At 70.9% G+C, this 52550-nt stretch carries 64 protein-coding genes and 1 pseudogene (1 of these 65 running past the window's edge); 30 read left to right on the forward strand and 35 right to left on the reverse strand.

Annotated features, from left to right (window positions below; genetic code table 11):
* Positions 1–32: 32 nt before the first annotated feature.
* The gene (locus ABZ794_RS23585) at positions 33–683 is read right to left on the reverse strand and encodes a LysE family translocator (RefSeq protein ID WP_357517596.1); all 651 of its coding nucleotides are present in this window, start codon (positions 681–683) and stop codon (positions 33–35) included.
* A gap of 229 nt (positions 684–912) precedes the next feature.
* On the opposite strand from ABZ794_RS23585, the gene ABZ794_RS23590 reads away from it, so the two are divergent.
* The 3 genes and pseudogenes from ABZ794_RS23590 to ABZ794_RS23600 all read left to right on the forward strand — a co-directional run bounded on the left by ABZ794_RS23590 (position 913) and on the right by ABZ794_RS23600 (position 1975).
* Complete coding sequence (locus ABZ794_RS23590; protein WP_210785585.1) at positions 913–1401, forward strand: DUF1992 domain-containing protein; 489 nt, start codon at positions 913–915, stop codon at positions 1399–1401.
* 32 nt (positions 1402–1433) lie between these two features.
* Positions 1434–1625: pseudogene (locus ABZ794_RS23595) on the forward strand (GNAT family N-acetyltransferase); the annotation flags it as partial.
* Positions 1619–1975 carry a GNAT family protein gene (locus ABZ794_RS23600; RefSeq protein WP_357517698.1) on the forward strand — a complete coding sequence of 119 codons (357 nt, stop codon included), beginning with the start codon at positions 1619–1621 and terminating at the stop codon, positions 1973–1975. The pseudogene ABZ794_RS23595 and the gene ABZ794_RS23600, both read left to right, overlap by 7 nt.
* 96 nt (positions 1976–2071) lie before the next feature.
* Here the strand turns inward: ABZ794_RS23600 and ABZ794_RS23605 are convergent, their stop codons facing one another.
* Entirely contained in the window at positions 2072–2638 is a 567-nt protein-coding gene (locus ABZ794_RS23605; protein WP_357517700.1) for a maleylpyruvate isomerase N-terminal domain-containing protein, read from the reverse strand.
* Between the two features lie 112 nt (positions 2639–2750).
* On the opposite strand from ABZ794_RS23605, the gene ABZ794_RS23610 reads away from it, so the two are divergent.
* Positions 2751–3734, forward strand: coding sequence for a helix-turn-helix domain-containing protein (locus ABZ794_RS23610; protein WP_238688977.1), 984 nt, complete (start codon positions 2751–2753; stop codon positions 3732–3734).
* 16 nt (positions 3735–3750) lie between these two features.
* Here the strand turns inward: ABZ794_RS23610 and ABZ794_RS23615 are convergent, their stop codons facing one another.
* Positions 3751–4227 carry a hypothetical protein gene (locus ABZ794_RS23615; RefSeq protein ID WP_238688976.1) on the reverse strand — a complete coding sequence of 159 codons (477 nt, stop codon included), beginning with the start codon at positions 4225–4227 and terminating at the stop codon, positions 3751–3753.
* Positions 4228–4477: 250 nt separating this feature from the next.
* Here ABZ794_RS23615 and ABZ794_RS23620 point away from each other — a divergent pair, with 250 nt between their 5' ends.
* Positions 4478–4711 (forward strand): hypothetical protein, encoded by a 234-nt coding sequence (locus tag ABZ794_RS23620; protein ID WP_357517599.1) that lies wholly within the window; start codon positions 4478–4480, stop codon positions 4709–4711.
* Between the two features lie 16 nt (positions 4712–4727).
* On the opposite strand, the gene ABZ794_RS23625 is transcribed toward ABZ794_RS23620, so the two are convergent.
* On the reverse strand, positions 4728–5591 hold the full coding sequence (locus tag ABZ794_RS23625; RefSeq protein WP_357517601.1) for an NAD(P)H-binding protein: 864 nt from the start codon (positions 5589–5591) through the stop codon (positions 4728–4730).
* A gap of 86 nt (positions 5592–5677) precedes the next feature.
* Between ABZ794_RS23625 and ABZ794_RS23630 the strand changes: the two genes are divergently transcribed.
* Together ABZ794_RS23630 and rox are read left to right on the forward strand one after the other, a co-directional pair.
* On the forward strand, positions 5678–6391 hold the full coding sequence (locus ABZ794_RS23630) for a TetR/AcrR family transcriptional regulator (RefSeq protein ID WP_357517603.1): 714 nt from the start codon (positions 5678–5680) through the stop codon (positions 6389–6391).
* Between the two features lie 196 nt (positions 6392–6587).
* The gene (gene rox / locus ABZ794_RS23635) at positions 6588–8066 is read left to right on the forward strand and encodes a rifampin monooxygenase (RefSeq protein ID WP_357517605.1); all 1479 of its coding nucleotides are present in this window, start codon (positions 6588–6590) and stop codon (positions 8064–8066) included.
* Positions 8067–8160: 94 nt separating this feature from the next.
* Here rox and ABZ794_RS23640 read toward each other — a convergent pair whose 3' ends face one another.
* Entirely contained in the window at positions 8161–8688 is a 528-nt protein-coding gene (locus ABZ794_RS23640) for a pyridoxamine 5'-phosphate oxidase family protein (RefSeq protein WP_210785593.1), read from the reverse strand.
* A complete protein-coding gene (locus ABZ794_RS23645; RefSeq protein WP_210785594.1) occupies positions 8685–9353 on the reverse strand; it encodes a DUF899 domain-containing protein in 669 nt (222 codons plus the stop codon). Before ABZ794_RS23645 ends, ABZ794_RS23640 begins: the two co-directional genes overlap by 4 nt.
* Positions 9354–9481: 128 nt before the next feature.
* On the opposite strand from ABZ794_RS23645, the gene ABZ794_RS23650 reads away from it, so the two are divergent.
* The 3 genes from ABZ794_RS23650 (at position 9482) to ABZ794_RS23660 (ending at position 11313) form a co-directional block, all read left to right on the forward strand.
* Positions 9482–9943 (forward strand): helix-turn-helix domain-containing protein, encoded by a 462-nt coding sequence (locus ABZ794_RS23650; protein WP_210785595.1) that lies wholly within the window; start codon positions 9482–9484, stop codon positions 9941–9943.
* Positions 9944–10129: 186 nt separating this feature from the next.
* A complete protein-coding gene (locus tag ABZ794_RS23655; RefSeq protein WP_210785596.1) occupies positions 10130–10915 on the forward strand; it encodes an ArsR family transcriptional regulator in 786 nt (261 codons plus the stop codon).
* Positions 10912–11313 carry a VOC family protein gene (locus ABZ794_RS23660; protein ID WP_210785597.1) on the forward strand — a complete coding sequence of 134 codons (402 nt, stop codon included), beginning with the start codon at positions 10912–10914 and terminating at the stop codon, positions 11311–11313. The genes ABZ794_RS23655 and ABZ794_RS23660 overlap by 4 nt, the downstream gene beginning before the upstream one ends.
* A 100-nt stretch (positions 11314–11413) precedes the next feature.
* Here the strand turns inward: ABZ794_RS23660 and ABZ794_RS23665 are convergent, their stop codons facing one another.
* From ABZ794_RS23665 to ABZ794_RS23675, 3 genes are all read right to left on the reverse strand, one after another.
* Positions 11414–12199 (reverse strand): aminoglycoside phosphotransferase family protein, encoded by a 786-nt coding sequence (locus ABZ794_RS23665; RefSeq protein ID WP_210785598.1) that lies wholly within the window; start codon positions 12197–12199, stop codon positions 11414–11416.
* Between the two features lie 278 nt (positions 12200–12477).
* Positions 12478–12972, reverse strand: coding sequence for a hypothetical protein (locus ABZ794_RS23670; RefSeq protein WP_210785599.1), 495 nt, complete (start codon positions 12970–12972; stop codon positions 12478–12480).
* Between the two features lie 43 nt (positions 12973–13015).
* Positions 13016–13477 carry an HNH endonuclease gene (locus ABZ794_RS23675; protein ID WP_210785600.1) on the reverse strand — a complete coding sequence of 154 codons (462 nt, stop codon included), beginning with the start codon at positions 13475–13477 and terminating at the stop codon, positions 13016–13018.
* A 137-nt stretch (positions 13478–13614) separates the two neighbouring features.
* On the opposite strand from ABZ794_RS23675, the gene ABZ794_RS23680 reads away from it, so the two are divergent.
* The gene (locus ABZ794_RS23680; RefSeq protein WP_210785601.1) at positions 13615–14007 is read left to right on the forward strand and encodes a hypothetical protein; all 393 of its coding nucleotides are present in this window, start codon (positions 13615–13617) and stop codon (positions 14005–14007) included.
* Between the two features lie 90 nt (positions 14008–14097).
* Here the strand turns inward: ABZ794_RS23680 and ABZ794_RS23685 are convergent, their stop codons facing one another.
* From ABZ794_RS23685 to ABZ794_RS23715, 7 genes are all read right to left on the reverse strand, one after another.
* On the reverse strand, positions 14098–14658 hold the full coding sequence (locus ABZ794_RS23685) for a dihydrofolate reductase family protein (RefSeq protein WP_210785602.1): 561 nt from the start codon (positions 14656–14658) through the stop codon (positions 14098–14100).
* Positions 14659–14662: 4 nt separating this feature from the next.
* A complete protein-coding gene (locus tag ABZ794_RS23690; protein WP_210785603.1) occupies positions 14663–15151 on the reverse strand; it encodes an SRPBCC domain-containing protein in 489 nt (162 codons plus the stop codon).
* Positions 15151–15549 (reverse strand): metalloregulator ArsR/SmtB family transcription factor, encoded by a 399-nt coding sequence (locus ABZ794_RS23695; protein WP_307850624.1) that lies wholly within the window; start codon positions 15547–15549, stop codon positions 15151–15153. The genes ABZ794_RS23690 and ABZ794_RS23695 overlap by 1 nt, the downstream gene beginning before the upstream one ends.
* A 258-nt stretch (positions 15550–15807) precedes the next feature.
* Positions 15808–17382, reverse strand: coding sequence for a serine hydrolase domain-containing protein (locus ABZ794_RS23700; protein ID WP_210785605.1), 1575 nt, complete (start codon positions 17380–17382; stop codon positions 15808–15810).
* Positions 17383–17410: 28 nt separating this feature from the next.
* Positions 17411–17686: a hypothetical protein gene (locus ABZ794_RS23705; protein ID WP_210785606.1), complete on the reverse strand. Its 276-nt coding sequence runs from the start codon at positions 17684–17686 to the stop codon at positions 17411–17413.
* Positions 17687–17689: 3 nt separating this feature from the next.
* Positions 17690–18028 carry a winged helix-turn-helix domain-containing protein gene (locus tag ABZ794_RS23710; RefSeq protein WP_210785607.1) on the reverse strand — a complete coding sequence of 113 codons (339 nt, stop codon included), beginning with the start codon at positions 18026–18028 and terminating at the stop codon, positions 17690–17692.
* 117 nt (positions 18029–18145) lie between these two features.
* Positions 18146–19078, reverse strand: a complete 933-nt coding sequence (locus tag ABZ794_RS23715; RefSeq protein ID WP_210785608.1) for a LysR family transcriptional regulator — start codon at positions 19076–19078, stop codon at positions 18146–18148.
* Between the two features lie 127 nt (positions 19079–19205).
* Here ABZ794_RS23715 and ABZ794_RS23720 point away from each other — a divergent pair, with 127 nt between their 5' ends.
* On the forward strand, positions 19206–20459 hold the full coding sequence (locus ABZ794_RS23720; protein ID WP_238688961.1) for an MFS transporter: 1254 nt from the start codon (positions 19206–19208) through the stop codon (positions 20457–20459).
* Positions 20459–21031 (forward strand): GNAT family N-acetyltransferase, encoded by a 573-nt coding sequence (locus ABZ794_RS23725; RefSeq protein ID WP_210785610.1) that lies wholly within the window; start codon positions 20459–20461, stop codon positions 21029–21031. Before ABZ794_RS23720 ends, ABZ794_RS23725 begins: the two co-directional genes overlap by 1 nt.
* A gap of 37 nt (positions 21032–21068) precedes the next feature.
* Here ABZ794_RS23725 and ABZ794_RS23730 read toward each other — a convergent pair whose 3' ends face one another.
* Positions 21069–21809, reverse strand: a complete 741-nt coding sequence (locus tag ABZ794_RS23730; protein ID WP_210785611.1) for an SDR family oxidoreductase — start codon at positions 21807–21809, stop codon at positions 21069–21071.
* 127 nt (positions 21810–21936) lie between these two features.
* Between ABZ794_RS23730 and ABZ794_RS23735 the strand changes: the two genes are divergently transcribed.
* A complete protein-coding gene (locus ABZ794_RS23735) occupies positions 21937–22419 on the forward strand; it encodes an Rrf2 family transcriptional regulator (protein WP_238688960.1) in 483 nt (160 codons plus the stop codon).
* 32 nt (positions 22420–22451) lie between these two features.
* Here ABZ794_RS23735 and ABZ794_RS23740 read toward each other — a convergent pair whose 3' ends face one another.
* Positions 22452–24005, reverse strand: a complete 1554-nt coding sequence (locus ABZ794_RS23740; protein WP_238688959.1) for a glycosyltransferase family 39 protein — start codon at positions 24003–24005, stop codon at positions 22452–22454.
* A 123-nt stretch (positions 24006–24128) separates the two neighbouring features.
* Here ABZ794_RS23740 and ABZ794_RS23745 point away from each other — a divergent pair, with 123 nt between their 5' ends.
* From ABZ794_RS23745 to ABZ794_RS23755, 3 genes are read left to right on the forward strand one after another with little or no spacing between them, the layout of a single operon-like run.
* Entirely contained in the window at positions 24129–25160 is a 1032-nt protein-coding gene (locus ABZ794_RS23745) for an aldo/keto reductase (protein WP_238688958.1), read from the forward strand.
* A complete protein-coding gene (locus ABZ794_RS23750; RefSeq protein WP_238688957.1) occupies positions 25157–25663 on the forward strand; it encodes a DUF664 domain-containing protein in 507 nt (168 codons plus the stop codon). The genes ABZ794_RS23745 and ABZ794_RS23750 overlap by 4 nt, the downstream gene beginning before the upstream one ends.
* Positions 25664–25687: 24 nt before the next feature.
* Positions 25688–26275 (forward strand): GNAT family N-acetyltransferase, encoded by a 588-nt coding sequence (locus ABZ794_RS23755; protein ID WP_238688956.1) that lies wholly within the window; start codon positions 25688–25690, stop codon positions 26273–26275.
* Here the strand turns inward: ABZ794_RS23755 and ABZ794_RS23760 are convergent, their stop codons facing one another.
* The 6 genes from ABZ794_RS23760 to ABZ794_RS23785 all read right to left on the reverse strand — a co-directional run bounded on the left by ABZ794_RS23760 (position 26276) and on the right by ABZ794_RS23785 (position 30766).
* Positions 26276–27556, reverse strand: a complete 1281-nt coding sequence (locus ABZ794_RS23760) for an MFS transporter (protein ID WP_238688955.1) — start codon at positions 27554–27556, stop codon at positions 26276–26278.
* Between the two features lie 136 nt (positions 27557–27692).
* Positions 27693–27920: a hypothetical protein gene (locus tag ABZ794_RS23765; RefSeq protein WP_210785634.1), complete on the reverse strand. Its 228-nt coding sequence runs from the start codon at positions 27918–27920 to the stop codon at positions 27693–27695.
* Positions 27821–28162 (reverse strand): sigma factor, encoded by a 342-nt coding sequence (locus tag ABZ794_RS23770; protein WP_357517617.1) that lies wholly within the window; start codon positions 28160–28162, stop codon positions 27821–27823. Before ABZ794_RS23770 ends, ABZ794_RS23765 begins: the two co-directional genes overlap by 100 nt.
* 132 nt (positions 28163–28294) lie before the next feature.
* Entirely contained in the window at positions 28295–29197 is a 903-nt protein-coding gene (locus ABZ794_RS23775; RefSeq protein WP_210785618.1) for a hypothetical protein, read from the reverse strand.
* On the reverse strand, positions 29184–30425 hold the full coding sequence (locus tag ABZ794_RS23780; RefSeq protein WP_210785619.1) for a hypothetical protein: 1242 nt from the start codon (positions 30423–30425) through the stop codon (positions 29184–29186). Before ABZ794_RS23780 ends, ABZ794_RS23775 begins: the two co-directional genes overlap by 14 nt.
* A gap of 95 nt (positions 30426–30520) precedes the next feature.
* Entirely contained in the window at positions 30521–30766 is a 246-nt protein-coding gene (locus tag ABZ794_RS23785) for a flavin reductase (protein WP_210785620.1), read from the reverse strand.
* Between the two features lie 240 nt (positions 30767–31006).
* Here ABZ794_RS23785 and ABZ794_RS23790 point away from each other — a divergent pair, with 240 nt between their 5' ends.
* Positions 31007–31774 carry a DUF5753 domain-containing protein gene (locus ABZ794_RS23790; protein WP_210785621.1) on the forward strand — a complete coding sequence of 256 codons (768 nt, stop codon included), beginning with the start codon at positions 31007–31009 and terminating at the stop codon, positions 31772–31774.
* Positions 31765–31956 carry a DUF397 domain-containing protein gene (locus ABZ794_RS23795; RefSeq protein ID WP_112679871.1) on the forward strand — a complete coding sequence of 64 codons (192 nt, stop codon included), beginning with the start codon at positions 31765–31767 and terminating at the stop codon, positions 31954–31956. Before ABZ794_RS23790 ends, ABZ794_RS23795 begins: the two co-directional genes overlap by 10 nt.
* Before the next feature lie 97 nt (positions 31957–32053).
* Here the strand turns inward: ABZ794_RS23795 and ABZ794_RS23800 are convergent, their stop codons facing one another.
* Positions 32054–33286: an MFS transporter gene (locus ABZ794_RS23800; RefSeq protein WP_210785622.1), complete on the reverse strand. Its 1233-nt coding sequence runs from the start codon at positions 33284–33286 to the stop codon at positions 32054–32056.
* 69 nt (positions 33287–33355) lie between these two features.
* Between ABZ794_RS23800 and ABZ794_RS23805 the strand changes: the two genes are divergently transcribed.
* The gene (locus tag ABZ794_RS23805) at positions 33356–33871 is read left to right on the forward strand and encodes a MarR family transcriptional regulator (protein ID WP_210785623.1); all 516 of its coding nucleotides are present in this window, start codon (positions 33356–33358) and stop codon (positions 33869–33871) included.
* A 56-nt stretch (positions 33872–33927) separates the two neighbouring features.
* Positions 33928–34443: a DUF2087 domain-containing protein gene (locus ABZ794_RS23810; RefSeq protein ID WP_210785624.1), complete on the forward strand. Its 516-nt coding sequence runs from the start codon at positions 33928–33930 to the stop codon at positions 34441–34443.
* A gap of 44 nt (positions 34444–34487) precedes the next feature.
* Here ABZ794_RS23810 and ABZ794_RS23815 read toward each other — a convergent pair whose 3' ends face one another.
* On the reverse strand, positions 34488–35543 hold the full coding sequence (locus tag ABZ794_RS23815) for a hypothetical protein (RefSeq protein WP_238688953.1): 1056 nt from the start codon (positions 35541–35543) through the stop codon (positions 34488–34490).
* Positions 35544–35636: 93 nt separating this feature from the next.
* Between ABZ794_RS23815 and ABZ794_RS23820 the strand changes: the two genes are divergently transcribed.
* The 4 genes from ABZ794_RS23820 (at position 35637) to ABZ794_RS23835 (ending at position 38479) form a co-directional block, all read left to right on the forward strand.
* Positions 35637–36275 carry a TetR/AcrR family transcriptional regulator gene (locus ABZ794_RS23820; protein ID WP_210785626.1) on the forward strand — a complete coding sequence of 213 codons (639 nt, stop codon included), beginning with the start codon at positions 35637–35639 and terminating at the stop codon, positions 36273–36275.
* Positions 36276–36392: 117 nt separating this feature from the next.
* Entirely contained in the window at positions 36393–36911 is a 519-nt protein-coding gene (locus tag ABZ794_RS23825) for a GNAT family N-acetyltransferase (RefSeq protein WP_210785632.1), read from the forward strand.
* 72 nt (positions 36912–36983) lie between these two features.
* On the forward strand, positions 36984–37409 hold the full coding sequence (locus ABZ794_RS23830) for an Hsp20/alpha crystallin family protein (protein WP_210785633.1): 426 nt from the start codon (positions 36984–36986) through the stop codon (positions 37407–37409).
* A 71-nt stretch (positions 37410–37480) separates the two neighbouring features.
* Positions 37481–38479, forward strand: a complete 999-nt coding sequence (locus ABZ794_RS23835; RefSeq protein ID WP_210785627.1) for a tyrosine-type recombinase/integrase — start codon at positions 37481–37483, stop codon at positions 38477–38479.
* A gap of 29 nt (positions 38480–38508) precedes the next feature.
* On the opposite strand, the gene ABZ794_RS23840 is transcribed toward ABZ794_RS23835, so the two are convergent.
* The 4 genes from ABZ794_RS23840 to ABZ794_RS23855 are packed head-to-tail and all read right to left on the reverse strand — an operon-like array spanning position 38509 to position 42291.
* Complete coding sequence (locus tag ABZ794_RS23840; RefSeq protein ID WP_238688952.1) at positions 38509–38916, reverse strand: RidA family protein; 408 nt, start codon at positions 38914–38916, stop codon at positions 38509–38511.
* Positions 38917–38948: 32 nt separating this feature from the next.
* A complete protein-coding gene (locus tag ABZ794_RS23845; RefSeq protein ID WP_210785628.1) occupies positions 38949–39320 on the reverse strand; it encodes a VOC family protein in 372 nt (123 codons plus the stop codon).
* Positions 39321–39380: 60 nt separating this feature from the next.
* Positions 39381–40556, reverse strand: a complete 1176-nt coding sequence (locus ABZ794_RS23850; protein ID WP_357517624.1) for a PQQ-binding-like beta-propeller repeat protein — start codon at positions 40554–40556, stop codon at positions 39381–39383.
* 31 nt (positions 40557–40587) lie between these two features.
* A complete protein-coding gene (locus tag ABZ794_RS23855) occupies positions 40588–42291 on the reverse strand; it encodes an acyl-CoA dehydrogenase family protein (protein ID WP_357517626.1) in 1704 nt (567 codons plus the stop codon).
* 194 nt (positions 42292–42485) lie between these two features.
* Here ABZ794_RS23855 and ABZ794_RS23860 point away from each other — a divergent pair, with 194 nt between their 5' ends.
* On the forward strand, positions 42486–42896 hold the full coding sequence (locus tag ABZ794_RS23860) for a hypothetical protein (protein ID WP_357517703.1): 411 nt from the start codon (positions 42486–42488) through the stop codon (positions 42894–42896).
* Entirely contained in the window at positions 42883–44076 is a 1194-nt protein-coding gene (locus ABZ794_RS23865) for a low temperature requirement protein A (protein WP_357517628.1), read from the forward strand. Before ABZ794_RS23860 ends, ABZ794_RS23865 begins: the two co-directional genes overlap by 14 nt.
* Positions 44077–44127: 51 nt before the next feature.
* On the opposite strand, the gene ABZ794_RS23870 is transcribed toward ABZ794_RS23865, so the two are convergent.
* From ABZ794_RS23870 to ABZ794_RS23885, 4 genes are all read right to left on the reverse strand, one after another.
* Positions 44128–44736, reverse strand: coding sequence for a thymidine kinase (locus tag ABZ794_RS23870; RefSeq protein ID WP_238688998.1), 609 nt, complete (start codon positions 44734–44736; stop codon positions 44128–44130).
* A gap of 164 nt (positions 44737–44900) precedes the next feature.
* A complete protein-coding gene (locus ABZ794_RS23875) occupies positions 44901–46295 on the reverse strand; it encodes an MFS transporter (RefSeq protein ID WP_238688949.1) in 1395 nt (464 codons plus the stop codon).
* 17 nt (positions 46296–46312) lie between these two features.
* Positions 46313–47080: a glycerophosphodiester phosphodiesterase gene (locus tag ABZ794_RS23880; RefSeq protein ID WP_238688948.1), complete on the reverse strand. Its 768-nt coding sequence runs from the start codon at positions 47078–47080 to the stop codon at positions 46313–46315.
* A 267-nt stretch (positions 47081–47347) separates the two neighbouring features.
* A complete protein-coding gene (locus ABZ794_RS23885; protein WP_357517631.1) occupies positions 47348–48121 on the reverse strand; it encodes a lysophospholipid acyltransferase family protein in 774 nt (257 codons plus the stop codon).
* A gap of 152 nt (positions 48122–48273) precedes the next feature.
* Between ABZ794_RS23885 and ABZ794_RS23890 the strand changes: the two genes are divergently transcribed.
* The 3 genes from ABZ794_RS23890 (at position 48274) to ABZ794_RS23900 (ending at position 52059) form a co-directional block, all read left to right on the forward strand.
* Positions 48274–49686, forward strand: coding sequence for a cytochrome ubiquinol oxidase subunit I (locus ABZ794_RS23890; RefSeq protein WP_210783878.1), 1413 nt, complete (start codon positions 48274–48276; stop codon positions 49684–49686).
* Positions 49687–49700: 14 nt separating this feature from the next.
* Positions 49701–50699, forward strand: a complete 999-nt coding sequence (gene cydB / locus ABZ794_RS23895; RefSeq protein ID WP_210783862.1) for a cytochrome d ubiquinol oxidase subunit II — start codon at positions 49701–49703, stop codon at positions 50697–50699.
* 166 nt (positions 50700–50865) lie between these two features.
* The gene (locus ABZ794_RS23900) at positions 50866–52059 is read left to right on the forward strand and encodes a GNAT family N-acetyltransferase (protein WP_210783861.1); all 1194 of its coding nucleotides are present in this window, start codon (positions 50866–50868) and stop codon (positions 52057–52059) included.
* Positions 52060–52189: 130 nt separating this feature from the next.
* Here ABZ794_RS23900 and ABZ794_RS23905 read toward each other — a convergent pair whose 3' ends face one another.
* Positions 52190–52550, reverse strand: partial view of a hypothetical protein gene (locus ABZ794_RS23905; RefSeq protein ID WP_357517634.1) — the 3' portion only. The gene runs 86 nt beyond the window's last position; 361 of the gene's 447 nt are visible here — the last part of the coding sequence; the start codon falls outside the window, past its right edge; its stop codon occupies positions 52190–52192.

The raw sequence follows: 52550 nt of genomic DNA on the forward strand, positions 1-52550 counted from the left end.
TCGGCCGCCACCGGGGGCGCTGACCGCCCGGGTCAGGGCGTGGCGACGGCCGCGCGCGAGCGGTCGGCGGCGATGCGCACGGCCAGTGCCGCGAGCGCGGTCCCGGTCACCCACCGCTGCACCCGCAACCACACCGGCCGGCGGGCGAAGAACCCGGCCAGCGAGCCGGCGCTGAGCACGATCAGCGCGTTCACGCTCAGTGCCACGACGATCTGGGTCAGACCGAGCAGCAGGCTCTGCGTGGCCAGGTGCCCCCGCGCCGGGTCGATGAACTGCGGTAGCAGCGACACGTAGAGAATCGCGATCTTCGGGTTCAGCAGGTTGGTGACCAGGCCCATGGTGAACAGCCGCCGGGGCGGGTCCGGCGGCAGCGGCGCGGGCCTGAACGGCGAGTGCCCACCCGGACGCAGCGTCCGCCAGGCCAACCAGAGCAGGTAGCCGGCGCCGGCCAGCTTCACCACCGCGTACAGCGTCGGCACCAGGACGAAGACGGTGGCCAGGCCGGCGACCGCCGCCGCCAGGTAGACGCCGAAGCCGGCGGCCACCCCGAGCAGCGAGACCAGCCCGGCCCGGCGGCCCTGCGCCACCGAGCGGGACACCAGGTAGACCATGTTCGGGCCGGGCGTGAGCACCAGCCCCAACGCCACCAGCGCGATGCCCAGCAGTGCACCAGTACTCACCACGACACTTCCCCCGTTCGGTAGTCCCCACACCGACCGTAATCGGGAGGAACATCGCAACCCAGGGCCACCTGGCAGGCCGTGGCCTGCGATCTGAGGTGATCCACTCGCGTTCGGCGCGACGGCGGCGCCGTCGGCGGGAATGCTCACCGTCGCGGGCGTGCTGACCCCTGGCAAGTGCGTGTCGCCGGCCGGAGGCGGCGCGTTACGGTGGCCAGGGAGGTGCCGCACGGTGACCGAGGCGTGGGAAGCGTCAGTGGAGGCGAAGATCCAGGATGCCGTACAGCGCGGCGAGTTCGACGACCTGCCCGGCATGGGCAAGCCGATCCCCGGTCGGGGGGCGCCGTACGACGAGGCGTGGTGGATCAAGAGCTTCCTGGAACGCGAGGCGCTCCCCAGTGACCTGCTCCTGCCCACGTCGCTGCAACTGCGCCGACGCATCGAGCAGGTCCCCGACGAGGTCCGTGACCTGCCCACCGAACAGTCCGTCCGCGACTTCGTGGGGCAGTTGAACACGCAGATCGTGGCGTGGCTGCGCTTCCCCGACGACGGCCCCCGGGTAGCGGTGCGCCCGGTGAACACCGAGGACGTGATCCGCCGCTGGCGCGCCGAGCGGGCCCGGCCCGAGATCACCTCGACCGTCACCGAAGCGGCGGCCGTCCCGCCGCCGGCGCGCCGGCCCCGCCGTAGCTGGTGGCGGCGGTGGCGCCGTCGGGGCTGACCCCCGGGCCACGGCCACGGCAGACTGTGCCGATGCTTATCGAATCGCGGTCACCCGACTCGCCCTCGACGCCGGGTGTCGCCCTGCGTCAGTGGTGCGCCGACGACCTGGATGAGTTGGTGCGGGCGTACCGGGATCCGGTCCTGCGCCGCTGGACCAGAGCTGCGGTGACCACCGCGGCCGAGGCCCGACGGTGGCTGGACGGCGCGCTGCGTGACTGGGCCGACGGCCGGCGGTACACCTTCGCGGTCCTCGAGGAGCAGGCCGCCGGCACCCGGCTGGTGGGCAACGTGGTGCTCAGGGGGTCACGTCGAAGCGCCCGGCCCCGGAGGTCGGCTACTGGACGGCGTCGTGGGCGCGCGGCCGCGGCGTCGCCCCTCGCGCGGTCCTCGCGCTGAGCCGCTGGGCGTTCGACCGGTTTCCCGAGGTGGCGCGTCTCGACCTGCTGCACCAGGTGGACAACGTCGCGTCCTGCCGGGTGGCGCAGAAGTGCGGCTTCGTGTTCCAGGAGGTGCTGCCGGCCCGACCGCCGTTTCCGCTCGACGGCCACCGGCACTCGCTGCACGCCGGGTAGCCGGGGCAGCGCTGTCGACACCTCCCGGCGCCGACCGTGCGAACCTGACCCCTGACGCTCCACCGGGCGACCACCACCCCTCGACGCTGGTGCGAGTCAGTCGACTGCGGCCCGCCAGCTCCAGGAGGTGCGCCGGGCCCGGCCGGGCAGCTCACCGCGGCCGGTCATCCAGAGCAGCACCTCGGGTGCCGGCCCGGCCGGGGCGTCCGGGAACAGCCGGCGCAGCACCAGCGCGCTCAGCCGCTGCGGCGGCTGCCACGGCACACCGAGACCGAGGGTGAGGTCATGGGTGTGCAGCACGGTCTCGGCCACGCCCATGGCGGCGAAACCGGCCGGATCGCACGGACCGAAGTGCCAGGCCCGCGCGTCCGGCGGGGCGTCGTCGACGGCGGCGGCGAGCAGACCGGCGCAGGCCCGCACCACGGTGAGCACCTGCGTCGGGCTCGCGTCGGGGGAGACCCGCAGGTCGTACGGCAGATAGCCGTCATCCGGGCGGCCGGTGACCTGGCCCGCGTACGCGAGGAGGTCGTGCGCGACGTGTGCCGCGGTGGTCCAGCAGCTCCAGCTCAGCGAGCCGGCCGGCACCGACCAGTCGCGTTCCCGGTGTGGCAGCAGCACCCGGGTCATCTCGTCGGCTGCCTCCCGCAGGTCGGCGCCGGTCACCGCCGACACTCGCCAACCCGCCGGGCAGCACCGGGCGTGGGAATCCCGTCATGGGTGAAGAAAGTCGAGGCATGCAAGAATCCATCCTCGCATATGGGGGGAGGCGAGCAGAGTGTTGCCCAACCTCGTGGTGGACACGACGGTGTTGCCCCCGGCGGACCGGTTCGCGTTCTGGTATGCCCTGGTCGCCCAGGAGACGGCGCCGGCGCACATCAGCAGCGGCCACCTGGACAACTTCGTCGCCTACGTCCAGGCCATCGATCTCGGTCGCATTCGGATGACCTCGCTGCGCTACCCGTCCCTGGAGGCGATCCGGCCCGCGAAACTGGTTCGCAGCGCCGAAGGGGACGTGTATCAACTCACGCTGCCACTGACGGGTCACAGCACCTTGATCCAGGACCGCACCGAGTCCACGCTGGAACCCGGCAAGCACTTCACGCTCCTGGACCCCGCGCGGCGGCACGTCGCCCGGCACCGCGCGGACGGCCCCGGTCTCGCCACCACGATCACCGTGCAGATACCGCACGCGGCGCTGCCCCTGGCGCCGGACCGGCTCCGCCGCCTGCTGGCCACGCCTTTGCCGTCGCACCTCGGCGTCGGCGGGCTGTTGGTCCACCACCTGCGCACCATCGCGGCGCACCCGGAGCAGTTCGAGCCGGCCCAGGCCGAGATCCTGGGCGGGGTGGCGGTGGACCTGCTCACTGCCGCACTCGCTCAGTACCTCGACATCGAGGACACAGTGTCACCGGAGGCGCGGCAGACCGCGTTGCGGGCCCGGGTCGTCGATTTCATCGACCGCCACCTCGACAGTGACGAGCTGAGCCCTCGCAGCGTCGCCGCCGCCCACCACATCTCGCCGCGGTCGCTGCACCGCCTGTTCGAGACGGAGTCGACGACGGTTGCCGAACTCATCCGGGCCAAGCGCCTGGAGCAGTGCCGGCGTGATCTCGGCAACCCGCTGCTGCGGCAGCCGATCCAGGTCATCGCCGCCCGTTGGGGTTTCCCGGACAAGGCCCACTTCAGCCGCCTCTTCCGTGCCCACTACGGACGTTCGCCACAGGAATACCGCACGGGCGTCGCTCGCCAGGGTCGGTGACCCGCCCGACCAACCACTACCGCCGGCGGTCGGTCGGATCGTCCTCGACGAAGTCCCGGACCGCGGCGCGGATGCTCTCGCCGTACGGGTCGTCCGGTAGCCGTACCAGGTGTTCGCGGGCGCGGGCGAGGTGTTCCCGGGCCGGGCCGACGTTGCCCAGGCGCCGGTGGCAGTCGGCCAGGTTGAGGTACAGCGACGGCAGGAACGCCTGGACCTGGAGCGAGGACAGATACCGCCGGACGCGTTCGTCGGTCAGATCGGACACGGCGGCCAGAGCACGTTCGTCCCAGGCCAGCTCCGCCTCGGTGGTGTCCTGCAGGTCGGCGAGGTAGTGCGCCAGGGTGCAGCGGTGCAGGGCGTCACCGGTGGGCCCGAGTTCGTCCCACAACGCGGTGAGCAGCTCACGGGCTCGGGCAGGTGCGCCGCTCTGGCCGAGCTGCACGGCCTCGATGATGCGGGTCATGGTCGGGTCGGCGGTCGCGTGGTCGGTCATGTCGCCGATGGTCGGGCCTCAACCCGGTCGAGGATCAAATCCGGATGGGGTCTGAAAAACTAGATAGCCCCGTTCAGATCTTGCACTCCACTGTCGAATTTGCCTAGGCCGCCATGGTCCGGATGCGGGTCGAGAAAACCTACGAGGCGATCCTGCCTCGCTGCTGATCTCGTACGCGTTCGCGGCCGGCGGCCTCCTCGTCACGACGTACCTGCGCGATCTCCCCGACTTCCAGTACATCCAGCTCTTCATGCTGCCGATGTGCCTGTTCGCGACGACGTTCTATCCCCTGTCGGTCTACCCGGAGGCGGTGCGGCCCCTGATCCAGGTGCTGCCGCTCTACCACAGCATCCAACTGGTCAGGGAACCCGCGTTGGGCCACCTCGGCTGGGACCTGCTGATCCCGGTGGTCTACCTCCTCGCGTTCGGCTCGATCGCGATGCACGTCGCGACCCGTCGGATGACCCGGACGATGCTGCGCTGATCGGCTCGCGAGCGCGTCAGCGCTGGGCGACGATGGCCTCGAGCACCGAGCGGACGGATGTCGGGCGGTGGCCGATGACTGTCTCCAGCGTCGGATCGGTCACGGCGAACTCCTTTCCTCGCGCCGCGCGGTACATGCCGAGAGTGAAGTCGGCCGCCGCCGCCGGCATGCCTCGCTCGATGGCGGTCGCCCGCCACTGGTCGTCCTCCGCGACGACCCGTTCCACCGCGCGGCCCGTGATCTCACTGAGGATGGCGGCCACCGCTTCCAGGTCGAGCATCTCCGAGGCGGTCAGCGGTGCCGTGACCCCGTCGAGTACGCCGTCCTCGGTGAGGGCGACGGCTGCGGCCTCGGCCAGGTCGGCGTGCGCGGTCCAGGACACCGGGCCGTCCGCCGGCGCCACGAGTTGCCCGGTCTCCAGCGCCGCGCCGATGGAGAAGCTGAGCGTGCTCGCGTAGAACCCGTTGCGCAGGGCGGTGAAGGGAACCCCCAGTCCAGCCAGGTGCTCCTCGGTGGCGGCATGCGCGGGCTGGGCGGCGAAGAGTGAATCCCGGGAGGCGGCCTGGTGGCTGGTGTAGAGGATCCGGTTGGCTCCCGCGGCGCGAGCGGCGTCGATGGCGGCGCGGTTCGCGACGATCGCGCCGGGGCCGCGGATGGCGGCGGAGACGATGAGGACCTTGTCGGCACCCTCGAAGGCGTGCCCCAGCGTGGCCGGATCGGTGAAGTCCGCGGCCCGCACCCGCACACCCCGCTCGGCGTGGCCGGCGGCCCTGTCGACGTCGCGCACGCTCACGCCCACGGCGTCGGACGGTAGCCGGTCGAGCAGCCGGTCGACGATCTGGGACCCGAGGTTTCCAGTGGCACCGGTGACGACGATCATGCTGAACACTCCCTTGTTATCGGTGTTACGCCGCTGACGTTAGCACTGATATTTCGTCGTTAACAAGGCGCTGTTAGCATCGATTCATGGTGACGACGCAGGACACCCGCGACGACGTCCGCGCGGGCATCGTCGCGGCAGCGACCCAACTGCTGCGCGAGAAGGGGGCGAACGCGGTGACGACGCGCGCCGTCGCCCAGGCCGCTGGCGTGCAGGCACCGACCATCTATCGCCTGTTCGGCGACAAGGACGGCCTCATCGACGCCGTCGCCGAGCACGTCATGACCACCTACGTCAGCGGCAAATCGGTCACAGCGGACGGCGCGACGGGCGACCCCGTCGCGGACCTGCGCGCCGGATGGCGCGCGCACGTGGAGTTCGGCCTGACAAACCCCGAGCTGTACGCGCTGATCGCCACCCGGGGGAGCGGTGCGCCCTCGCCGGCCACGATCGCCGGCCTCGACGTGCTACGTCGCCGCGTCCGACGACTCGCCGCAGCCGGCCTCCTCCGGGTCGACGAGGAGCGCGCGCTAATGATGATCCACTCTGCGGGAAACGGAACCATCCTCACGCTGCTGGGAATGCCCGCCGACCAGCGCGACCTCGACCTGAGTGAGGCCATGCTCGATGCCGTGCTCACCAGCATCCTGGCGACAACTCCGGTAACACCCGACACCACCGCGAACGCGGTCGCCGTGACCTTCGCGACGGTGCTGCCCGACCTCCCGGGGCTCACCGACGCCGAACGCGCGCTGATGGCCGAGTGGCTCCACCGGTCGCTGAACCACCCGACGCCGTGATCACCTGGCGAGGAAACAACTCGACGGGATCACACTGGGGATATAGCTTGCAGTTGACCGCGACACCGCCCGAGGAGGTGAGACCCATGAACGTTGTAGCGATGTGGGTGCTCCCCCTTGCCGTCACGGTCGGGCGATTGACGTAGGTGTCGCCGGGAGCGCCCTGCCAACACGGCACTCCCGAAAGGCAACACCTATGCACCCTCAGCAATTCACCGCCGACCCGCCGTCGACCGATGGCACGCCCCGCACGTACGACGTGATCATTGCCGGATGCGGGCCGACCGGCGCGATGCTCGCCGCCGAACTGCGGCTGCACGACGTACGGGTCCTCATCGTGGAGCAGGAAACCGAGCCGGCGTCGGCCGTCCGCATCGTCGGCCTGCACATCCGCAGTCTCGAGCTGATGGCGATGCGCGGGCTGCTGGACCGCATCCTCCCGCACGGGCGGAAGCGTCCGGCCAGCGCCTTCTTCGCCGCCATCCCCAAGCCCGCGCCCACGGGCCTGGATTCCCGGTACGCCTATCTGTTGGGTATCCCGCAGCCGGTCATCGAACGTCTGCTCGAAGAGCGCGCCATCGAACTGGGCGCGCAGGTCCGGCGCGGTCGGGCGGTCGCCGGTTTCGAGCAGGACGACGAGGGTGTGACAGTCGATCTGGCCGACGGGGAACAGCTGCGCTCGCGCTACCTCGTCGGCTGCGACGGCGGGCGCAGCACGGTGCGCAAACTGCTCGGCGTCGGCTTTCCCGGTGAGCCGGCACGGACCGAGTGCCTGATGGGCGAGATGGAAGTGGGCGTTCCGCAGGAGGAGATCGCCGCCAAGGTCGCCGAGATCCGCGAGACCCATCAGCGGTTCTGGCTCCGACCGGCAGGCGTTGGGGTCTACAGCGTCCTGGTCCCCGCCGCCGGGGTCAGCGACCGCGCCGAACCGCCCACCCTCGACGACTTCACACACCAGTTGCGCGCCATCGCCGGGACCGACTTCGGCGTGCACTCCCCGCGCTGGTTGTCCCGCTTCGGCGATGCCACCCGGCTGGCCGACAGGTATCGGGTCGGGCGGGTGCTGCTGGCCGGCGACGCGGCGCACATCCATCCGCCCATCGGCGGGCAGGGCCTCAACCTGGGCGTCCAGGACGCATTCAACCTCGGCTGGAAACTGGCCGCGCGGATCCGCGGCTGGGCGCCGGAGGCACTGCTGGACACCTACCAGGCCGAACGCCGTCCGGTCGCCGAGGCGGTGCTGGACAACACCCGAGCCCAGACGGAGCTGCTGTCCACCGAACCGGGCGCACAGGCGGTGCGCAGGTTGTTCACCGAGTTGATGGACTTCGACGAGGTGAACCTCCACCTGCTGGAGAAGATCACCGCGATCGGTATCCGCTACGACTTCGGCGCCGGCCCCGACCTGCTCGGTCGCCGTCTGCCCGACATGGACATCAAACAGGGCCACCTCTACGGTCTGCTGCACCGCGGCCGCGGTGTGCTGCTGGACCGCACCGAACGCCTCACCGTTGGCGGCTGGTCAGACCGGGTCGATCACCTCGCGGAGTCGACTGCGGCACTGGAGGTTCCATGCCTCCTGCTCCGCCCCGACGGCCACGTGGCGTGGATCGGCGACGACCAGCAGGACCTGGACTACCACCTCGCCCGCTGGTTCGGCAAGCCCGCCCACTGATCTCAGGCCAGCGGCCTCGACATCGAGGTTGAGGAGTGCGGCCCAGACCAACCAGCGGCGGACGGGCTCGGGGCGTCGCCCCGAGCCCGGTCACTCAGGTGCGGTTGAACCGCCAACGGGTCGCGGTCAACCCGTCCGGGCCGTAGCCGAAAGCCCGGACGGGGGAGACCTCGTAGAAGGCATACTCGGGCGATCCCGGCAGACTCTCGTCATGGACTCGTCCGTCCCTGATGGCGAACGTCCAGCCGTACTTCGTTGCGAAGGCGGCGGCCACCCGGCGCAGCGCGGTGCCGCCCGACACCTGGTGAGCGTCACCGCTCACCACCAGGTCGAGGTCCTCGCTGCTCACTGTGATGACAGCACGGGGGTTGCGGGCCAGGTTTCGGCTCTTGCGGGAGCTCGGGCGGCTCGCAAAGCGCGGCACCCCATCCACGAGCACCACCATCACCGGCGCGGCATGTGGACGGCCGTCCTGCCCCACAGTGGACAGCCAACACTTGTGCGCCGACTCCAGACAGGCCAACGCCTGGCGCCAGGGCTTGAGTGTCGCCACATCGGTGTTGAAGGGTGTTGCGTCTTCCTGGCGGAAGAGGAGCTCAGCGACCGGCGCGTCGACTGTCACGACGGATCCTTTGTCGTGTCGTACTCGTCGTGCAGCCGCCACCACTGGTAGGGCTGGGTCTGCGGCCAGCCTTCCGGCGAGTCCTCCCAGGTCTCCTGTCGGCCGTATGGCGTCAGGTCGAGGAAGGTCCAGTTACTGCCGAGCCGTTCCACGCCCCGGGCGGTGGTGGTGTAGGTGCGGAAGATCCGGTCGTCCGCGCGGAGGAAGACGTTCAGCGCGAATCCGTCGCCGGTTCCCATGTCGGCGTTGAAGCTGTTGTTCAGCGACGAGTACCAGGGCAGGGTCCAACCCATTCGCCTCCGCAGCGCCAGCAGGTCGTCCAGTGGGCCATGGGACGTCAACGCCAGGGTGACGTCGCGGGCGTTGAGGTGGGCCAGGTGTCCGACGTTGTCGGTGAACATCGAGCAGCCGGAGCACACAGCGTCGACGCCGTGCCACATGAAGGTGTACACGATGAGCTGGCGGCGGCCTTGGAACAAGTCGCTCAGACTGGCAGGCCCGGACGGGCCGTCGAACACGTAGTCCTGCTCGACCGGCGTCATCGGCAGCCGGCGACGCGCCGCGGCCACTGCGTCGAGCTGGCGGGTGAGTGCCTTTTCGTGGACGCGCACGGTGTTCACTGCGTCTTGCCAGTCCCCGGTCGGGACGATCGGCGGATGGTTCATGCGGGCCTCTTTCGGCTTCCAGACGCGTGTGGAGGGGGCATAGACAACTCCGTTCCTTAAAGAGACGGGCTGGTGTGACGCTAACAGAGTCAGTTCCTTGAAGGAACCATCTTGCGTATCGTGGCGTCATGCAGCGAACGCAGTTCGGCGCCATGGCATGCTCGATCGCCCGCACCCTCGACGTCATCGGTGAGCCGTGGTCTCCGCTGATCTTGCGGGACGTCTACGGCGGCACGCACCGCTTCGAACAACTCCAGCGCGGACTCGGCATGTCCCGCAAGGTGCTCGCCGAGCGGCTGAACTGGCTGGTCGAACAGGGCGTCCTGGCCCGGCGTGAGTATTCCGCCCGACCGGTCCGGCACGAATACCTGCTCACCGACAAGGGGCAGGAGCTATGTGATCTGCTGCTTGTCATGGTGCGGTGGGGTGACCGGTGGACGGCGGGCGAGACCGGCCCGCCGGTGCTCTACCGCCACCACGCCTGCGGCAAGATCAGTCACGTGGAACTACGGTGCTCGGAGTGCGAACAGCCCATGCGGGCTACGGACATCGATCTGTTGCCCGGGCCCGGAGCCGACCCAAGATCTTGACCACCGGATCGGTCAACACCACCGTGATCCGCATGCGGAGCGCGTCCCATCGACGGCGGCCACCAGCCAGCCCACTCCGAGCAGCCGCGCCGGGCGGAGGTCGACTCGGGCGTCGATGAACTCGACCGTGGCCACAATCCCGCTCGCCCCAAACCGATCAAGCCGGTTTGATGTATCTTCGTGGTCATGGTGCCACCGAGTCACACTGCGCCGCCGAGCCACACTGCGCCGCCGTTCGTCCGGCTGGCCGCACACCCGCTGCGCTGGCAACTGCTGACCGCACTCGCCCGCAGTGACCTGCGGGTCCGCGAACTGGTCAGCCTCGTGGCCCAGCCGCAGAATCTTGTCTCCTACCACCTACGGCTGCTGCGCGACGGCGGCCTGGTCACCGCTACCCGCAGCAGTTTCGACGGTCGCGACAGCTACTACCACCTCGACCTCGACAGCTGCACCCACGCGCTGGCAGGCACCGGCGCCGCTCTGCACCCCGCCCTGCAGTTGGGCAGCACTCCACCGGCCCCGCCGGTCCACCCGCCGCGGACCGTGCTGTTCGTGTGCACGGGCAACAGCGCACGTTCCCCCATCGCCGAAGCCCAGCTCCGACGTCGCACCGCCAGCGACGTACAGGTGACCAGCGCAGGAACCCGCCCCCGACCGCAGCTACACCCCCATGCCGTGCGGGCTCTGCGCGACCACTTCGGCGTCGACGTCGCGCGCAGGCACCCTCGGCACCTCGACACACTCGCCGGCCGCCGCTTCGACTACGTGATCACCCTGTGCGACAAGGCCCGAGAAGTCTGCCCCGACTTCGGTAACCCGGCCGGCCAGCTGCACTGGAGCATCCCCGACCCCGCCGCAGCCGGCGCCCGGGACGACTACCCCGCCTTCCTGCAGGTTGCTGCCGACATCGACACCCGCGTGCGGCATCTGCTGCCCGTCCTTGCCACCGATCCTCAGGAGACCAAACCGTGAGCACACCCGAGCAATACGTCAGCGTCCGCTACCTCGTCGACGATGTTCACGCCGCCGTCGACTTCTACACGGCCCACCTCGGTTTTCACCTCAAGACCAGCGCGGCCCCCGCCTTCGCCGACGTGGTCCGCGGCCCGCTACGACTGCTGCTGTCCGGACCCGCCAGCTCCGGTGCCCGCGCCACACCGAACGACGCCACCAGCCCCGGCCGCAACCGCATCCACCTCATCGTCGACGACCTGGACACCGAGATCGACCGGCTCCGCGACGCCGGCCTGGCGTTCCGCAGCGAGCTGGTCTCCGGGCCCGGCGGCCGTCAGATCCTGCTCGCCGACCCCGCCGGCAACCTCATCGAACTTTTCCAACCCGTCCGCGAGGCCAGCCCCGCCAACACCTGAACCCAGTTGCACTTCGCCGCCAGCCCGGCAAGGCATAGTCGATGTTCCTCAGCGCCGACTCCGCCGCAGTGCAGCCACTCATGCGCAGGATCTCGCGAATCTAGGTGACATCCCGGCCCAACTGATCGGCGTGCGCGGTGATCCACCTCGCGTCGCGTCGGTAGAGCCCGACGTGACCGCGAATGTTCTCCTGTCCCTGATCAGCCCGGGCCTCGGTGAAGACGGCGAGGTCGTGTAGTCGATGGACTGCGACCTGGAGGACGTGAGCAGGGTCTTGCTCCGAGCCGTAGGCATCGCAGAGCACGCGCAGCCGACGTGCCCGTTCGCCCAGGTCACTGCCGATTGCGTCGCCGTTGTCGGGATGGGCCAGCGGCACCAGCCGGTAGGCAAGGTAGGCCAGGTCCCACGACCGGGGACCGGGCGAGGCCGTGTCCCAGTCGATGACTCCGGTGAGCCGCCGGTCGGTGAAGACCATGTTGTACGGCGCGAAGTCGTTGTGACAGATGACCTCAGCTGGCTGCCGCACCGGGAACTGCCACACTCCACCGACGGCGTCGAAGCTGGCGCTGGCCTGGTGAAGTTGTCCGAGGTAGACACCGGCATCGGTGAGGACGGCGTCGCTCCAGATCCAGTCCGGCAACGGGTACTGCGGCACGATGCCCGGCAGGTACGAGACGCTGTCGCGTCCGTGCTCATCGGTTCCGAGTGGCTGCGGAGCCCAGGTGACGCCGTGCTCACGCAGATGTCGTAGCAGGCGTTGAATCGTCGGGCTCCAAGCCCCGGCACCGCGCCGAACGGTGGCACCGACACGTGTTGCGCCCCCCATGTTGCCCCCGGGTAGCGCTTCCTCCTGCTCGCCGACCGCGTTCGCGCTGTGGTCATCCATGGCCACATCCTCAGCGCGTGCGGGACGCAAAGCCACCGTGTTCGTGAGCCCGGCTGCCGCCGGGAGGAGCGAGGCCCAGCTGAACCGATTAATAGATTGGTATTAACGATAATCCGCTAATTACTTGGACAAAAGGTACGTAGCGCTCATGCATCATAATGACAGTTATGCTGCGTAACGAATGAGAATGGTGTGGTGGTCAGGTAAGCGAGCCGAAGCACTTGCTGGTCACCGGGTTGTGGGCGCCCACCGCGGCAACCGCCCCTGCTCCTGATGCTTCAGACCGGGTTGCCACGCCCGCCAGGTAGGACGCCGCAGTTGCGGCAGGCCCGCAGTGGGCGGCGGTCCTCGTCGCCGCAGGCCAGGCAACGTCCGGCCGGGTCGACCCCCGCGTCGTACGCATCGAGGACCCGTTTCACCACGATGGAGAGCTGCTCGGTGGGATGCTTCTGCGGATCGGGGCAGTAGGCGATGTCGTGGCACCCCCACGAGTCCCACGGATGCGGCGTTGCGGGAATTCGTCTGCCCTCCTGCTTCTGCAGACGCCGCTGGGCCGCGAACGCGACAGCCCTTGCCAGCACCAGAGCGCGGGCAACCTCGAGTTCACCGAGGGCCCGGACCAGCGACGGGGGATCGACCTCAATGTCACCGGGGATGCGCTGACGGGTCGCCAGGTGATGCCAGGTGGCGTGGAAGCCGTACGGCGCGAAGTGGTAGAGGCAGTCCCGTAGATGCGTCCGGCGCCGTCGAGGGCTGAGGCTCTCGTCACGCACCCGGCGGGCGGTCGCGGGGAAACTGGTCAACCCAGAGCAATCACTACGAGCGGCCGTACGCGGCGCGGGCCTGGGCTACCTCGGCGGCCTCGCGTTCACGCCAGCGGCGCTGAGCCTCCCGGTTGCACGTCCGACAGACCCGACGGTACCGGCCGGTGGTCGGGTCGAGTTCACGGTCGTGGCCGTTGCGGCACTGTGCCGCCTGGGTTCGGTTGCGGCAGGCCTCGGTCCGGCTGACCTGGCGCAGATGGGTCGGCTCGATACAGTCGGCGGCGCCGCAGGTCTGGTCGACGTCGAGGGCCGGGTCGTACCCGCCGACGAGGACAACGTACGCGGCGATGTGCGCCCACGCGCGACCGGCGACCTTCTGGTGCACTCCGCGTAGCCGCCCATAGCCTTCGATGATCAGGCAGCCGTCCTCGGTGCGGTGTGAGCGCTCCAGCAGGTGGGCGCGCAGCGACTCCTCGGTGTGGTAGCGAGACAGACCCTTCACGGTCGAGAGCACGGTGTCACCGTACCCACGTCACGCAGCGTCGCCGACTGATGCCTGACACGCGGGCGCGCCCGCTCGGCGAGTGGCCGCGCGCTCTGGCCGGTAGCCGGCCGTGCTGTCCACACCAGAGCTGCCGTAGCGTCGCCCGGGTGGGTCTGCTGTTGGTGCTGCGTGTTCCGCTGCCGCGTTCGAAGAGCCCGCGTCGGGCTACCCGGGCGCAGCGGCGGGAGCGCTATCGCGCCGATGCCGAAGAGTGGGCCACGGCGCGGGAGCGCGGTTTGCTGCTCGACGTGTCGGTGGAGGTGCTGCTGTCGTTGCTGAATGCGGCCGGCGGCAACCGACTTCCAATCATGGGTCAGCTCGACCCGTGGTCCGATGGCGTACTCGCTCGTGAGGATCTGTCGCAGCTCGATGCCGACGTCGACCGTCTGAGGGCGGTGGCGGGTAACGACGCGGAGCGTGGGCTGGTGGCAGCGCTGATGGCGTTGCTGGCGCGGTGGCGTAACGAGCCTGGTCTGACGCTGCACTGGCATGGAGACTGACGGAGCTGCAAAGGATCGCACAGAGCGAGCTGGGCGGCGCCCCGTCGGCGTCACCGACACACGTCCGGGTCGGTGACGCCGACGACCGTCTCAGGTACGAATGCGGTAGTGCAGGGACGCCACACCGCTACTGAATCGGCGACTGCTCAGTAGCTCCAGGCCGATGCGGGTGCCGCTGGGCAGCCCGGGCTTACCCCCGCCGGTGAGGATGGGATGGATCAGCAGGTGACACTCGTCGATCAGTCCAGCCTGGAATGCCTGCGCCGCGAGGTGTGCGCCCCCGATGGTGAGGTCACTGGTGGCCGAGGCTTTCATGGCGCGTACCGAGGCGGGGTCGAAGCTCCTTTCGAGCCGGGTCCTGGCGGTCGAGGTCGCGTCCAACGTGGTGGAGTAGGCGACCTTGTCCGCTGTCTGCCAGACGTCGGCGAAGTCGGCAGTGAGCTTCGACTGCTCGGCCAGGGTGGGTTCGGTTTCCCAGAGCGACATCGACTCGTACAGGCGCCGGCCGTAGAGGTAGGTACCGATGGGCCGAACCAGGTCGGTGATGAACGCGAGGTACTCGTCGTCGGGTGGGGTCCAGTCGAACCTGCCGTGTTCGTCCTCGATGTAACCGTCGAGGGACACGTTGGTCACGTAGATCAGCTTGGCCATGGCGTTACACCTCGACGTCGACTGCGACGGGGAGGCGGTTCCGCAGTGTGGCGTCCAGTTTGGAGAAGGCCTCGTTCCAACCCTGGTCGGCGGGGCCAACCACCCGCCCCGGGAGCCACTGACGGATCTCGAGGCGCGTCCGTCCATCGACCTCGTCGTAGAACTCGACCCGCATCCTTGTCTCGTGCGGCTCAATGCCCTCCGGCAGCTGCCCGGTGACGTGCGCGACGCCGTCGAGCAGTTCACCGTCCACGACGTCGGTGAGGTCGACGTGGACGGCGACTCGAAGGCCGGGTTGGGTCGGGAAGACCTCGGTCCACCGCTGGTGGCCGCCAGGCCGAACGTCGAAGTCCATCTCCTCGCGGGGCAGCGAGTTGCCGATCGGCCCCCACCATGCGGCCAGGTGGTCCGGTTCGGTGAAAGCCCGGTAGACCAGCTCGCGTGGCGCGTCCACTACGCGTGAGATGACGATTTGCGGTTTGTCGCTGTCCATCAATTCTCCTTGTCGTGAGCCTTGCCCGGGGATTCGCTGTCGGGAATCGCCGAGCCGTCCGTTGGGCGACCGGCGGCCTGGACGGCCGCGAGGTGAGCGTCGAGGCGGGTGAGGGACGTGTCCCAGAACCGCCGGTAGCGCTCGATCCACTCGGCCGCTTCGCGCAGCGGGGCGGCCTCGATGCGACTCATCCGCAACTTCCCCGACCGGGTCCGTGAGATGAGCCCGGCGCGTTCGAGCGCCTTCAGGTGCCGTGACACCGCCGGCATCGAGATGGTGAAGGGGGCGGTGAGCTCGGTGACCGTGGCGTCGCGGTCGGCCAGCTCGGCGAGGATCGCCCGTCGAGTCGGGTCGGCGAGCGCCGAGAACACCGCACTGAGTTGGTCGCTGCCAGACACCAGAGCCTCCCACATCACTTAACCAAAACGTTAAATGTAGTGCCGGATGAACGCGTGTCAACACGCCGAGACATCGGTGAGCATCTCGGGTAAGCGCAGCGCATCGACCGAAACCCCGACCCGGCTGAGGAGCGCAGGAGTGACGTCGTTCGACTCCACCATGAGAGCTGCGGCGTTACGGCGTCCCGGAGTACGAGACCTTCCCGCCCAACCACGACGTCTCAACCCTGCGCAGCGGTGTAGGCGATCAGGGGAGCCCTAAGCCCCAGAGTGAGGGCTTTGTGTCGCTACGGGCCGAGACCTATCAGCACCTGATGGGCCGGCGGTGACGATGGCGTGCACGCCCAGGCCCAGCCGGGTCAGCGCGAGTGCGGCCGCCAGGACGACCACGACGCGAATGGCGTGACCGACGTCTGGTGCCCACAACTGGAGTTTGGCCAGCCCGGTGCCGTTCCAGAGGGCCGGCACCTGCCAGGCGACGCCGGCCGCGACCGCGGCGCAGGCACCGACCCAGGCGATGGTCGCGACGATCGTTCGGCCGCGGGAAGGGACCGACTGGGTGGAACCGTGCCGCCGCCTGCGGAGGACGCGGACCCAGGAGCAGGCCAGGAGGGTGAGCAGCACCGCGGCGACCCCGAAGAGGCCGAACAGCGCCCAGGCATGCGTCGGGTCTTCGGTGGCGGTCGCGGGTGTGCCGCCGTGCAGGATGCGAGCGAGGTTGAACGCCCCGGCGCTGAGCAGCGGGTCCATGTGCGGGGCGTAGACGTTGGTCATGATGATCACGGCGAGGTTCGAGTCGGGTGCCAGCACGATGTGGGTGAAGAAGTCCGGGGTGGCGCCGGCGTGCCAGACGATGCGGGTGCCGACGCCGTCCAGGGTGCTGTTCCTCCAACCGAACCCGTAGGTGCCGTGACCGGTGGTCACGGTGCCGGTCTGCAGCTGTCGCACACTCTGCGCTTCGAGGATCCGCGCGCCGCCGTAGCGGCCGCCGCTGAGCTGCGCGATGGCGTAGTGGGACAGGTCGTCGAGACTGGCGGCGAGGAAACCGTAGGGCACTCCGGCGGTGTCGAACGGTGCCGAGAAGCGCTGCGGCCGGCCGAAGTAGTACCGGTGCCCGACCGGGATGCCGACGGCGCGGGCTTCGTCGGCAGTGGCCGCGGAGTGCGTCATCTGTAGTGGGTCCAGCACGTGACGACGTAGGTAGCCGCCGAAGGTGTCGCCGGTGACGTTCTCGACGAGCGCGCCGAGGATCATGAAGTTGGCGTCGCTGTACTGATAGGTCTGTCCGACGGGGGCGGTGGGCTGAATGCTGGCCAGGTCCCGTACGGATCGGGCCAGGGCGCCGGGGCGGTTGTCGTAGCGGTCGGTCAGGTCGGTGCTCCACACCTGCGGCAGGCCGCTGGTGTGGGTGAGCAGTTGGCGGACGGTGACCGTCCGGGCGGTGTCCGCGCCGCCCAGCCGCAGCCACGGGAGGTACGTGGACGCGGTGGTGTCGAGGTCGACCCGGCCGGCCTCGACCAGTTGCGACACCGCCAGTGCGGTGAACGACTTGCTTGTTGACCCGAGCAGGAACGGGGTCTGCGTGGTGATCGGTCGGCCGTCACCGTCGACGCCCCAGGCGCCGCGCTGGAGGACCTCGTCGCCACGGATGACCGCGTACGCCAGGCCGGGTGCCCTGGTTTGCTCCAGGTACGTGCGCAGGTAGCGTTCGCCGGCGGCGAGGCCGTCGACAGCCGCGGGAACGGCCGCGACCGGGACGGCCAGCGTGGCCGTCAGCATCAGGCAGCCGGCCACGGCGATGAGCCGTCGGATGTGCGTCAGCCAGGTGCTCATGTGGCGCGTCCTCCCCGTCGGTGGGCCGTCAGCCGATCTGACTCAACAGCTTCTCGAGCGCGGCCAGACGCTGCCGAACCTCACCGAGCTCGTCTCGCACGCCCTTGATCTCGTCCGCCGTGGCCTGGGCGCTGCTGGCACTGCGCTCGGCCAGCACTCGGTAGCCCTCCTCCCGGGCCGCCGAGTAGCGGGCGCGATAGATGCCGATCCCGACGAGACCGGCGACCACGATCATCGCTGTCACGACCACCGCCGAGGCGATGGTCGTGGTCTGCGCAATGTCCAACGCCACCTGATGGGTCATTGCTCACTTCTCCTGTTCTGCGCCCGGCCCCGAGCCGGTCAGGTTCTGGGCCGCCAGCGCGATCGCGTCCAAGTCCAGGGCCACCGTGAACGGCACCGCCTGGACGTACTTCACCGAGCTGCCGTCAGGTGCCGTCACCAGCTCGCCGGTCACCAGGCCGGCCGCTTCCAATTTCTGTAGGTGCATGTAGAGCAGCGGCCGGTTCATCTGCAGCTGCCGCGCCAACTCGCTGACGTAGGTCCGCTGCCGGGCCACGGCGGCCAGGATTCGCAGCCGGTGTGGGCTGGCCAGTGCGGCCAGCAGCGACACGAGTTCATCACCGGTTGGCGAGGTGCCGCTCATCCTGGTTTTCCCTTCTCAGCGGGAGTGTCGGATTTCTCTGACGCCCCCTGTCAGGCAAGTCTGACAGGGGAGGGTGGCGGAAGTCAACGGCCGCGACGCACTATCGAGCTGCGCCGATCACTGACCCCAGGGCGGCAGCCAGATCTCGATGTCGGGCGCCTGTGCTCGTCGGGATTCGAGGTAGTCGCGCAGGGCGCGAAGCGCCGGATGCGGGTTGTCGTCGCGCCAGATGAGTGACATGGGGTAGATGGGCGCCGGGTCGCGCACCGGTACGCGGCGCAGGTCGTAGCTGTCCGGCCACAGGTACCGGGTGCGAACGCCGGCGAGGGTCGCCAGCTCCGCGGAGTCGGCGATCTCGGCCAGCAGCGCCTCGTTGCCGAAGACCGGCCCGACCAGGTCGATGGTGAGGCCGAACGCGGCGGCGAGTTCGTCGTAGTAGTCGGCCCATTCGGTCCCGGGGGCCATGCCGGGCATCCAGATGCGGTGCTCGGCGAGTTGTGCGGGCGTGACGGTGCGGGCGTTGGCGAGCGCGTGGCGGGGGCCGACGAGCAGTTCGTGGTGCTCGTCGATCACGCGCGTGGTCCTGATCGCGGCGGGCAGGTGACGCGCGGCGACGGTGACGGCGTGGAAGGTGGCGTCGACAGTCCCCGCCTCGACGGCGGCCATCGCGGCGTGGACGTCGGCGTCGAGGGTGACGACGTCCAGCTCGATGCGGGGATGCGCGCGGTGGAAGTCCTGCAACAGCACCGCCGGTGCGATCCGTCGGCTGTGCACGTCGACGCGCAGCGCACGTCGGCCGGGGCGTACGGAGGCGTCGGCGCGCGCCTCGGCCCGCAGCAGTTCACGGGCGTGCGGCAGGAAGGTCTGACCGTCGACGGTGAGGTGGGTGCCGCGCGCGGTGCGGGTGAACAGCCGTACCCCGAGGTCCTTCTCCAGTGCGGCGATGCGCTTGGAGACGGCCTGCTGGGTGATCGACAGCGTGGCGGCGGCGTCCTGGAACTGGCCGGCGTCGACGGCGGCGACGAAGGTGCGGACGGCGTCGAGGTTCACCCGGCAAACCCTACTGACACAACCTCTGGTTGTGGCGCGCCGTCCACGCAGTTGTTTGATCCGTGGTCACTGGACTTGCTTTGATCGCGCCGATCAACGACGAGTTGTGAAGGTGGGAGGTGCGGGTTTGTCCACGAGGCAACCCCTGGGGCGGCGGTTCGGCTGGTTGTGGGCGTCGTACGCAGTCAGCGCCTACGGCTCCGGGCTGGGTTTCGGGGCGTTGCCCTTGATCGCCGTGCTGGTGTTGCAGGCCAGCCCCGCCCAGGTGTCCGTGCTGGCCGCGCTGGGGCCGGCCGTGGGCGCGCTGATCGCGTTGCCGCTCGGGCCGTGGGTGGAGTTCCACCGCAAGCGGCGGGTGATGATCGCGGCGGACCTGGCCCGGTTCGCGGTCCTGCTGACGATCCCCGTCGCGTACGCGCTGGGCCGGCTCAGCTTCGGGCAGTTGCTTGTCGTCTCGGCCGTGCTCGCCACCGCCAAGATCGCTTTCAACGCGGCCAGCGGCGCCTTCCTCAAGGCCCTCGTGCGGCCGGACGACCTGCTGGTGGCGAACGCGCGGTTCGAGTCGACGACCTGGAGTTCGATCGCGCTCGGGCCGCCGCTGGGCGGCGCCGCGGTGGGACTCTTCGGGCCGGTCGTCACCGTCGTGGCCGATGCGCTCAGCTACCTGCTCTCCGCGCTGGGCCTCACCGCCATTCGCGGCCCCGAAGACCACCCTCGGCGCACCGGCGCAGGCCGGATCCGGGCCGGTGAGCTGCTCGACGGCTGGCGGCACCTGCTGACTCACCCCGGCCTGCGGGTGCTCTACCTCAACCAGTTGCTCGTCGCCGGGCTGATCATGGCCACCGAGCCGCTGTTGGCCGTGCTCCTGCTCGGCGAACTGGGCTTTGCGCCGTGGCAGTACGGCCTCGCCTTCGCCGTGCCCTGCGTCGGCGGGCTCATCGGGTCACGCCTGGCCCGTCGGGTGGTGGCACGTCACGGCCAACACCGGATCATCCGCACCGTGGGCACGCTGCGCGCGATCTGGCTGATCGGCCTCGCCTTCGTCCAGCCCGGCGTGGTCGGTCTCGCCACGGTGATCGCCGTCGAGTTCGCGATCATCATCAGCATGAGCCTGTACAACCCGGTGCTCGCCACCTACCGCCTGGAACAGACTCCGAAGGATCGCATCGTCCGTACCCTCTCTGCCTGGTCGATCGGCAGCAGCGCGGCCATCGCCATCCTCAGCGCGCTCGGTGGGCTGCTCGCGCAGGCCACCAGCCCACGCACGGCGATCACGGTCGCCGGGCTGGTGATCTTCGCGAGCCCGCTGCTGCTGCCCCGGAGCACGGACGCCGATCGACCGGCACCGGAGCGCTCCGCACGGGTCTCTACGATCGCGTGATGTTCCAGCCGACCTACCCGATCCGCACCCCGCGGCTCGCCCTGCGTCCGGTCACTATGGACGACCTCGACGACGTGTACGCGTTTCAGCGCCGACCCGACGTCGTGCGCTGGATGCTCGGCGCGCAGCCGCGTACCCGTGAGCAGTCCCGGCTGTCGGTGCTCGCCATGGCGGGCGAGGACGCGTGGCGCGCGGAGGGCGACTGCCTCACGGTGGCCGCGGTCACCGACGCCGGGGTGATCGGGATCGTGGAGCTGGTGTGGCGCAGCCGGCTGGAGCGTACCGCCGAACTCGGGTTCGTCTTCCACCCCGACCACGGCGGTCGCGGGTTGGCGACGGAGGCCGCCACGGCGGTGCTGGACTGCGGGTTTGCCAAGTTCGGGTTGCACCGGGTCTACGGCCGGTGCCACTGTCGCAACGCCGCGTCGGCCCGGCTGATGGGGAGACTCGGCATGCGGCAGGAGGCCCGCCATGTCGAGAGTTACCTGTTCCGGGGGGAGTGGGCCGACCAGCTCGTCTTCGCGATCCTGGCGCACGAGTGGCGGGCCGGGACCCGCACGCCGCCGTCGTGATCGTCCACCACGGCGACGTGCGGATCGGGTCGACACCTTAGGCCCGGCGCGCGAGCCACTCCCGGTAGGCGGTGGGCGCGATGACGGCGTCGTCGCCGGCGATGAGGACATCGCCGGACATGGCGGCGAACATGCCGGCGCCGTTGTCGGTGGTGACGGTGCGCTGGTCACCGCGGGAGGCAAGCGTGATCCGCCCCAGCTCGTCGAGGGTGAAGACGTCGGGCCCGGCGACGTTGCGGATGCCCTGCAGCGGCGCGCCCATGCTGACCTCGGCGACGGCCTGCGCCACGTCGGCGGCGGCCATCGGCTGCACCGGCGTGCTGGGCAGGCGGACGGTGGTGTCGTCGGCCGTCCAGGACAGGATCGACTCGACGAACTCGAAGAACTGGGTGGCGCGGACGATCGAGTACGGAATGGGACCGGCCGTGAGGATCTCCTCCTGGAGGGTCTTGGCGCGGTAGTAGTCCAGGTCGGGCACCTGGTCGACGCCGACGATGGAGAGGATCACCGCGTGGCCGACGCCCGCGTGAGCGGCTGCGGCCAGCAGGTTGTCCATGGTCGTCTGGAAGAAGGCGGGCGAGGCCTCGTCGAAGGTCGGCGAGTTCGTGAGGTTGACGACGACCTCGGCGCCGGCGAGCCCGTCGGACAGGCCCTGCCCGGTGAGCAGGTCCACCCCGGTGGACGGCGACAGCGGCACCGCCTCGTGCCCCGCGGCCTGCAGGATCTTGACGACCTGCGACCCGATGAGGCCGGTCCCGCCCAGTACGGCGATCTTCATGCTCATGCACCTTCCCGTGACTGTGTGGTCCGACCTATTGGCGTTCAGCCGATACTCGGACCTTCCTTGTCCGAGAACTATACTCGGACACAACGGGTCCGAGTAGCGGGGTGACTAGGGTGACGTCATGAAGATGTCCGGCGGGGTCGAGTGGGCGCTGCACTGCTGCGTGGTGCTCACCACCAGCCACACGCCCGTTCCGGCGGCCAAGCTGGCGGAACTGCACGACGTCTCGAGCAGCTACCTCGCCAAACAGCTCCAGGCGCTCGCCCGTGCCAACCTGATCCACTCCGTGCAGGGCAAGTCGGGCGGCTACGTGCTGACCCGCGCACCGGAGAGCATCACCCTGCTCGACGTGGTCCGGGCCGTCGACGGGCCCGGCCCGACCTTCGTCTGCACGGAGATCCGCCAGCGCGGCCCCTTCGCGACCCCGGCCGACGCCTGCACCACGCCGTGTCCGGTGTCCCGCGCCATGTGGGCGGCCGAGGACGCGTGGCACCAGGCGCTCGCCGCGGTCACCATCGCCGATCTCGCCCGCGACGTCGACGCCACCTCCGGCCCCGAGGCCCTGGTCGGCATCCAGGCCTGGCTGACCGGCGGGGCCGGCTGACCTGGTTGGCCGGCGAAGCCGGTGGTGCACGGTCAGCCGGTGTGGCGTACCTCGGTGTCCCAGATCTGCGCCCACGGACGCCGCAGCCCTCGGCACACGTGGATCGGGCCGCCGTTCTCGTCGTTGTCCACCTCGACGCGCTGGTCCACCCGCCCGGCGAGCGTGCACTGCTCGAACCAGGTGGTGAGCTGCTCGGGGCGCTCCCAGCCGACGGCGATGACCACGTCCGCGTCGGCGGGCGGCCGAGCGAAGTCGACCATGCTGTTGTGCCCGGAGTACGCCCGGGGCAGACCACGGGCCGGCCCGTAGCGGGCCACCGCGCCGGCCTCGCCGTAGTTGCCGGTGAGGACGACCGCCCGCGCACGCTCCTGCGGCGGCAAACCACGATGGACGGCCGCGAGAGAGTCGGCGAACTCCGGCCAACCGATCGTCTCGCCGGCGTCGTAGTTGACGTCGACCACGAAACCGGGCAACCGGTCGGCCGGCAGCACCGGCAGCAGCAGCACGACGTTGGGCAGCAGGAACGGCACCACGCCCAACGCGAGCAACCCGCGACGCCACCCGAGTGACCCGCGTGACGCCCACGCCACGGTGACCAGCGCCCCGGCGGCGGTGAGGACCAGCAACAGCGGCGCGTCGTAGTAACCCTTGCCGCCGGCGATCAGCACGATGCCGACCACCACCAACCATGCCCAGCCCACCGCCCGATAGGCCCGCCACGCCGGCCGGCGCAGCAGCGCGACGAGGCCGGCGACCCAGATCGGTACGGCGTACGGGCTGATGATGACGAAGTGGAGGGTGAACGCCTCCAGGCGGCCACTGTAGGAGCTGTCGCCGTCGGAGATGGACCCGGCAACGCCGAGCTGCGGAAAGCCGTTGGTCGCCTGCCAGATCAGATTCGGCGCGGCCAGCAGCACGGTGATCCCGGCGGCGGCGAGCACCCACCGGTCGCGCAGCAGCCGACGCGGCCCGGCGATGAGCACTCCGGCGACCAGGCCCACGGCCAGCAGCGCCGGAAGCAGCTTGCTGAGCATTCCCACCCCGAGCGCCAGCCCGATACCCAGCGCCCAGCGGCTGTCACCGGTGCGCAGCAACCGCACCGCACACCACGCCGCGACCAACCAGACCAGCAGGTCGACGGTGGTGGTGCTGAGCAGGTGACCACTGGCGAGCACGATGCCGGAGAGCGCGGCGAGCACCGCCGCGAACAGTTGCCCGCCCCGGCCGGCGCCCAACTCCCGGGCGATGGCGGCGACCAGCAGCACCGCGCCGCCGGCCAGCACCGCCGACGGGGTACGCAGCACCACCAGGTTGCCCGGGGCGATCGTGTCGAGCAGCCGGGCCAGCACCGGGACCAGGGGCCCCTGATCGACGTAGCCCCAGTCGAGGTGCCGACCGGCGAGCAGGAAGTACAGCTCGTCGCGGTGATAGCCGTAACGGCCGGCGAGAAGCAGGAGCGTCACGGTGGTCGCGGCGGCCACCAGCCACGGGGCACGGGTACGAACGCCAGGCTCCGCCGGCCGCCCCGACGGCGGCGACTGGGTCGGCCGCTGAGGTCGGTCGATCTCGATCGCGGGCTCGCTCACCCGCTCATGATGACCGGCGGCGTCGCCTCGTGGGTGCCCCTACCGGCGTTCGGCACCGTCCCGAATGCGGGTGGCCGAGGCGGGTGCGAAGATCAGCTTTGTCACTCGGACCGAAAGGACGATATGCGCTATCGCACTCTGGGCAACACCGGCACCGTGGTGTCCACCCTGTGTCTGGGCACGATGACCTTCGGCGCGGAGACCGACGAGGCCGGCAGCTTCGCCCAACTGGACCGGTTCGTCGAGGCCGGCGGCACCTTCGTCGACACCGCTGACGTCTACTCCACCGGTGTCTCCGAGGACATCATCGGGCGCTGGCTGCGCAGCCGACCCGACCTGCGCGACCGCCTGGTGATCGCCACCAAGGGGCGGTTCCCGATGGGCCCGGGGACCAACGACGCCGGGCTGTCCCGGGTGCACCTCACCCGCGCCCTGGACGCCAGCCTGCGCCGACTCGGCGTCGAGGCCGTCGACCTGTACCAGGCGCACGCCTGGGATCCGCTGACCCCGCTGCCGGAGACGCTGCGGTTCTTCGACGACGCGGTCGGCGCCGGCAAGATCCGCTACGCGGGCGTCAGCAACTTCACCGGCTGGCAGTTGCAGAAAGCCGCCCTGCTCACCCAGCACCTCAACCTCACCCCGATCGTGACCCTGCAACCGCAGTACAACCTGCTGGCCCGGGAGATCGAGTTCGAGTTGGTGCCGGTCTGCGAGAACGAGGGCATCGGCATCCTGCCCTGGTCACCGCTGGGCGGCGGATGGCTGACCGGCAAGTACCAGCGCGACAGCACGCCCACCGGCGCAACCCGGCTCGGCGAGAACCCGCAGCGCGGCGTCGAGGCGTACGCCGGTCGCAACGCCGAGGAGCGCACCTGGCGGGTGCTCGACGCGGTCCGCCAGGTCGCCCGGGACCGGGGCGTTTCCATGTCGGCGGTGTCGTTGGCCTGGCTGGCGGCCCGACCGGCAGTCACCTCGGTGATCCTCGGCGCGCGGACCAGCGACCAGCTCGACGACAACCTGACCGCCGCCGACCTGGTCCTCGACGCCGAGCAGATGCGGCTGCTGGACGAGGCGAGCGCCCCGCTGGTGGGCGACTACCCGTACGGCGCGGCCGGGGTGCGCCAGCGCGCCCGTGACCTGCCGGCCGGGTCATGACCTCGTTCCCCGAGCCCACCGACCCGGCCGGCAGCCGCACCGAGGTCTTCCTGCGCTACCTGGACTACTTCCGCGAGTCCGTGGTCGCCAAGGTGTCGGCGCTGGCCGAGCCCGAGCTGCGGCGCAGCCGGCTGCCGTCCGGGTGGACGCCACTGGAGCTGCTCACACACCTGCGCCACGTCGAGCTGCGCTGGATCGAGTGGGGCGTCCAGGGCCGGAACGTCGCCGAGCCGTGGGGCGATCGCCGCGACGACCGCTGGTACGTCGCCCCCGACGAGACCCGCGCGGATCTGGTGGCGGCGCTGCGAGCGCAGGGCGCGCACACCACGGCCGTGGTGACGGCGCACGACCTGGCCGAGATCGGCACGCCGGGCCCGCGCTGGAGAGGCGCGGACCCGGCGTCGCTGGAGCGGGTGCTGTTCCACCTGGTGCAGGAGTACGCCCGCCACCTGGGTCACCTCGACGTGGTCGCCGAACTCGCGGGCGGCCCGACCGGGAAGTGAGGCCGTCGGCCCGATAATGGGTTTATGCCGCTGCTCGTCGCACCAGCCCTGCCCGCCGGGAGCATCGCCGCCCAGGAGCAACCCCACCTTCCGGTACGTCCCGGGTTGACCCTGCGGCCGTGGCGCGACGACGACGCCCCGGCCGTCCGGGCCGCCTTCGACTGTCCGCAGATCCAGCGGTGGCACGTCCGCCGCATCGACGGGGACGACGAGGCGCGGTCGTGGACGGCGCAGTGGGTCGGCCGTTGGCGTGACGAGACGTCGGCCAGTTGGGCGATCGTCGACGCCGACGACCGACCGCTGGGTCAGGTGGGGTTGCGGGGCGTGCTGCTGGTCGAGGCGTCGGCGCATCTGTCGTACTGGTTGTTGCCCGCGGCGCGGGGTCGGGGCATCGCCACCGAGGCGCTGCTCGCCCTGACCCGGTGGAGTTTCACGCGGGCCGGTCTGCACCGGCTGGCCCTGGAGCACTCGACCGCCAATACGGCGTCGTGCCGGGTGGCCACACGGGCCGGCTTCACCGAGGAGGGCGTGCTCCGGGGGTCGGTTCGCCACGCCGACGGCTGGCACGACATGCACCTGCACGCACGGCTGCGCACCGACGGCCCGGTCTGATCAGATTGTCGGCGCGGGTGGTGTCGGCGTCGCACCGTCCTCGTCGGCCCGGCGCATCGCTCGCGGCAGTCGCAGCGCGACGACTCCGGTGGCCACCAGTCCGCCGACGCCCGCGAGCACCAGAGTCACCGGGGCGGACGTGGCGTCCAGCAGGACACCACCGGCGAGGTAGGACGTCGCGGCGGCGACCCCGATCGCACCGTACAGATTGCCGAAGACCCTGCCGAGCATGCCCGCTGGCACCGTGCGTTGCAGCAGCGTGCTGGAGGCGACGTCCATGGCAGCCAATCCGAACCCACGGACGGCCTGCAGGGCGATCGCGGCGGCGACGGCCCAGGCGAGCCCGGTCAGCAGGTTGCCGACACTGCTGACGGCGAAGCCGACGATCAGCAGCAGCGGCATCGCCGCCCTGGTGCCCCACCTGGACAACAGTGCGTAGCCGGCCACCAGTCCGACACCGACCGCGCCCAGCAGCAACCCGACAGCGGATTCGCCGACGTGGAAGGTCTTCTGGGCCAGCAGTACCAGGGCCACGTCGTCGACCCCGTTGAAGGCGACCACCGCGGTGAAGCCAAGGAAGATCACCCGCACCGTCGGAACACTCAACAGATAGCCGATGCCCGCTCTGGCCTGTCGCAGCAGGGACGGCTGGTGCCCGTCGCCGGTTGCCGGTGGAAGTGAGGGGAGCGTCGCGAGCAGCACGGCCGAGACCAGGAACGACACGGCGTCGACGAGCAGCACACCACGCAGTCCGACCAGCGGGAACAGGGCCGCGGCGAGCAGGGGGCCGACCGCCTCCGCCGCGTTGGAGCCGAACCCGAGGGTGGAGTTGGCGGTTTCCAGGTCACTGTCACCGACCAGTGCGGGCACCGCCGCCCGAGACGCCGGTTGGAAGAGCTGCGAGGCGGTGGCGCGAATCGCGACGAGAGCCAGCAGCATCGGCAGCGAGGGCATGGTGAGCACGATGACCAGCAGGACCACAGCTTGGACGAGTTCGCAGACGACCATCAATCGTCGGAGATTGAGCCGGTCAGCTAGGGCGCCGGTGAAGGGACCCAGCAGGGATGGAGCGAAGTCTCCGACAAGGAGCAGAAGCGCGACTGCCAGCCCCTTACCCGTCGTCTCGGCGACGTGGAAGATCAGCGCGACAAGGCTGAGTGAATCGCCCGCGTACGAGACGAGCCGTGCCGAGAAGAGCGTCCGGAATGGCCTGTTGTGGCGAAGTAGGTGGGTGGGACGCGACGGCGCAGCGTCTGCCGTGGCGGACGCTGCGCCGGACATCTCGAACTTCCCCTGTCGCTGAGGGCTGCGGTGCGGCGTCGTGCTGCCGATACAAGGACGGGTGAACCAGCCTGTGGGTGAAGGTAGCCATCAGAGCGTCGGGGAGCGCGGTATTTACCGTTGTCGGGGAGCTGATTCAGGAAGCGACCGGGACGTCGGTGGTGGTCCCGTTGGCGTCGGTGACCCGTACCTCGGTCACGGTCGCGGGCAGGAGTGCCGCATCGCGGCCGACGTCCTGCCACTGGCCGTCGCCGACTCGGAAGCTCAGCGCTGACCCCTCGGCGGCCACGAGAACGCCCTGGTCGTCGGGCAGTCGTAGCCGCACAGGTAGGGGTGCCGACCAGTCCGCGGTCGTGCTGGCCACCGCTTCGAACGGAAGATATTTGCGGGCGAGCAGGGCGATGACCGATTGACCAGCGCACGTCGCGCGTACGCCTGCGGGCTGCTCTGCACCCGACGCCAGCGCACGTACATCTGCTCCAGCACCTCCTGAAGCAGGTCCTCCGCCGCGTGCCGATCCCCGGTCAGCAGGAAGGCAACCCGCAACAGCACCCCCGACCGTGAGCGAACGAAGTCGTCGGACTCCGCCCCGCTCGAATCCGTCATCTGACCTCCCGGCCTCGTCAACCAGCAAGACACCAGGTGGGCTCGCGAGGTTTACCGGTCCGGCAACTTCGCGCAGGTCGGACCCGGTGGAGGCCGGTGATCCGGGTTGCGCAGGTGGTAGACGGGCAGCGGTCAGTACGGGCACCTGCGCCCGTCGCGCACCATCTGCGCGTACGCGGTGCCGGTGATGCGCAGCCGATCGGTCTCGGTGCCGTCCTTGGCCCGGCAACCGTCGAACGGACTGACGTAGATCCAGGTGTAGGCCGAGTCGTCCGCGCGCCCGGTCACCTCGAACGGCTTGTCGCCGGGTGCCGAGATCACCATTGTCTGGCGTCGTCCGTCGGCCAGGTAATCCAACTCCAGTCGCCAACGGCAGTGCTGCTTGGCGGAGAGCGCTCGTACCTGGATGACGTTCTTCTCACCCTTGGGCAAGGTGATCTTGTGGGTGGCGAAGAACGGGGCACCGGCATCCTCGCCACCCGGGTCGTCGACGAGCATGCGGGGATTCGGTCGATCCACGTGTGTCACCAGGACGACCTTCCTGGAGTCGCCCTGGGATTCGTTGGGCTCCTGGATCCCGGTGAGCGGGGGGCGGCAGGGCTCGACGAGGACGGGCCGCAGGTCGACGGCCTCGGCGGCCTCGTCCCGGGTGCCGACGAGGGTGATCTCCCAGGTGCTCCGTTCGATGTCGACAGCGCCGGCCTCGACGGTCGGGTCGTCCGGCCGCTTGGCGTCCAGGCGAGCCAGGTCCGAGCCGGCGGGGTAGACGTAGTCGAGCGCGCCCTCCTGAGGGTAGGGAACGTGCTTCAGGTCCAGGACGACGACCGGCCCCCGCCCGGCCAACTGCTCGGCCAGTTCGTTCGCGGGCTTCCACTGGTTGATCGTGCCGACAATGACGGTGCCGAGCCAGGTGGCGACGGCGCCGACCACGATCGTCAGCAGCCAGGTGACGGGACGCTTCCACCAGGCGACGGTTGCCGGCGCGGCGACGGTGGGGACCTTACGGCGACGCGGGCGTTTGTTACGTGGACTCATGGACCGGAGTCTCCTGCGCATCGATGGACGTGTCGGTGTCGAGGAGCCGACGGGCCAGCAGCACGGGCAACGCGACGAGCCAACCCCAGGCCGCGCCGAACCGCAGCGAGGAGGTCAATTGCAGGCCCAGGGACTCCCAGGGCGCGCAGCCGGTGGGGGAGTTCGAGATGGCGCAGTCGACGAGGACATCGGACGTCGCGGTCAGCGCGGCCGCCGCGATCGTGGCACCCCAACAGACGACGACGAGCCCGAGGCGGTGCCCGGAGTTCGGCAGGCCGGCGAGCAGCGCCCGGAGCAGGAGCCACAGCACCACCAGCAGAGCGAGGGCGAGCACCGACCTGTGCACCCAGACGTCCATCGACAGGGGATTCGGATCGATCTCCTGCGTCAGCCGATATTCGACGTCGTCGCGTACGCGTGGCGGCGGGGACAGGGCAGGGCGGGACAGGAACACACTGAGCAGCGCCAGGAATCCTCTCCCCGAGTAGCTGTCCCGCACCGCCTGGGTGCCGTTGATCAGGATGAGCACCAGCACCGGAAGGACGCCGGCCAGGGCAAGGTTCGCGCCGCGTCCTCGCACGTCGCCGATCAGCGGAACGCCGCGCTCGGTATCGACAGCCGCGTCCTGGGGCTCGTCGTCGCCCTCGTCGGTGTCCTTCCTGAGCCGGTTCAGCAGCAGTATCGCCAGGCTGGTGCAGCCCACCAGGGAGGCGTTCGTGCCCGCCAACAGGCAGCCGAGAAAGAGGGCGTCGGACGTCCAGCCGGTCAGCGTCAGGTGCGCGCTGGCAAGGAGCGTGGAATGGTCCAGCGCCTCGTTGGCGTACCAACCGGTGGGGGCGGTGTGGACGCGGACCACGAGGGTGGCCCACCAGAGCAGGTCCCCGATCGCCGTGGCGGTGAGGGCGGCGGCCGCGCCGACCATCGCCGCGACGAACGGGTAAGTCCGCCGGGTGACCAGGCCGCAGGCCAGGTACGTCGACACCCCGACCAGCAGGATCACGAGCCAGCGGATCAGCGGCGTCACCGCGTCCATCATGGGGGCGGTGACGGGGTCGAGGGGGGCGAAGAAGACAACGCCCTTCGTGACGAGGGTCCGGAAGTCGACGGCGGTCCGGGTGACGGTGATCGGCCCCGACATCGAGTTGACCTCGGCGGTGACCCCCAGGTACATCAGGATGGCGCCCGCTGCGGCGAGCACGGCGACGACGATCCTGAATGGTCGGCTCATCGGGCCGGCCTCATCCCGGGGCGGGTCGTCACGCCGTCAGTCTCCCGCATCGTGCTGACTCGTACCGACCCCCGGAGGTGGTGGTTGACGACAGCTCAGCGGGCCTCTGCCCAGCCGACGAAACGCGGGGTCAGATCGGGCAGCGCGACGTCCGGGTTGAGCTTGGTGAGATCGTCGGTGGCTTCCTCCTGGACCTTCGCCAGGTGGATCAACAGGCCCGGTCGATCCTCGCGGTACTCGCCGAGCAGGCGCAGCTTCGCGGCCGAGCACGGCCACAGGATGCCGCAGACCGGGCAGCGCCACGACGGGCGCAACGGGGAGTGCTTCGGACGTTCGGGCATCAGCCGACCCCAACGCTCGCGCAACGCCGGCCCGGTGTGGTTCTGCTGAACTGGACGCTCGCGGCGGTGGTCACCAGGACCACGTCCCCGGCTCCGAGAGCGCCTCGTACCTCGTTCCGCACAGCTTCTCCTTGTCGTCGCAGCACCGTCTACACCGCACTTTGCCGGGGGTCGCTGGACAAACACACAGCGTTAACTAATCTTCTCGGAGCAGCGGATTTGTTCCAGGGGAGGGACGGTATGAACCACGCCTTTGTCGCGGCGTTGGCCGCGGCGGGTCACACCGCCGAGAGCCTCGCAGGTCAGCTCGGTGTGCACCCGAAGACCGTCGCCAGGTGGGCAAACCCGGGGCACATTCCCCAGAGCCGACACCGTGCGACAGTGGCGGGGCTGCTGGCAAAGGACGCCGACGCGCTGTGGCCGGACGTGATCCGTCGCCGTGAGCCGGTGTGGTTCCGGCCGTGGGTCGACCTCGAACGTGAGGCCGTGACACTGCGGTCGTTCCAGCTCGCGTGGGTGCCCGGGCTGCTGCAGACCGAGGCGTACGCCCGGGCGACCCTGGCCGGTGGGGTGCTGACACCGGAGGCGGTCGCCGAGTTCGCCGAGGCGCGGATCAACCGGCAGGCGATCCTCGGCCGGGGTGGCGGCCCGCTGCTGATCGCCGTGCTGGACGAGGGGGTGCTGAGGCGGCGTGTCGGCGACGACCGCGCCTTGATGGCGGTGCAACTCGCGCGTCTGCTCGGGCACGCCGAGGCGGGCAGCGTGCAGCTCCACATCGTCCCGGCGGATGCGCCCAGCTACCCCGGGCTCGACGGACCGTTCACCATCGCCGACATGCCGGACGGGTCACGGGTCGCGCACGTCGACAGCGCGGCACGGGCGCAGATCCTCGATCAAACGTCGGATCTTGTTAGCCTGGAACGACGGTGGGAACGTATTCGCGGCGAGGCCCTGCCCCGAGGGCGTTCGTTGGAACTTCTCAGAGAAGCGGCAGCATCATGGACATGACCGGTGCGCGGTGGCGGAAGAGCACGAAGAGCGGCGGCAACGGTGGTGACTGCGTCGAGGTTGCCGACAACCTTCCGGGCGTGGTCCTGGTTCGTGACACGAAGGACCGCGACGGCGGCACGCTGACGTTCAGTCCACAGTCGTGGCGTGGCTTCGTCGCGATGGCCCGCGACGCCGGCTGACCGACCACATCGCACAACGGCTCCCGGCGTCGGCCGGGAGCCGTTGTCGTCGGTAAGCCCGGCCGTCGGCCACGCCGAGCATCGACGGTCGATCTGATCAACGGACGGCGGCGGGTTCGGCCGGTTGCGGTTGGGGGGTAGGCGGCCAGGTGAGTCGGCGTACGCCGGGCACGAGGGCGGTGCCCGCGCAGGAGGCGAGGACCAGCAGACCCGCGACGGCCAGCGGAACGGGTGCGCCGAACGCGTCGGCGGCCAACGGCGCCAGCGCGTAGCCCAGCGGCATGGCGCCCAGCGACACCAGCCAGTCGTACGAGGTGACCCGGGCCAGGACCTCCGGCGGGAAGTGGTGCTGCACGACGGTCTCCCACACCGGGTTGAGGTAGCCGAGGGCGGTCAGCGCCACCGCGTAGGCGACGATCACCGCGGGGGCGGGCGCGGCGACGGCGAGCAGGAACAGTGGCGCGGCGTAACAGGCCAGCCCGAGGTTGGCCAGCAGCACCGGCCGGTGCAGCCGGACCCGCCCGGCCAGCAGCGATCCGGTGAGCATCCCGATCGCGCCGGCCTGCAACAGCAGCACCCAGGTCGTCTCGCCACCCAGGCGGTCGATGGCGACGGCCGGCCCGAGGGTCATCAGCACGGCGGCGGCGCCGTTCCACACGCCGTGCCCGAGCAGGCTGGACCAGAACCAGTCGCGGGCGCGTACCTCGCTGAAGCCGTGCCGCAGGTCGGCGAGGACGGAACGGCGGGGCACCGGCACGTGACGGACCCGCACCAGCGCGAGCAGCGTGGCGCTGAGCGCGAACGACGCGCCGTCCAGGATGAACGCCCAGCCGGGTCCGGCGGCCCAGATGAGCGCGCCGGCCAGGGCCGGCCCGGCGAGGCGGCTGGTGTTGGCGGTGATCCCCATCAGGGCGTTGGCCTTCTGCCGGTCGGCCGGCTCGACGGTGCCGGCGACCAGCGGAGACGCGGTCGGGATGGCGAACGCCGAGGCGGTGCCGCCGAGCGCGGACGCCACCACCACTGTGGTCAGTGACGGGTCGCCGCCGAGCAGTTCCACGCCGACCGCGACCTGCGTGGCGCAGCGGACCAGGTCGGCCAGGAGGGCGACCCGGCGCGCGTCGAACCGGTCGGCCACCACCCCGCCGAACGGCAACAGGACCAGCCGGGTCACGACCGCCGCGGCGAGGACGACGGCCAGCGCGCCGGTGGAGCCGGTGGCCCGCAGCACGGCCAGCGCCAGCGCGGCGGGCACCACCGCGTCGCCGAGGGCGGAGATGGTGCGACCCAGGAACAGCAGTCGGAAGGAGTGGTTGCGCAGCGGGTGAGCCATGGCCACAAACGTACTTCGACATCGAATATTTCGGCAACGAATATTTCGGTCCCGAGATAGGCTGGCGCGGTGACCACCACTCCGGACGCCGTCGACCGGCACATCGAGCGCTGGTTGCCGGTGCTGCCCGACCTCGACGCAGACGTCGAGGGGGCGGTGACCAGGATGATCCGACTGACCCGGCATCTGCGGGCCGTCAAGGAGCGGGTCCTGGTCGACCTCGACCTGCTGGCCCACGAGTACGACACCCTGCACGCCCTGGCCGGTCGCGGTGGCCGGGCCGCACCCTCGGACCTCGCCGCGGACCTCACGATGGCCCCCGCCTCGATCACCGCGCGGGTGGACGCGCTGCTGCGGCGGGGCTTCGTGCACCGGATTCCGTCGACAGTCGACCGTCGACGCGTCGACGTGGAACTCACCGAGGCGGGTCAGGCCGCCTGGCGCGGGGCGATGGAGGTCCAGGGCGCCGAGGAGCTCCGCCTGCTCGGCGCGCTCACCGCTACCGAGCGGCGACACCTCTCCGACCTGCTGCGCCGGGTGCTGCTCGTCGCCGAGCAGCCACAGAGCGCGCCGCAGACCGACTGAGCGGGGCCGAAAAATCGCCTGGCGGTCCGCGTACCGTTGATGCAAGGGTGACCGGCGTGACTGCGCATGTGCTGGCCGGGGCCCTGGCCGACGACGGACGGCGACGGATCTTCGCGGCGATCGTGCTGGGTGCGACCAGCGCGACCGAGGTCGCCGAGCGGACCGGCCTGCCGGCGCGGGTGGTGCTCACCGCGGTCCGCCGGCTCACCGACGCGGGCCTCGTCACCGGCGCGGACGGCGCGTTCGCGGCCGACGAGGTGTCGCTGCGGGCCACCGCGCGTGACAGTCGCCCGGCCGACGACGCCGAACCCGGCGTCGACCCGGTGCTGCGGACCTTCCTACGTGCGGGCGTCCTGGTGAGTCTGCCGGCGCAGCGGGGTCGACGGCGGGTAGTGCTCGCGCACATCGCCGAGCAGTCGTTCGAGCCGGGCACCCGCTATCCGGAGCGGGCCGTCGACGACGCGCTCAAGCCGTGGTGCGCCGCAGGAGGGTCGGATCACGTGACGCTGCGCCGGTATCTGATCGACGAGCAGTTGCTCACCCGCGAGCACGGCGTCTACCAGCGGCTCTGATCGTCCGCCGCGCGAACCGTCCCGCCGTCGCGCATCGGATGTGGTCAGGCTGTGGTGGTCGTCCGCGGAAGGTCCGCCATGCCGGAATCGCCCGCCGTGATGATGGCGGCCTGGCGGGCGCGCAGGCCGCCGACCACGCACAGCCCCACACCGAAAACGAGCCAGGAGGTGAGGACGATGACGGTATTGGTGGCACCGGCGCCGTCGAAAAAGGCGGTGGAGCGCAGCAGTTGAACACCCGCGCCCGGCGGCAACAGTTGGCCCAGAGTTCCGGACCAGCCGGGCAGCATCTCGGGGGCGGAACCGCTGCCGGAGAGCGGGTTGCCGATCAGCATCATGGTCACCGAGCCGAGCCCGAATCCGGCGTAGCCGAGCAGCGACTCCAGGCCGAGCAGGGTCAGCGAGGTGGCGGCGATGCTTAGCGCGACAGCGCTGGAGTTGGCCAGGTAGGAGCCGCTGAGCGAGCCGAGGCAGAACTGCAGGATCGCCGTCAGCACCAGGCCACCGACGACCGCGAAGGCGAGCGCGCCGGTGACCCGCCGGCCGGTGCCCTTGAGTCTGTTGCTGAGCAGGAACGCGGCGAGCAGGCCACCCATGACCAGCGGCAGAGCACCGGCGGCCAGGCCAGCGCCGCGCGGGTCGTCGGCGGGCAGTGCGACGAGGTCGCGCACGGTGACCGCTGTGCCGGCGCCCTGGGCCTGCGCCTGGTTGAGCGCGGTCCCCACACTCTGCAGGGTCTGGGCGACCGAGGCGCTGGCCGCGGAGGCGGTGATGACCTGCGGGGTGCCGGCGCTGACGTCGATCGCCCCGTACACCTCACGGTCGCGGATCAGCTGCTCGGCCGCCGCAGTGTTGGCGACCGTGGTGATGTCGAAGGCATCCGGCAGCCGCTGCTCGATGGCGGCGGAAATCTGGCTCGTCGCGACGGCAGGGCCGACGACAGCGATCGGCACGTCGTGCACAGACGAGCGCACCGACGGCCAGGCGAAGGCGGTCAGCAGCACGCTGATGATCACCGTGAGCAGCGCGACCGCGGCGGCCACCTTCGACCAGGGTGACGGGGCCGTGGCATCGGCGTCAGCCGGAACCTCCGTGGACATGACAACTCCTTAAGAAGAACGGTCGCTCGTTTTCAATTCTGGAAGCGGCGCGGCTGGTTGTCAAGAACGAGCGTTCGCTTTTAGCATTGGCCCATGCCACGCGTATCCGAGGAGTACCGAGCCGGTCGTCGCGCCGAGATCCTGGCGGCGGCTGCCCAGCTCTTCGCCGCCAACGGATTCCACGCCACCTCGATGGCCGACATCATCACCGAGTCCGGGCTTTCCGCCGGCGCGGTGTACCGGTACTTCCGCAGCAAGGAGGACCTCATCGCAGCCGTGGCGGAGACCGCCCTGTCCGCTGCGTCAGAAACCTTCGCAACTCTGCTCGCCGACCGCGCCGCACCGTCACCCGAACAGGTCATCACCGCGATCATCGAAACGACTACCGACAGGTTCATCCACGACCCGGTCACCGGAGTGGACCTGACGCGGATCGGAGTACAGGTGTGGGCCGAGGCACTGCGCAGCCCGGAGCTCGCCGCTCGCGCCAGCGACGTCTACCGGCGACTGCGGGGGCAGTTCGCCGAAGTCGCCCGCCGCTGGCAGGCCGCCGGCCACCTACCGGCCGCTGCGGTGCCGGAACAGGCGGGCGCCGCCATGCTCAGCCTCGTCCAGGGCTTCATCCTGCAACGCTTACTGGTCAGCGACACCGACGCCGACGGTTACCTCGCCGGCGTGAAGGCGCTGTTGTCCGCCACGTCTCCCACCGGACCCCACGCCACCAGGTTGTGACAACCCGAACCGACCCGCGATCCCCTGGCGATACCGCCGCGCCGCCGGGGCGCTATCGGACGAACCCGGGCGACCGGATAAAGCCGTTGACCGGACGGTGATGATCAACAGGTGACCATGACCGCCCGGTCCACCTGGGCAACCACCGCTGTCCGGCCCGAGCACCCCGACGCGGTGCTGCTGCTGCGCGAGTACATGACCGAGATGGTGGTTCGCTACCACCGTCGCCCGGCCCTGCCCGGCGAGGTCGACGCGGCGCTGGCCGAGTTGCCCAGCGACGACCTGAGCGCGCCGAGCGGGCTGCTCCTGCTGGCCCACCACGGCCCCGACCTGGCCGGCTGCGCCGGGCTGCGCTGGCATCCCGGCTGGGCCGAGCTGACCCGGGTGTTCATCCGCTCCGAGCACCGCGGCGCCGGTGGGGGCGCGGCGCTGCTGGCCGCCGTCGAGGAGCAGGCCCGCGCGGCCGGGGCGGACCGGATCCGGCTCGACACCCGGCACGACCTGGTCGAGGCCCGCGCCCTGTACGCCCGGCACGGCTACGCCGAGATCCCGGCGTACTCGCGGGGCCCCTACGCCGAACACTGGTTCGAAAAACGGCTGTCCGGAGCAGTTGACGTCGGCGCGCGGACGCGCTAAATAAGAAGAGGAAGTTGAGTCACCCCGGCTCAACTCATTACCTTCGGCCAGGAGAACCGAGGAGGCATGACCATGTTGATGCGTACCGACCCGTTCCGCGAGATCGACCGGCTCGCCGAGCAGTTTTTCGGTACGGCGGCCCGCCCCGCGACGATGCACCTGGACGCCTACCGCGACGGCGACCACTTCTACGCGGCGTTCGACCTGCCCGGCGTCGATCCGGACAGCATCGACTGCACCGTCGAGCGCAACGTGCTCACCGTCCGCGCCGAGCGCCGCCGGCCCACCGGCGACCGCGTCGAACTGGTCGCCGCCGAACGCCCGATGGGCACCTTCACCCGACAACTGTTCCTCGGCGACACGCTCGACACCGACAAGCTGGAGGCCGGCTACGAGAACGGGGTGCTGACGCTGCGCATCCCGGTCGCCGAGCGCGCCAAGCCCCGCCGGGTGACCATCCAGGCCAACGGCGCCGCCCGCCGAGAGATCAACGCCTGATCCGACACGGTGACGGGTGGGACCGGCGCGCCTGCACGCCGATCCCACCCGAGGCTGAAAGTCTTTTTCACATGGTGTTCTCCGACGCTCCGGTGCTCGCCCGCCCGTCCGCGCCACCGGCGCTGCCGAGTGGGCCGGTCGAGGTCACCGAGGCGTGGCTGCGCAACAGGAGGCTGTCCGAGCACACCCGCGACGCCTACCGACGTGACGTCACCGGCTGGCTCCGCTGGTGCGCCGATCACGACCTGGACCCGCTGCGGGCCACGTTCCTGCACGTCAACGAGTACGCCCGCGCGCTGGAGAGCAGCGTCGGCTCCCGCAGCGGCCGCCCACTGACCCCGTCGACCGTCGCACGCCGGCTCTCGGCGCTGTCCAGTTGGTACGACTTCCTGGTCAAACTGGGCGCAGTGCCGGCCAACCCGGTCTCCGGCGCCGACCGCCCCCGCGTCGACCGGGACCACTCCGCCACCGTCGGGCTCACCCCGGAGGAGGTGGACGCCCTGCTCAGCGCCGCCGACGCGGACACCGGCGCGACCGCCGTCCGCAACCGGGCGGCGCTCGCGCTCCTCGCCGACCTTGGTCTGCGGGTCGGGGAGCTGATCTCGCTGGACCTGACCGACCTCGGCACCGAACGCGGCCACCGCAGCGTGCGTTTCATCGGCAAGGGCGGCAAACAACGTCGCCGAGCCCTCACCCCCGGCACCGGGCACGCCCTGGACGCCTACCTGGCCCAGCGGGCCGCCACCACCGGCGTGCCGGTGCCGCAGCTCACCGGCCCGCTGCTGGTCACCGCCAGCGGTGCCCGACTGGACCGGCACTCGGTGTTCCGGATGGTCCGTCGGCTCGCCCGCGCCGCCGGCATCCCGGCCTGGGCGAAGCTGTCCCCACACTCGCTGCGACACGCCTTCGCCACCACGGCCCGCTCGGAGGGCGTGCCGTTGGAGGACGTGCAGGACGCCATGGGGCACGCCGACCCGCGCACCACCCGCCGCTACGACCGGGACCGACACAACCTCGACCGCGACCCGGCCTACGCGGTGTGGGCGGCCCGGTCGCGTCGTCGCGGCTGACTGCTACCCGCCCGACGTCGGGCTGTCGATCAGTCGAGAACCGCAGTGGCTTCGACCTCAACGAGGAGATCAGGCTCGCCCAGAGCACTGACACCCAGCAGCGTGATGGGCTTGACCAGGTCAGCTCCCAGCTTCGCACCCGCCCGAGCGACGCCTTCGCCCAACAGGGGCATCTTGTCGGGCGACCAGTCGACGACGTAGATGGTCAGCTTCGCCACGTCGCCGAAGGACCCACCGATCTCGGCCAGGGCGGTGCCGATGTTGAGATAGCACTGCTCGACCTGGGCGGCGAGGTCTCCCTCGCCCACTTTGCGCCCTTCGGCGTCGCGGGCCACCTGACCGGCGAGGAAGACCAACCTGGACCCGGTTGCGATCGACAACTGACGGTAGACGTCCGGCTTCGGCAACCCGTCCGGATTGACGAGAGTGATGGCCATGCTGACTCCTTCTGTCGTTGCGCCGGGCCGTCTCAGCTCTGTGGGCGGGGGCAGATGCAGAACGGCTGCCCGATCGGGTCGAGAAGCACCACCCACCGCTCGCCGCCGGGCTGGAATGCCGGCTTCGACGCGCCCGCGGCGACGAACTTCTCCTCCGCCGCCGCCAGGTCGTCGACGTAAAGATCGAGGTGGTAGCGCTTGTCGCCGGTCTGGTCCGGCCAGGACGGCGGCTGGTAGCCCTCGACCAGCCCGAAGCCGATGGAGACGCCACCGGAGCTGATCATCGCGTACTCGGGTTGGCTGTGGGTGACCTCCCAGCCCAACGCCTCGTGGTAGAACGCGGCGTGGCCGGCGGGATCGGAACTGTCGAGGTTGACCATCGCGAGGTCGGCAGAAGCTGTCACGCCGGCAGTATGCCGCCGGGGCCCGACAACTTCGGCCCGCGACACCGGCGCGAGTAAAGGTCAGGGGGCGTCGAGGGGCCAGAACGTCACGCGGGCCGTGCCGTCGCGGCAGATCAACCCGGAGCCGACCCGGCGGCAGTCGGTCACACCCGCCGGGAGCACCGCGAACACCCGATGACCGTCGCGCCCCACCGTCGCGACCAGGGAGCGCCTGCCGTCCTCGGCCAAACCCAGAACCACCAGGGGTTCCGTGGTGCCCCGTGGGCCCCCCACCGTGCGCCAGCGCGCCCCGGCCGGCCACGTCCACACCCGCGCCCCGCTGCCCGCGTCGATCGCCCAGCGTCCCTGCTCGTCCTGCCCGCAGAGCAGACCCTGGCAGGGCCGCAGGAGCAGCTCACCCGGCTGCACCGGCACCTGCCAGCGTCGTACCAGCCCAGGTAGGTCGTAGCCGGTCAGCGCCACCGCGCCGCCGCCGCTCGGGTGGCGCAGCACCAGGTACGCGCCGACGACCTGGGGATTGTCCGGGCCGTAGTCGGCCGGCGGAAGCTGTCCCCGTCCGTGTTCGGTGCCGTCACGGGCGTCGAGCAGCCGGACCAACCCGTCGTCCTGCACCAGCAGCACCCACCCGGGCAGGCCGGGCAGCGCCCGCAGCACCGCCGTGGAGGGCAGCGGGACCGACCACCGGGTCGCGCCGGTGGCCGGGTCGATGCCGTGCACCGTACCCTCGACCCGCCGACCCGGTTCGGCGGCGCTGCGCACCTCGCGCACCGCGACCGCCTCTCTCCCGGCCGCGTACACCCGCTCGGGTCGCCGCCACAACGGCTGGCCGGTACGCAACGACCGCGCGGTGGTCACCCGCGCTCCGAGCGCCTGGTCGCGCTCGACCAGCAGCAACAGGTCACCGGCGACCTCGGCGGACCACCCGGCGGCAGGCGGCACGGTGACCCGCCACCGCGGCGGGCCGTCCGGCGCGGCCGAGTCGTAGGCGCTCAGCGTCGGCGGGTTCGGTTCGGGGTCGACGACCAGCAGCAGCGGCCCGGCGCCGAGCACTGTCGCCCGGGCGGGCACCGCCGGCCCGACCTGAGGCGTCAGGCGCGCGGGCGGGGCGGCACCGCCGAGCAGGACACGGGCCGCCACCAGCACCGCCACGCGCCACCGGCGGGACACCTGCGGCGGTGGGCGGCGCTCCTCCAGGGGCGCGCCCCGGTCGTCACCCAGCTCGATCAGCACCGACATGGGCGCCCACCCGTCCGCTCGCGCCGGCCGGTCAGCAGAGCAGGTCGAGGTGGCGGTGGGCGTCCTCGGCGATCTCCTCGTGCCGCAGCCAGCGGCGCGCCCACAGCCGGGCGGCCAACTCCGCCTGCTCGTCGCCCCACGCGGCGTGCTCGACGAGCAACGCGGTGGTCAGCGCGTACGCCAGGCGCAACGCCAGACCGCGGGCGCCCGCGAGCACCGTCGACGCGCCCGGGTCGACGGTCACCGCGGCGATGGTCTCCTCCAACTGCGCGGCGGCGGTGGCCAGGGTGTCGGCCAGCACCGGCGACAGCGGCCGCGCCAGGTCGACGGCGGCGGTCAGCCGGCTCAGCAGCGGCGCACCGGCGTCCTCCCGGGTCAGCGCGCGCAGCACGTCCAGGGCCAGCACATTTGTGGTGCCCTCCCAGATCGGCAGCACCTGGGCGTCGCGCAGCAACCGGGGCACGCCGGTGTCCTCCACGTAACCGGCCCCGCCGAAGCTCTCCACGTACTCGCTGGCGGAGCTGACGGCCAGCCGAGCGGTGGCCAGCTTCGCCAACGGCGCCACGATGCGCAGCTCGGCCGCGGCCTCCGGGTCGGCGCCGACCTCGACCCGCCCGAGCAGGGCGAAGGCGTGCCCAGCGAGGGCGAACGCGCCCGCCGCGTCGACCGCGAGGGTGCCCAGGGTGGCCCGGTGCAGAGGCGAGGACACCAGCGGGCCGCCGGCGACGTGCCGCACCTCGGCGTACGCGCGGGCGTAGGCGAGACCCCGTCGCATCCCGCCGGCCGCCGCCGCGGCGTTGTGCACCCGGGTCACCACGACCAGGGTCATCGCCCGGACCAGACCGGGCACCGCCGCGTCACCCAGCGGGAGGGCGTACGCGTCGCGCAGGCCGATCTCGGCGGTGGGCAGTGCCCGGGTGCCGAGCTTGTCCTTGAGCCGGTGCACCGTGACACCCGGCGCGGGTGCGCCCGGCGCCGCGCCGTCGGCCAGCGGTGAGTCGACCGCGTACCGGGGAACGAGGAACGGAGCGAGCACCCGGCTGCCCCGCCCGGCGCCCTCCGGCCGGGCCAGCGCCACCGCCATCGCCGCGTCGGCGGCGGAGCAGAACCACTTCTCCCCGGTCAGCCGCCACGAACCGTCCGCCGCGGGCCGGCCGAGTGTGCTGGAGCGGCCCAAGTCGGAGCCGCCCTGCGACTCGGTCATCCACTGCCCGCTGGTGATCGCCGTGGCCGGGTCCGTGGAGATCAGCCGGGGCAGCCACGCGTCGCGGACCGTGGCATCGACGTCGGGCATGCTGAGCAGCGCCGCCGCCCCATCGGCCATCGCCACCGGGCAGGAGAACGTCGCGGACTCCGGCCCGTACAGGTGCAGCAGGGCGTGTTGCACGACCCGCGCGGCGGCACCCCAGGTGCCCCGCGCGTCCGGCAGGTAGGGCAGCGCGACCACGGCGTGCCGGGCGGCGGCGGCGCGTTGCGCCTGCCAACCGGCGGAGGTGTCGATGCGGTCGATCCGGGCACCCCACGGGTCGTAGCGGACCAGCGTCGGCGGGTGCGCCTCCGCGTCGGCGTGCGCCGCGCGCAGTGGCCCGGTCACATCGGCGGCCAGGTCCGCGAGACGACCCTTCGCGGCGGCGTGCCCGCCCGGGCCGAGGTGACGCTCCAGCCAGGACCGCAGCAGGCCATCGCCGGCGTACGGGTCGACGGGGGGTGGTACCGGCTGCACGAAGCGGCTCATCGATCGGCTCCTGGCACTGCTCGGGGGTGTGCGCCGACGGTAGACGATGCGAGGCCGCCGCGAACAGGGCACGCCCGCCCATCGGGCGCACCCAGTTTCCGGCTTGTCGCCCGTCGGTGCGAGCGTGTTCTCTACGGTCGGTAGTCGTGGGTGCGGGCCAGTCGTGGAGCCGACCGGCCCGGCGTCACCGCCCGATGCGCACCGGGTTGGCGTTCGCCGGGTTCGGTGTGGCGCTGTGCTGTGTGGGGGTGGCCGGGTTGGGCGCCTGGAACCTGCAGACCGTCCGGCAGGCCGCCGGCCCGATCCGGGAGACCGCCGACGGTTTCCTCAGCGAGGTGGCCCTCGGCGACAGCGACCGGGCGTACGAGCGGCTCTGCGAGGACGCGCGCAGCCGGTGGAGCGCGATCGGCTTCACCAGTTGGGTGCGGACACCACCGATGGTCACCGACTACGAGATCACCGACGTGTCGGTCGCCACCCGCAGCGGCCGACCGCACGGCACGGTGACAGTGAAGGTGATCCGCAGCGGCGGGCTCAGCGAGGAACGGCGCCTGCCGGTGGTCCGTGAGGACGGAAACTGGCGGGTGTGCGGTGACCCCTTCTAGGCCCCCGGTCGCCGCCCCGACACGCCCACAGCTGCTGCGCCCACGCGAGGGGGTCCAGCCGACCACCTCGACGGAACTCTTCTTCGACCTCGTCTTCATCTTCAGCATCACCCAGTTGTCGCACTACCTGCTCGCGCACCTCGACTGGCGGGGCGCGGGACGTACCGGCCTGTTGCTGGCGCTGGTGTGGCTCGTCTGGGTCTACACCACCTGGTTGACCAACTGGCTGCAACCGGACCAGGGGCCGGTGCGGACGATGCTGATCGGGGTGGGGCTGGGCAGCCTGCTGTTGTCGGCGACGATCCCGGAGGCGTTCGGTGCGACCGGCCGGCTCTTCGCGCTGGTCTACGTCACCGTGCAGGTGGGCCGCACCGTGTTCGCGTTGTGGGCGGTGCAGGGCAGCCCGTGGTTGGTGGCCGGATTTCAGCAGTCGCTGCCGTGGATCACCGGGACGTCGGTGCTCGTGGTCATCGGTGGCCTGGTCGGCGGTGCCGCCCGGGACGCGGTGTGGACGGCGGTGATCGTGATCGAGGTGGTCGGCCTGTCGATCGGCTATCCGCTGCCACGACGGGGGCGCAGCCGACCCGAGCGGTGGATGGTGGAGGGTGGGCACCTGGCCGAACGGTGCGCGGCGTTCGTCCTGATCGCGCTGGGGGAGTCGATCCTGGTCACCGGCAGCACCCTCACGTCGCACGTGGACCTGGTGACGTCCGGGGCGTTCCTGCTGGCGTTCGGCGGTTCGGTGGCGCTGTGGTGGGTGTACTTCGCCCGCTCGGCCCCGGCCGCCACGGAGTTCATCGCCCAGGCCGGGGAGCGCACCGGCGCGTTGAGCCGGGTCGCGTTCAACTTCCTGCACCCGGTGATCGTCGCCGGTGTCGTCGTCACGTCGGCGGCCGACGAGCGGTTGCTGCGGGAGCCCGGCGCGCCGGTCGCCACTGTCGACGTGCTGCTCACCCTGGGTGGTCCCGCGCTGTTCCTGGCCGGGCACGCCGCCTACAAGGCGCTGTTGTGGCGGACCCTGCCGATCAGCCGGGTCACGGCGGTGGCGGTCCTGCTGGCGCTGATGCCGGTAGGTGTGGTGCTGGAGGCACCCGTCGCGGTGTGCGCCGCTGTGGCGTTGGCGGTGACTGTCGCCGTGATCCTGACCGACCGGTTCCGGTCACCGGCGGCCGCGCGGTGACCGGCGCGTCTTTCGGGCAGCGAACCACTGGCAGGGTGATGGGTTGTCCGCTCAGTCGCGGGGGCCGAGGTCGCCGCTGCGGTAGTGCCGGCGGCAGAGCACCTGGTAGCGCACCTCGGCGGTGTCGACGGTGTCGCCGATGACGACCTGGGCGCCCTCACGGACGACCCGCCCGTCGACGACGCGGGCGTTGAGCAGCCCTTCGCGGCCGCACCAGCAGAGCACCTCGACCTGGATGCGGGCCACCTCGTCGGCCAGCTCGAACAGGCGTTGCGCGGCGGGGAACATCCGCGAGCGGAAGTCGGTGGCCAGGCCGAACGCGAACACGTCGACGTCGTAGCTGTCGACCAGCTCGGCCATCTGCTCGACGTGCTCGACGGTGTAGAAGCACGCCTCGTCGCAAATCAGGTAGTCGACGCGTACCCCGTCGGCCCACCGGCCCCGCACCAGGGCCCGCAGGTCCAGGTCGTCGGTGACCTCGATGGCCTCGTGGGCCAGGCCGATGCGGGTGGTGACCTGCGGTCCCAGCGACCGGTCGATGCGGGTGGTGACCAGCCCGCGCCGGCCCTGCCGGGCGTGGTTGTAGTTCATCTGCAACGCCATCGTGGACTTGCCGCAGTCCATCGGCCCCCAGAAGAACTTCAACGCCGCCGCGTGCACCGGACGCCCGTCGAGCCCACGCGCGGCCGCGCACCCGGCCGGGGCGTGTGGCTGGCCGGGGAACGGGTGGGCCAGGCAGGTCGGGGCGGTGGCGGCGTCGTCGGTCACGGTCGGGCAGCCTAGCCCATTGACCGACCCGGATCGGTCGGGCGCGGGACCCGTGCTCAGAGCACCCGCGGTGGGGTGTTGCCCGCGGCCACGATGGCCCGGCGGATCGGCACGGCGGCGAGGAGCAGGAACCCGACCACGAAGAAGATCAGCAGTGAGACCAGGCCCACCCGGTACGAGGCGGTGAGTTGGAACACCAGGCCGAAGGCGAGCGGGCCGAGCCAGCTGGTGCCCTTGTCGCTGATCTCGTAGAAGCCGTAGTACTCGCCCTCCTTCCCGGCCGGGATGAGCTGGCTGAACAGCGACCGGCTCAGCGCCTGGCTGCCGCCGAGGACCAGGCCGATGGCCGCGCCGAGGACCATGAACGGCACCGGTGCCTCGGCCGGCAGCCGGAACGCGCCGATGATCACACCGGTCCAGAGGACCAGGCTGAGCAGCACTGTCTTCCAGGCGCCGATGCGTCGGGCCAACGCGCCGAGGCCCAACGCGCCTCCGAAGGCGAGGAACTGCACCAGCAGGATGGTGATGATCAGGGTGCTCTGGTCCAGCCGCAGCTCCTCGGTGCCGTACTGGCTGGCCAGGGTGATGACGGTCTGGATGCCGTCGTTGTAGACCAGGAACGCCAGCAGGAAGAACAGCGTCAACGGGTACGCCTTGATCTCCCGCAGGGTGTGGCCCAGCTGCCGGAACCCGTCGGTGAGCACGTTGCCCCGCCGGGCCAGCGCCGCCGCCCTGCTGGGGCGTTCCCGCAGCCAGCGCAGCGGCACCAGGGTGAACACCGCCCACCACACCCCGGCGGAGACGATCGACCAGCGGGCCAGGTCCAGGGTGCGCTGCGGGTTGTCGTCCTCGCTGAACAGGGTGACCGCGACCAGGTTGAACGCCAGTAGCAGACCACCGCCCAGGTAGCCCAGCGCCCAACCGCGGCTGGAGATGCCGTCGCGTTCGTCGGGTCCGCCGAGCTGCGGCAGGAACGAGTTGTAGACCACGACGGCCGCGCCGAAGGAGATGTTGGCGACCAGGAAGAGCGCCCCGCCGAGCAGGTAGCGGTCACCGGTGACGAAGATCATCGCGATGGTCGCGCCGGCGCCGGTGAACGCGGCGCCGCCGAGCAGCCGCTTCTTGTGCGCCGACCGGTCGGCGATCGCCCCGATCACCGGCAGCACGAACACGGTGAGGAACACCGACAGCGAGATCAGGTACGGGTAGTAGGACCCGGCCGCCACCCGGATACCCAGCGGGTACACGTACCCGTCGCAGGTGTCCGCGCCCAACTCGCACCCGGCGGCCAACTCGGCGACGGTGGTGATGAACGGGCCCAGGAACACCGTGATGACTGTGGTCTGGAACGCGGAGTTGGCCCAGTCGTAGATGTACCAGCCGCGCCGCTCCCGGCGAGTGCTCGCCGGAGGCAACGTGTCGTCCACCGTGGGGGTCACGGTCTCGGCCATCGGGGGTCCTTCGATCCTCAGGCGGCCCAGTGGCCGCGGCTGCGGTAGACGTCGCGCAGCACGCCGACGTGATCGGTCATGATGCCATCCACGCCACGATCCAGTAACTCGTGCATCTGGGCGGGTTCGTCAATCGTCCAGACGTGCACCTGCAGGCCGATGCGGTGGCAGTAGTCGAGGAACCGGCGGTCCACCACCGGCACCCGCCCGTAGCGCGGCGGCACCTGCGCGGCGACCACCGACGGCGGCAGCCGCAGCGGACGCCCGTGCAGGGAGGCCAGCCGCAGCCGGGCGACGCCGCGCATGCCCAGGCTGGTGGCGACCCGGCCCTCGGTGAGCGCGCGCAGCCGGGTCAGCCGGGCGTCGCTGAACGAGGCGAGCAGCACCCGGTCGCCGGCGCCGGCCCGGGTCACTGTCGCGACCGTCGGCTCGACGCCGCCGTCGGCCTTCACGTCGATGTTGAAGCGGACCTGCGGCCACGCCCCCAACACCTCGTCGAGCCGGGGTACGACGGCAGCGCCGCCGACGCGTACCGAGGCGAGGTCGGCCCAGCTCATCTCGGCGATGCGCCCCGCCTCACCGGTGACCCGGAGCAGCGTCGGGTCGTGGAAGATCACCGCCACGCCGTCCGCTGTGGCGTGCACGTCGGTCTCCACGTACCGGTAGCCCAGCCCGACGGCCCGGGCGAACGCCTCGATGGTGTTCTCGTCGCCCTCGGCGGCGCCGCCACGGTGGGCGAACGCCAGCGGCGCGGGCGCGTCGAGGTAGCCGAATCGGGTCAACACGCGACGCAGTATGCCTGCGGTTGGTGGCCGGCGGATGGCCGGCGGGGAGATTCCCTTGATCACCGGCTGCCCCCGTGCGGTGGCCTGCCGGCGTGAAGGGGTGCACAGGCCACAGGCCGTCCCCTTTGCTCTGCACCCCGATTCGCACCGGTCGCAGACCGTAGCCGTCGCACCCGCGGGTGCAGAGCAAAGGACAACCCGGCCATCACTCGCCCCAGCCGCCCCTCAGACACACTGGAAGCAGGGGACCGCACGCGCCGTGGTGGCTCAGTTCGACCGGCGGCGGTGGGTGCGACTGGGGTCGCTCGGGCGGCCCGGGTCGACGTGGCGCGGCCGGTCCGGCTCGTCGGGGCGCAGCGGGGCGAGGGTGTCGGTGAGCGCGTCGATGATCCGGTCGGTGGCCCGGCGGGCCGCGCCGGGGTTGGCCGCCGCCGTTTCGCCCAGGTCGACGGGGGTGCCGAAGTGCACCCGGATCACCGGTCGACGCCACAGCGAGCGGGCGATGCCACGCAGCATTCCGCGCGGCGCCTGGTAGGGCAGTACCTCGTGCGAGCCCCACTGGGCGACCGGAACGACCGGGGCGCCGCAGGCCAGGGCGAGGCGGGCGGCGCCGGTCTTGCCGCGTTCGGGCCACAGGCCGGGGTCCAGGCCGATGCGTCCCTCCGGGTAGATGAGGATCACCGAGCCGCGCGCGACGGCAGTGGCGGCGTCGTCGAGGGCCCGGTGCACGGCGCTGGTGCCCCGGTCGACCCGGATGTGCCCGGCATGGCGCATGGCGGCGCCGAACATGGGGACGCGGAACAGCCCGGCGGTCGCCATGATGCGCGGGGCGACGCCACGGGTCCGGCAGGCGGCGGCCATGACCACCGGGTCGAACGGGCTGATGTGGTTGGCGGCCAGCACCAGCGGGCCGCGACGCAGGTACGCCGGGACGTCGCCGGTGACCTCGAGGCGGGCGAGCAGGCCGACCAGGCCCCGGGCCAGCAGCAGGGCTGCGCGCCAGATCAGCGGCGGCCGCCAGGTGGTGTGTGCGGTGTTCATCAGCGCGCCATCGTCGCACGCGGCGGCGGGGCCGCGAGGGCGGGTCGGGTGATCAGGGTCATTGGTCCCGGGAGGGTGCGGGCCGTCCAACCTTCTACGACGAGCAGTAGTATTTACTACGTCTCGTAGTACGGATGGCTGGGGGTTTTCAGGTGGACGCGTTGGACGTTGCCCGCTGGCAGTTCGGTGTCACCACCGTCTACCACTTTCTCTTCGTACCGCTGACCATCGGCCTCTCCGTGCTGGTAGCCATCCTGCAGACCATGTGGCACCGCACCGGCAACGAGCGCTACCTCAAGCTCACCAAGTTCTACGGCAAGCTGTTCCTGATCAACTTCGCCATGGGCGTGGTCACCGGCATCGTGCAGGAGTTCCAGTTCGGCATGAACTGGAGCGACTACTCCCGCTTCGTCGGGGACGTCTTCGGCGCACCCCTGGCCATCGAGGCGCTCGTCGCGTTCTTCCTCGAATCCACCTTCATCGGCCTGTGGATCTTCGGCTGGGACCGGCTGCCCAAGCGGGCGCACCTGGCCAGCATCTGGGCCGCCGCGATCGGCACCAACCTCAGCGCGTACTTCATCCTCGCGGCGAACTCGTTCATGCAGAACCCGGTCGGCTACCGGATCAACCCCGACAGCGGGCGCGCCGAGTTGACCGACTTCCCGGCCGTGCTGACCAACAAGGTCGCCCTGATCACCTTCCCGCACACCCTGGCCGGCTCGTTCCTGGTCGCCGGGTCGCTGATCGTCGCGGTCGGCCTGTGGCACGTCATCCGCAACCGCGACTCCGCCGACGCCGGCGCGTACCGCTTCGCCACCAAGTTCGGCTCCTGGGTGGTCCTGGTCGCCTCCGCGGCCGTGCTGTTCACCGGCGACATCCAGGGCAAGATCATGACGGACGTGCAGCCGATGAAGATGGCCGCCGCCGAGGGCCTCTACACCACCGAGAGCCCCGCCTCGTTCTCCGTGCTCACCATCGGCAGCCTGGACGGCAGCCGCGAGGTGTTCGCCATCAAGATCCCGTACCTGCTGTCCTACCTGGGCACCGGCGACCCGAACGGCACCGTGCACGGCATCAACGACCTCCAGGCCCAGTACGCCACCCAGTACGGCGCGGGCAGCTACACCCCGATCATCCCGGTCACCTACTGGAGCTTCCGCTTCATGATCGCCTTCGGGATGGCGGCCGGCGCGATCGCCCTGCTGGTGCTCTGGAGTCAGCGCAAGGGCCGCACCCCGAGCAGCAAGTGGCTGCTGCGCGCCGGGCTGGCCATGCCGGTGCTGCCGTTGCTGGCCAACTCCTTCGGCTGGATCTTCACCGAGATGGGCCGTCAGCCGTGGATCGTCTTCGGCGAGATGCTCACCCGCAACGGGGTGTCCCGCAGCGTCTCGCTGGCCGAGGTGCTCACCTCGTTCACCGCCTTCACGCTGATCTACGCCACCCTCGCCGTGATCGAGGTCAAGCTGCTGCTGCGCTACGCCAAGGCCGGCGTGCCGGACGTCAGCGAGCAACCCCCCACCGACGACACCGACGACGCCGAGCGCCCGCTCGCCTTCGCCTACTGATCCCGGAGCCCATCGTGGAACTGACCACCATCTGGTTTCTCCTCGTCGCCGTGCTGTTCACCGGGTACTTCATCCTGGAGGGCTTCGACTTCGGCGTCGGCATGCTGCTGCCCGTGCTCGGCCGCGACGACCGGGAGCGCCGCGTCCTGATCAACACCATCGGCCCGGTCTGGGACGGCAACGAGGTGTGGCTGATCACCGCCGGTGGCGCCATGTTCGCCGCGTTCCCCGAGTGGTACGCCACCCTCTTCTCCGGCTTCTACCTGCCGCTGCTGCTGATCCTGCTGGCCCTGATCGCCCGGGGGGTCGCCTTCGAGTATCGGCACAAGCGCCCCGAGGCGTCCTGGAAGCGCCGGTGGGACGCGGCGATCGTGGTCGGCTCGCTGCTGCCGGCGATCCTGTGGGGCGTCGCCTTCGCCAACATCCTGCGCGGCGTGCCACTGGACGCCGACCACGAGTACGTCGGCGGCCTGCTGAACCTGCTCAACCCGTACGCCCTGCTGGGCGGCGCGACCACCCTCGCGCTGTTCCTCACCCACGGCGCGGTGTTCCTCGCCCTGAAGACCACCGGCGACATCCGCGAGCGCGCGGGCGCGCTCGCCGTGCGCCTGGGTGTGGGCGCCGCCGTGCTCGCGGTCGGGTTCCTGACCTGGACGTTGAGCATCCGCTCCAGCGCGGCCGCCGTCGTGCTCGCCGTCGGCGCGGCCCTCGCCCTGCTCGGCGCTCTGGCCGCCGCCCGGGTACGCCGGGAGGGATGGGCGTTCACCGGCACCGCCGTGGCGATCGGTCTGGCCGTGGCGACCCTGTTCGCGGCGCTGTTCCCGAACGTGCTGCCCTCCACCCTGGACGCGGCCGGCACGCTGACGGCCACCAACGCCGCGTCCACCCCGTACACCCTGAAGATCATGACCTGGGTGGCGGTGATCTTCACTCCGGTGGTGCTCGCCTACCAGGGCTGGACCTACTGGGTGTTCCGCAAGCGCATCGGCGTAGCCAACATCCCGCAGCACTGACCAACGCGGTGTCGCACCCGACACCCCGCCGATCTTGCAGTTTTGGTCGCCGTGATGCGTGGAATGCCCCGTATGCCGCGACAGAAACTGCAAGATCGCGTGGCGGGTTGATCATGGCGGCGGTAAATTGGCTGTTGGTGCGGAGCGGCCTCGCTACGGTGTGCCGATGCCCGCCACTGTGCACGTACGCGAACTCACCGCCGACGACCTCGACGCCGCCTGGGAGTTGGGCCGGTTCGCGTTCGGCTCCGACCCGCAGCGGCCCGCGCAGACCACCGCCACGCCCGCCGGCCTGACCCGGTACGGCGCGTTCGACGACGCCGGTCGGCTCGTGGGCAAGGCAGTCGACCTGCACCACGACCAGTGGTGGTCGGGCCGGGCGGTGTCGGCCGCCGACGTGGCCGGGGTGGCGGTCGCTCCCGAGGCCCGTGGTCGGGGCGTGGCTCGGGCCCTGCTCACCGCCCTGCTGCAGGGCGCGCGCGAGCGTGGGGCGGCGGTCAGCGCGCTCTACCCGACCGTCGCCGCCCCGTACCGGGCCTGCGGGTGGGAGGCCGCCGGTGTGCTGCGTACCGTCGATCTGGCCACCGCCGCGTTGCCCCGGCACCGGCCCTGCCCGGATCTGGTGGTGCGGGCCGGCACGGTGGCCGACCTGCCCGCCGTCACCGACCTGTACGAGCGGGTCACCCGGCACCGCAACGGCATGCTGACCCGCCGGGGTGAGCTGTACGACTTCTTCGCCGCCGACCGCGGTCTGCCCGGCGACGGTCTCACCCTCGTCGAGCGCGACGGCGACCTGGTCGGCTACGCCACCTGGCAGCGGGGCCGGGGCTACGGCGCCGACTCCGTGCTCACCGTCGACGAGGCCCTGGCCGTCACCCCCGAGGCCGCCCGGGAGATCGTCGGGGTGCTCGGCAGTTGGGCAAGCGTCGCGCCCACAGTGCGGCTGTGCCCCCTCGACGGCGACGCCGTCAGCCCTCACCTGCCGTTGGAGTCGGCCCGCGACCACGAGCGGGACCTGTGGATGCACCGACCGGTCGACGTCGTCCGCGCGGTGAGCGCGCGGGGGTGGCCCGTCCACGCCCGGGGCGTCGTCGACTTCGGCCTCACCGACGCGCTCGCCGAGTGGAACACCGGTACCTGGCGGTTGACCGTCGCCGACGGCGCGGCCGAGCTGACCCGGGTCGACGGCGAGGCCGACCTGCGGTTGGACGTGCGCGGTTTCGCCCTGCTCTACGCCGGGGCGGCGCAGGCGCGCTCGGTCGCGCAGGCCGGCCTGTTGCATGGTGCCGGTGACGCCGACCCGGCCGCCCTGGACCTGCTGGGCGTCGGCGGCCCGGCGCAGCTACTCGACTACTTCTGACCGGCCGGACCCGGCACGTGGGCCGCTGACAGGTTGGCCGGATCCTGCACGTGGGCCACGGACAGGTTGGCCGGGTCCGGCCCGGTGCGCGGGGCAGGACCGGACCCGCGCACCGTCGCGCTCTTGCCCGTCAGGTCGGGGTCGCGGCCAGTTCGGCATTGGCGCGCTGGGTGACCAGGGACAGCGCGCGGGCGGCGGCGCTCGCCTCGTTGGCGGGGATGTCCGCGTAGAGGCGCGCGCTGATGTTCGCGACGGCGTCGGCGATGCGGGCCTGCACGGCGTGACCAGCGTCGGTGAGCCGTAGCCGTGGGGCGTCGGCGTCGTGGTCGGCCTGGGCGAGGTTCGCGTCGACGAGGGTGGTGAGCACCCGTTGCACTTCCTGCTCGTCGACCTTGAGGGTGCTGGTGATCCGGTGCGTGAGGTGAGCGCGTTCGGTCGGGCCGTTGGCGAGGACATTGAGGGCGAGCAACTGGTTGAACTCGACGCCGAGG

Origin of the sequence: Micromonospora sp. NPDC047187, assembly GCF_040643355.1 — a bacterium.
Taxonomy (GTDB): domain Bacteria; phylum Actinomycetota; class Actinomycetes; order Mycobacteriales; family Micromonosporaceae; genus Micromonospora; species Micromonospora salmantinae.

What these genes read in the sequence shown, in the direction of transcription:
- ABZ794_RS23725 (WP_210785610.1), top strand. Translation starts at nt 20,459, where the DNA reads ATGTTCCAGCCGACCTACCCGATCCGCACCCCGCGGCTCGCCCTGCGT.
- ABZ794_RS23885 (WP_357517631.1), bottom strand. Translation starts at nt 48,121, where the DNA reads ATGAACACCGCACACACCACCTGGCGGCCGCCGCTGATCTGGCGCGCA.
- ABZ794_RS23760 (WP_238688955.1), bottom strand. Translation starts at nt 27,556, where the DNA reads ATGTCCGGCGCAGCGTCCGCCACGGCAGACGCTGCGCCGTCGCGTCCC.
- ABZ794_RS23685 (WP_210785602.1), bottom strand. Translation starts at nt 14,658, where the DNA reads ATGGCCAAGCTGATCTACGTGACCAACGTGTCCCTCGACGGTTACATC.
- ABZ794_RS23770 (WP_357517617.1), bottom strand. Translation starts at nt 28,162, where the DNA reads ATGACGGATTCGAGCGGGGCGGAGTCCGACGACTTCGTTCGCTCACGG.
- ABZ794_RS23735 (WP_238688960.1), top strand. Translation starts at nt 21,937, where the DNA reads ATGAAGATGTCCGGCGGGGTCGAGTGGGCGCTGCACTGCTGCGTGGTG.
- ABZ794_RS23655 (WP_210785596.1), top strand. Translation starts at nt 10,130, where the DNA reads ATGGTGCCACCGAGTCACACTGCGCCGCCGAGCCACACTGCGCCGCCG.
- ABZ794_RS23620 (WP_357517599.1), top strand. Translation starts at nt 4,478, where the DNA reads ATGCTGCCGATGTGCCTGTTCGCGACGACGTTCTATCCCCTGTCGGTC.
- ABZ794_RS23705 (WP_210785606.1), bottom strand. Translation starts at nt 17,686, where the DNA reads ATGACCCATCAGGTGGCGTTGGACATTGCGCAGACCACGACCATCGCC.
- ABZ794_RS23615 (WP_238688976.1), bottom strand. Translation starts at nt 4,227, where the DNA reads ATGACCGACCACGCGACCGCCGACCCGACCATGACCCGCATCATCGAG.
- ABZ794_RS23850 (WP_357517624.1), bottom strand. Translation starts at nt 40,556, where the DNA reads ATGTCGGTGCTGATCGAGCTGGGTGACGACCGGGGCGCGCCCCTGGAG.
- ABZ794_RS23830 (WP_210785633.1), top strand. Translation starts at nt 36,984, where the DNA reads ATGTTGATGCGTACCGACCCGTTCCGCGAGATCGACCGGCTCGCCGAG.
- ABZ794_RS23875 (WP_238688949.1), bottom strand. Translation starts at nt 46,295, where the DNA reads ATGGCCGAGACCGTGACCCCCACGGTGGACGACACGTTGCCTCCGGCG.
- ABZ794_RS23630 (WP_357517603.1), top strand. Translation starts at nt 5,678, where the DNA reads ATGGTGACGACGCAGGACACCCGCGACGACGTCCGCGCGGGCATCGTC.
- ABZ794_RS23820 (WP_210785626.1), top strand. Translation starts at nt 35,637, where the DNA reads ATGCCACGCGTATCCGAGGAGTACCGAGCCGGTCGTCGCGCCGAGATC.
- ABZ794_RS23900 (WP_210783861.1), top strand. Translation starts at nt 50,866, where the DNA reads ATGCCCGCCACTGTGCACGTACGCGAACTCACCGCCGACGACCTCGAC.
- ABZ794_RS23625 (WP_357517601.1), bottom strand. Translation starts at nt 5,591, where the DNA reads ATGATCGTCGTCACCGGTGCCACTGGAAACCTCGGGTCCCAGATCGTC.
- ABZ794_RS23790 (WP_210785621.1), top strand. Translation starts at nt 31,007, where the DNA reads ATGAACCACGCCTTTGTCGCGGCGTTGGCCGCGGCGGGTCACACCGCC.
- ABZ794_RS23700 (WP_210785605.1), bottom strand. Translation starts at nt 17,382, where the DNA reads ATGAGCACCTGGCTGACGCACATCCGACGGCTCATCGCCGTGGCCGGC.
- ABZ794_RS23860 (WP_357517703.1), top strand. Translation starts at nt 42,486, where the DNA reads ATGCGCACCGGGTTGGCGTTCGCCGGGTTCGGTGTGGCGCTGTGCTGT.
- ABZ794_RS23855 (WP_357517626.1), bottom strand. Translation starts at nt 42,291, where the DNA reads ATGAGCCGCTTCGTGCAGCCGGTACCACCCCCCGTCGACCCGTACGCC.
- ABZ794_RS23775 (WP_210785618.1), bottom strand. Translation starts at nt 29,197, where the DNA reads ATGAGTCCACGTAACAAACGCCCGCGTCGCCGTAAGGTCCCCACCGTC.
- ABZ794_RS23795 (WP_112679871.1), top strand. Translation starts at nt 31,765, where the DNA reads ATGGACATGACCGGTGCGCGGTGGCGGAAGAGCACGAAGAGCGGCGGC.
- ABZ794_RS23690 (WP_210785603.1), bottom strand. Translation starts at nt 15,151, where the DNA reads ATGGACAGCGACAAACCGCAAATCGTCATCTCACGCGTAGTGGACGCG.
- ABZ794_RS23650 (WP_210785595.1), top strand. Translation starts at nt 9,482, where the DNA reads ATGCAGCGAACGCAGTTCGGCGCCATGGCATGCTCGATCGCCCGCACC.
- ABZ794_RS23755 (WP_238688956.1), top strand. Translation starts at nt 25,688, where the DNA reads ATGCCGCTGCTCGTCGCACCAGCCCTGCCCGCCGGGAGCATCGCCGCC.
- ABZ794_RS23825 (WP_210785632.1), top strand. Translation starts at nt 36,393, where the DNA reads ATGACCGCCCGGTCCACCTGGGCAACCACCGCTGTCCGGCCCGAGCAC.
- ABZ794_RS23815 (WP_238688953.1), bottom strand. Translation starts at nt 35,543, where the DNA reads ATGTCCACGGAGGTTCCGGCTGACGCCGATGCCACGGCCCCGTCACCC.
- ABZ794_RS23800 (WP_210785622.1), bottom strand. Translation starts at nt 33,286, where the DNA reads ATGGCTCACCCGCTGCGCAACCACTCCTTCCGACTGCTGTTCCTGGGT.
- ABZ794_RS23745 (WP_238688958.1), top strand. Translation starts at nt 24,129, where the DNA reads ATGCGCTATCGCACTCTGGGCAACACCGGCACCGTGGTGTCCACCCTG.
- ABZ794_RS23785 (WP_210785620.1), bottom strand. Translation starts at nt 30,766, where the DNA reads ATGCCCGAACGTCCGAAGCACTCCCCGTTGCGCCCGTCGTGGCGCTGC.
- ABZ794_RS23835 (WP_210785627.1), top strand. Translation starts at nt 37,481, where the DNA reads ATGGTGTTCTCCGACGCTCCGGTGCTCGCCCGCCCGTCCGCGCCACCG.
- ABZ794_RS23645 (WP_210785594.1), bottom strand. Translation starts at nt 9,353, where the DNA reads ATGAACCATCCGCCGATCGTCCCGACCGGGGACTGGCAAGACGCAGTG.
- rox (WP_357517605.1), top strand. Translation starts at nt 6,588, where the DNA reads ATGCACCCTCAGCAATTCACCGCCGACCCGCCGTCGACCGATGGCACG.
- ABZ794_RS23840 (WP_238688952.1), bottom strand. Translation starts at nt 38,916, where the DNA reads ATGGCCATCACTCTCGTCAATCCGGACGGGTTGCCGAAGCCGGACGTC.
- ABZ794_RS23780 (WP_210785619.1), bottom strand. Translation starts at nt 30,425, where the DNA reads ATGAGCCGACCATTCAGGATCGTCGTCGCCGTGCTCGCCGCAGCGGGC.
- ABZ794_RS23730 (WP_210785611.1), bottom strand. Translation starts at nt 21,809, where the DNA reads ATGAAGATCGCCGTACTGGGCGGGACCGGCCTCATCGGGTCGCAGGTC.
- ABZ794_RS23750 (WP_238688957.1), top strand. Translation starts at nt 25,157, where the DNA reads ATGACCTCGTTCCCCGAGCCCACCGACCCGGCCGGCAGCCGCACCGAG.
- ABZ794_RS23665 (WP_210785598.1), bottom strand. Translation starts at nt 12,199, where the DNA reads ATGGATGACCACAGCGCGAACGCGGTCGGCGAGCAGGAGGAAGCGCTA.
- ABZ794_RS23710 (WP_210785607.1), bottom strand. Translation starts at nt 18,028, where the DNA reads ATGAGCGGCACCTCGCCAACCGGTGATGAACTCGTGTCGCTGCTGGCC.